The organism is Halorientalis litorea (assembly GCF_023028225.1).
In the GTDB taxonomy this organism is placed as follows: Archaea; Halobacteriota; Halobacteria; order Halobacteriales; family Haloarculaceae; genus Halorientalis; species Halorientalis litorea.
This window is the reverse complement of sequence record NZ_CP095484.1, coordinates 57,672-109,717: the sequence shown is the minus strand read 5'-3', so window position 1 is coordinate 109,717 and position 52,046 is coordinate 57,672. Positions and strand designations below refer to the sequence as shown.

Genomic DNA, 52,046 nt, shown 5'->3' with positions numbered 1-52,046 from the left:
CTCTGTACTTCTCGTGGTAGGTGATTCATTGAATCTCTATCTCTTTGATTCACTGATTCATTGATTTAGTGCCTCACATATTCTCAGCGCTCCTCTATTATTCACTGAATCCTAAAATCAATCACTCAATAACTCTTTGATTCACTGATTCACTGACTCTGTGATTCACTGAGCTATGTCCTCAACCGTTCACCGGATAACAGACACGGATGAGATCACTCTGGCGCAGTCACTCCTCCCCGAAGGCGGCAGCTAGCTGGTCCCGCATATACTCTCGACGAAGCTTCCGGGCCCGCGAATCTGAGAGATAATTCTGCAATACGACGTCGGCACTCGCACTTCCTTGTTCGGCCGCAATCTCATCGAGGCTTCCGAGGACGACGTCGAGTGACGAGGAATAGGCGTCATACCAGAAGCGTCGACCCATCTTTGGCGAGGGTGACACACCCCCGATCTCGTCAGGAAGGCCCGCTCGGTCAGCGAGTTGTGTGAAACGGTTCCAGACTGTCCATCGGGAAATCGAGCCGCCTGAGGCGTGTGGTGATGGAAACAGGTTCCCGCTCCAGTCATCGTGATCAGCAAACGTTGTGAGGCGGTTCTCGAGCACCTCTTTACCGTAGAGGAGTGACACCTCGCCGGGCCCGTTCTTCCGCTCCTCGAACGTAATATACGGAATCTCGTCGGTAGATACGTCAAGGACGAATTGACGCGCTCGTAGGCTAGCCACCTCATTCGGACGAAGACCCCATGCACACAGGGCGAGTACCAGAAGGCGGTCCTCCTGGTCGTCTGCCGCCTTGTAGAGTGCGCGAACGTGCTCGGTGGCGAGACATGGTGTATCCGTGTCATCGTCATTACCGTTCGACCAGTCGAACTCGTCGTCGAGGCCGTTAGCGGGGTTCACCGCAGCCCATTTCCGACGCACCAGATGCGCATACCAGTTCGAAACCGCGAGATGAATCCGGCGTTTGGTTTGCCCACCGTCGAGATCCGCGTGCAGGCGGTCGAACGCTGCCCAACACGCATCGACTGCTTTGTAGTCTGGGATATCACTATCCCGAGCGACGGGGGTCACGAGGTCATCGGTGTCATTTTCCTCGCAGTAGGCGGCAACATAGCGATTCAATCGGTAGCGGAGGGTATCGATTGACGAGTCTGTAAGGCCCTTGCGCTCTCGCCGTGACGTGAGGAAGGACTCGAGTGCCTCGATCGTCCGTTCGTGGTCGGTTGCCCAGTCGTAGCCCGATTCTACGGCGTCGAGCTCGAGGTCCTCGCGCCAAAACTCTGCGAAGGTCCTGTCATGATACTCCCGTAGGGCATAGAGGAGCGGCCGAAAGCCGTGGTCGCGAAGCCAGCCGTGTGTCGGTTTCTCTTGTTTTGGATCGAGCCCGTCTGTCTCCATCACCGGAGCGACGATAGCCCAGTACGCGTCGACGAGTTCGTCGAGATCGAGGAGGGTCCACGAGACGTTGTCGACGTCCTCCCAGTCTCGGTCACTCCCTGGTGTCGTTACGTCGTTCACAGTGCTATCCTCCACGGTGTCCGCTGTTCGAGGTTAGGAATCAGGGATAGACGCCTCGCTGAGTCGGTTTCCAATTCTAAGCCCGGCATATTTGGCTGGTAGCGAGTTTCTCACAAATAGGATATAGGTTTTGGGGACAAACAGACTGTTGGAGTCTGTGTGAACACCGAAAATAGATGCTGTATTGCCTCAGTATTGGATATATCATATGTCGCTATACAAAGACAGATGGGGATTAGCGGCCTACAGTTCCGGAGGATTCTGGTGTTATTAGCTCTCCGCAGATCAACGTGACACTCACCGGCTGTTAGGATCGGTGTATAGTCCATATCGCGGTCTACGCCCGCCTTCAACAGAAAGTCGGTTAGTCGCGGATATTATTCGATATCACAGCGAATACGAAGTAGAACAGCCGGACACTGTAATCATTTGAGGATTAAGGACGCCTTCGTCAGCAGGTCCCAACAGTAGCTTCATTACATATTCTCTTTATTGACAGTAATGAATGGGCTACTTCGCCGATCACGCTGACCAGATTGATTTTCAGCAGTTCGGCTCGGAAGGAATTGAGGGAATAAGATCCTGCCAAGCAGGTGGGTTCTGGGGCGTCAAGAGCCACTTCACGGCATACGAAGATGAGCCAGCACTGGTGTCAATGCCGACTGGTTCTGGGAAGACAGCGCTGATGATGTTATTGGCATTTGGACTGAGCGAGAAGCAAGTACTCGTCGTGACTGCATCTGACGTGCTTCGTACCCAAACCGCAGCGAAATTCAAACAGCTAGATGGCCTGAGACAAGCTGGCGTTGTTGATGACAAACTGGAGACCCCTTCTGTTGCAACAGTTACCTCAAGAGTCACCGACGAGGAGACCTGGGACGAATTGGATGAGGATGTTGTAGTTACTCTCCCTCACAATATCAGCAAGGTCTATGACTCGGACCAGTACTCAGATTCTATTGTCAGTCCTCCTGAAGAGAAATTTGATCTCGTCTTTTTCGATGAGGCACATCACATCAGAGCTCCCAGCTGGATGGAGCTACTCGAGACCGTAGACAGTGCTAAGCGGGTATTGTTGACTGCGACTCCATTCCGTCGTGACCGACAGACGCTACCGGGCCGGATGGTGTATCACTATCCTCTGAGCAACGCGATGGAAGAACGATTATATCAACCATTGTCTTTGACTGAAGTTTCGACGTATCGTGCTGACGATCCGGATAGCAAATTGGCAGTAGCAGCGGCTACCGAGCTGGCAGATATTAGAACGGACTACTCCAGTGCTAAGCTTCTAGTACGGTGTGATAAAATCTCTACTGCTCAAGGTTTGGAAGATGTCTACAGCAGCCATGGGCTTGATGTTGAGGCGATTCATTCGGACCGGACGTCCAAACAAAATGCAGAGACGATCAGCGCACTTCAAGATGGAGAACTTGACGGGGTCGTTGCTGTTGGGATGCTCGGTGAGGGGGTCGATATTGCGGATCTGAAGGTTGCAGTGCTTCATCAGCCCCCGAAGTCGTTTGCTTTCACACTCCAACTAATTGGCCGTGTCACTCGACCTGCGGAAGATTCGGATGTCGCTGCAACAGTTATCGCTGACCCAGACAAGTTGCGTGAGGCCGGGGTTGATGATGTCGTCAAGCGATTGTATCATGAGGATGCAGGCTGGCGTCAGCTCGTTCCAGAACTTGTCGACAAATATATTGAGACAAACGTAGCAGCGACTACTGCCGGACAAGATGCGCTTCGAGGCGTCAATGAGCAAGACCTCCAACCATACCGCAGCACTCGACTTTACGAGAGTACGGAGTCTGACGTCGACTTGGTAGCTGACGTTTCACTTGACGATGACACTATCGTCTACAAACTGCCCCGATCCGACGAGGTGTTTCTTGGGCTGATCACCGAGAAAATCGATAAACCGACCTGGGGGACTAGAACTCCGCTTGACTACCGTCAATATGACCTCCATCTCTACTACTATCACGACGAAACCGAGACTCTGTTTGAAGCTTCCTCATCCGATGAGCTATCTGACCGTATTCGTAGCCAGATAGTATCCGATGAAATTGAAATCTACGGCGGTGAATCACTCGTCCGAATGCTGCAGGCAGAGGTCGATATTGAGTACCAAGTTGCAGGACTAGCCAACGCACTGGGGCCGTCTGGGAGTCTCCCTTCCTATAAAATGTATCTTGGTGACCGGGTGGAGGGAGCTGTGAGGCAAACAGATACACAGGCCTTCGCTCAAGGCCATGCAGTTGCAGAGGTTGATGAAGAGATCATTGGCATTAGCAATGATCAGGGGCGTGTTTGGTCCACTGGTAGGGAGGGAATTGGTGATTTCATTTCGTGGTGTCAGGGTCTCGCGGGCAAACTTGAGAAATATGAATCCGAATCTGTCGCACCTAAACTTGGGTTAGGGGAGGTTCGCCGAATCGACGAGTTCCCTGCAGATCCAGTATACGGGACTCTCAATCCTACGCTTCAACAACTCGATGTTGAGATTAATACAAGCGAAGTACACGAGGAGGGTGGATGGCAGCCCGTGAAGGAATCTGCTCTAAGAGACCTCACTTACCAGACCGATGAGCCCACTGCTGTCGAATTCTCCTATACTCCATATGAGACAGCGCAGTCGCTATCTGGCACGTACAATATCGCAGATAATGAACTGACCGGTCAACTCGCTAACTGTCAGTTCAGGATAGTCAGTAGGGACCAGACCAGCGAATTGACCGGTGAGATGTTTTTCAACCGTTATCCGTTGTACTTCTGTACAGGTGACGGGACCTTAGTGTATAACGGGCGCGGACACAAGGTCAAACAAGAACTTTCAGAGGTTCCGTTGACTTGTTTTGTTGAAGAATCGAAGATCGATTGGTCGGGATGTGCTACGTGGGGAGAATACTCATTTGATGATGATGACACAGATGCCGAGGGACTCATTCATGTTCACGCCTGGGTAGAGAACTTTATCGAGGCAAACGGTGAGAGTGAACAAATTCTGTTCCGTGATCATACGACCGGTGAGATAGCAGACTATGTTCAGTTCGAGCCGTCTCAAAAGCGCATTAGCCTCTACCACTGCAAGGCATGCAAAAAAAGCAAGAAAAGTGGAGCGCGTCTCGAAGACGTTCGTGATGTTGTTGATCAGGTATTCCGGAGTATAGCGTGGATTAGGAACAGTGGGCTTCCAAAGCGGATTCGCTATCGTCAAGAGAATACTGGTGTAGAGGGGTTCAAACTGAATGAAGAGGGATTCGATGAAATCGAGACAAGATTTCAGCCGAACGAGTGGGACTTCAGAGTGTATATCGTTCAACCTGGACTGGACCACGACAAGGCCCGAACACGGGCTAACATCAATACGCTACTCCTGACCTGTAAGGAGTGGTTAGAGGCGGTTGATACTGAACTACGCATTATTGGCGATCCTAACGATCAAGTCGTGGAAGTGTCCTAAGGGTACTAATTTAGCGGGGCTCAGCTCTTCTCAATCTCGAAGGCTCGGTCAAGAAGATCTGCGAGGTCGCGTAGATTTTCCGCAGCATACGATTCAACTTTCATCGCCACACGTTCCGTTTCCTTCTGCTTCTTCCACAGCGTCACCACGACATCGGAGTCTCCATTTGGGTCCGGTAGTGCAGCTGTTATCCATGCCGTCACGGTTGGCGATCCCTCCAACCATCTCTTACTGAGTTCATGCCACTCTGGATCACACTCTTCCGGTGACGGTCGGTCCTCCCCGAACGCCTTTCGCTCCAAATCATCGGCAAAGGACCTGAGTTTCACAACGTCATTAGGAACAACCTGTACGGAAAGCGACTCGCTTTCGCCCCAGCTCTTTGCCTTCCCAAGTGAGAACGTTAGATGCCCGTCTGGCGTTCTGGAAATTCGAGCGCTTCCTCGTCGCTTGATGTTTTTCTCCGCGATAGTAACCCACTCTCCCGACTTGTCGAACGACATCCAGTAGTCTGCAGGAATCGGGACTTCAATCTCTACAGTTGGGTTCTTCTTCTGCCAGAGCCACCGCGTCACGTCGGGATACCCCTCCGTCCCGTATCGGTCCGGGAGGGCGTACGGCCACACCGAGAGAATGCCGGAGAGGTCAACATCGTGAGTCGTAAAGTCGTCTTCCTCGAGCCAGGCAACGCTGTACTCCCGATCAAGATAGTGCGCTACGACTGCTTCCTTGTCTTTTCCCTTATTCCGGTACTGGGCTTCAACTGCAATTCCCTTGCCGTATGGATCACACGGCTCGGGGAATTCCAATAGCACGTCAGGAATGCGTCCCTCGAGGTCGGACTCGAGTTCAATAGTCGCCTCCGGGTAGTCGTTTTCCAGGCGCGCGTATGCGATGGCCTTCATCTTGTGATGGATTTCGGACTCCCCTGGGCAGTCACCATCACCACTACCGGCTCCGCTGCCATCTCCTTTCCCGCCGCCCTTGTGACTGAAGTGCCGAGAGACGAACGTGCTCCCGCGGTTGTAGGACCGGACCACTGACATCTCCTCGCCGCAAACTGGACACGCAACTGTCGATCCGTCCGGGACCTGTGGAGGGAGTACTTCGTCACCGTCAGACAGTCCAAGATATGGCATATTTGTTGAGTTATTTACCTTCCTAACTCACCCCAGTCACGATTTCGCTTCTACCGGTGGCTCTGATCCACATTCGATCGCCGTAAGGTCTCTCGTGCTATCGAGTAGTCGGTGTACCTCGCCATCGCTCTCCCAGACTGTCCCTCTGGCCTCACGCAGGATATACCAGGTATCGACTTCCCACTTAATCTCGAGCCCGTGTTTTTGCCAGACTTTGAGCTCGAACTCTTTGCCGTTGAGATCGGCGACCAGATACCGGCCATCTACACGATCTGACCGGGTCCGTTTCTTCTCTTTCACCTGAACTGCGATCGAAGACGGAAGCCGACTGTTCCCGGGGATATCCTCCCAGGTGAGAACGGAATCTCTGTCACCATTCAATACGGGCGATGAATTTGATTCCTCTCTGGTATCGGGAGATAGATCGGACTCAGTCGTCTCGTTAGTCGACTCTTCGCTCGCATCAATCAGGGAGGTTGCTTCCGTCCACGATCCAAAGAAGTTGGAGTACATTCCCGCGGAGACTCGCCCGTGATGGTTCATCTCCGTCGTTTTCGGCATATGTCCGAGTTCGTCACGAACACGTCGGAGTTCCTCAAGGAGTCGCTCTCGCTTGTCGATCCCCGCAGCTTCCAGCGCTTCATCCCACGAGCCGAATTCTTGGAGACAGTCATACGATTTGTACGCGCCGTCAGAATCCATCTCCGACGCGTACGGCACGAGGTTCTCACCGTCATCAAGACGCTGAATCTCGTCGATGAGTGCCTGCCGGGATGGTCCAGAATCTGGGGTGGGCGACGTGGCGCTGTCGTCAGGCTGACCGTGGGGTTCATCGGTCGAATCGTGGGCTTGCGATGCCTGTTCGGAATCTTCACCGCTGGCGAAGTCAGCGGCTTCGCGTGCTGCAGTTATCGTCCCAAACTCGTCGGCATACATTCCGGAGCTGTATCGACTGTGTTCGTCGATCTGAGTGGTCGACGGAACCTCTCCGATTTCAGCAGCAACACGCTCCAGTTCAGTGAGAAGCGACTCCCTGCGATCGATACCGGCAGCGTCCAGTGCATCGTTCCACGATCCGAACTCCCGATAATACTCGTGAGTCGAGTACGATCCTTGATCGTCCATCTCGGGTGCCTTTGGGGCGCCACCGAGGTCCTCTGTCAAGGTCTGGAGCTCGTCGATGAGATCGTCCTGCGTGGGTTGGTGATTATCACTTCCCGTTGACTGCTCAGCGGCCGCTGTCTCGGTCTCAGGACTCGATTTATCCTCTGTCCCACTGCTGTCGCGTTCCGCCGCAAGAGCCTCCTCAAGTTTCGCATGGAGTTGTTTGGCTTCCACCACCGAGGAATTCGGTTTCTCATCTGAGGCGGACAGTACCGCCTCAAGCTTCGACTTCGCCTCACGGTACTGCTGCTGTGCCCGATCTTCCTCGCCGTTTATCGAGGCTGTGCGCGCATCACTCACGAGTCGCTGAGCCTCTGTGAGCGATTCCTCGAATTCTACCTGCCGATCAGCTCTCTCGAGACAGGTGTTGGTGAACTCCACACCGGCTTCCGCCCTCGCTGTATCGAGATCGTATCGCTCGCCCCATTCAACAGCGGATTGGAACTGTCTCTTGGCTGCGTCCAACACGCCCTCAACTGTAGTGAACCCGTTACTAGTCGCGACGACGTCGCAGCATTCGAGGAGCCGCTCGCCTGCGGCACACCGTTCCTCGTACGCAGCGATGCGAACGTATCTCGCAGCAGCTTCGAGATCGGTATCGGTACCGTCGGGGATTGTGAGCGTCTGGTCGTCCGTCTGGATTCGGATTGTGCGATGCTTCCAGAAGAGTTGGCCGGCCTGCTGAACATCGACACTCGTGACGTCCTCGTGGCGGATCTGGATCGCTTGATTTTCAGGATCATTCCCGACGACGCAGAGCACCCGCGTGGGGGTGATTACAGTAATCGCCCGATGCCCGTTTAGATCTGGCAGCTGCTGGCCGGTGTAGTCCGGAGCTTGGCGCTTCGATGCCAGCAGGAAGATTACCTCTTCGCCATTCAGCAGGTAGGTTTGAAGCGATCGCTGGTGTAGATAGCCTGTCGAGAAGAGGCCACCGTCGCCCGTGCTCGTCAGGAGGGTTTCGTCGAGGGATGCGTCTGTGCTAGGGTCGACTTGCAGCCGTCTCGAAATAGCGCTGGGCGGCTCACCCACTCCCAGCACGTCAAACACGCTGGCACTCCCAACCGCCTCATCGCTGCCGGCCTCCTCCTCGATCTCAGGAACCTGTGGATCCGACTCGGTTTCTGTCGATTCAGAACTGGGTGGCTCCGGCGAATCAGGGCCTTGAGACGAAGTTGTCTCTTCATGTGATTCGTCGTCTTCTGACGTCGACGATGGTGACTTCTGCTCCGGTGTATCGCTCTCCCCACTTGTACTCTCATCAGCTGACTCGCCGTCGGTCGGTGTTCCTTCTTGGTTGGCGGTTGCTCCTTCTTGTGACTGCTGGCCCGACGACGCCTCCTCAGAGAGCGCGCTTAACGACGCTGTCAATAGCTCGTCCAACTCCGTCGGTCGCTCTCGATAGATGGGGAAAAGCCACCAGACGCGCTGGAGGCCTTCGACGGAGAGGGCTTCCGAGTCACGGAGTGTTTCCATCGCGGCTTCCCAGTCATCCTGCGCCACTCGTTCCCCCTCCAGCCATAACTCATCCAGCAGAATTTCTGTCGCTTCGACGGTCAGTTCATCAAGCAACTGTTCCAGATTGACGTTCCCCTGAACGGTCTCTACCTCGAGATCCTCAAGCAGATCTCGGGCCCAGAGTTCGTGTCCCCGCTGCTCGGCGCGTTCCAGCAACTCGGCGTCGACGCCGGCCTCCTCGATGATCGGCTGCACCCCAATCGTCTCCCCCAGCTCCCGAACCCAGTTGAGCTCCTGCACATACTCCTTCGAGTCCAGCCCCGCAATGTAGTTCTCGTCGGGCATGGCGATGAAATGGTGGAAGTGGGGCCGCTGATCGCCGTGTTTGCGGAGGACCCGTCCCATCCGCTGTACGAGCTGAAGCTTCGTTTTGGTCCCCGCGACGTTGATGCCGACTTCCGCATCCGGGACGTCAATCCCCTCGTCCAGCATCTTAGGAGAGACGAGTACGCCATTCTCGCATTTCCCGAACTTGTTGATGTTACGTTGGACCGTCTCGTTGTTCTTCTTGGAGGAGGTCTCAAGCTGGCTGTGTGCCCGATAGACGTGATCGGACACCTCCCCGAGTTGGTCTGCGATTTCGTCAGCCGTGTCGATGTCCATCGCGAAGATAACGAGCTTGACAGGCTGGTCTGGGTCTTCGAGATAGTCCTTCGCCAGTTCGATTGCCTCTTCGATCTTCGGCTGTGATCGGTGGCGGATCCAGGTCCGCGAATGAATCGTCGCCTGGAGGTTCGACCATTCATCGGGTATGTCCTCATCGTCGAAGACCATCGACGCAGCCTCGTGTGCGCGAATGAAGTCCCCGAGGTCTTCGAGTTCGGTAAACGGGACAGGAATCTGTTTGAGAATCCGCTTGGTTGCTGTCGACCGCCGGATGTGCTTGAATTGGTCGGAGATCGACTCTGTTGCCTCATCCCACTCTTCCCGTTCGTAAGGGTCGAGCGGCGTTGGGTGTACAGTCCAGTCGAATTCGGGTATGATTCCGTCGCGACGAGCGTCCTCGACCCCATACGTGTGGACGACATCACCCAACAGCTCGGTAAGCTGCTCTCGTTTCAGCTCACCGTCGTCGCCGATCGTTGCTGAAAGGCCCATCGCAGCCCGATAGTTTGGTCTGTCGATGGCAGCTCCGTACCCATCTAAATTAGAGTAGTGGTGTACTTCGTCGTAGATGACGAGATCGTACTGGTCGGCGAGATCACGGTCGTATCGTGGCAGGAGGGACTGTGCAGTATAGAACTCCACTTCTCCACTACTAAACGATACGCGGTCTGCCTGTTCACCCGTCTGTCCGGCAGGCATCGGGAGGCCAAGCTTCTCCTGTATCTCCTGCTCCCACTGCTTGAGGATCGCATTCGAGTGGGCGACGATCATGATTTTCGCGTCGTCAGTTCGTGGTTCGTGGTCGGGGTCCTCCGGAAGGACGCCGCAGCATTCGGCGATGGCGGCGATTCCAGCCACCGTTTTCCCTGTGGCCGTCGCCATCTCGAGAATTCCGTGTCGGCCGTTGTCCAGCCACTTGTTGAGGCCTTCTTCTTGGTTATCCCAGAGGGAGACCATCAGGACAGGCCGATGCAGGCGGGACATGGCCGCATCTTTACTCATGCTGCCCAGCGAATCGGCTTCGTCAAGCAGGGCTGTCAGGAGTTCTGAATCTGACAGTGCTTCTTGCTGGGCGGCGGTCACGAACAGCTCCAACAGATAGAGACCGCCACCACTCCCAATATGAGAGACGTCTAGCGCACTCGGATCGAAGCCAAGCTGTCGCAGTCGTTTGAGAAGGACCGTTTCTGCAGGCTTCGAAATCACACCTGTTTGCGCTGACCGCTGTGCGGGGAGGTTCTGATTTAACGAAACAATGTCCTCTCGGAATCCGTGGAATCTGTCTCGATTCGTCTCGATGGGTTCCGTATCGACGATGCCCTGAATGCGGTCCGTAATGAAGTCTGCAAATAAGCTGCTGTAATATCTTTCTAAGAATTTCCATTCGATCGGATCAACAGGCCCCTCATATCGGGGCATCGTGACCTTATTTGCGACCTCATCATCTAATCGAATGAGTTGCTCTATGGACGGTAGATCAGCGAGGACGTCGGACTGGTATTCGTCGAAAAAGTCGTAGTCGTAATCAACCAGTCCACCCATTCGTCTCACCTATTCCCTATCAATCGTATGAATGTTTTCGTGAGGAACACGCTTTGTCGTCTCCCGGTACCTCGCCCCATCACGACTTCCATCAGCGGCAACCGACAGGTCCCTCGTTCCGTTCTCACAACCGATTAGGTAGCGACCTAGCATAGGAGCAAGTACAACCAGTACGGAAGTTGGATGATTCCCTCTCCGAGATCCTCAATAGGTTGTCTGCCTCGAACCGTATCACCAGCGAGGATGAATCCAAGTGGCACGTCGTACGCTTCTTTGAATTCTCGAACGGCTTCGAGTGACTCCTCACGCTCGCGTGACTGATACGCTAGCCCGATCGGGACAGGGGTTCCGTCTACCTCGAAGACGAAGTCGACCTCACCCTCTCGCCCACGCCAGTACTGGACGGTGGGCGTCTCGTCATTGCCCTGGATGGCGTTGATCCCATAGGCGAACCGCATCGTGTGGTCGAACGCCGCGACGCGGGCTAGGTCGGCCTCGCGGTCAAAATCGTTGCGGACGGTCGAGGCGTCGCCGTCGGCGATCGCGGTCACCAGCCCTGTGTCACGGAGGTAGAGTCGCACCGACCGGGGGCGGCTATTGTCGTACTCGGTAACGCCGGTCAACAGGTACAGCTCTGCCAGCGCGGGAAGATAGCTATCGGCGATCGTCCGCCGGTCGACGTCGAACAGTTCGACGAGATCCTGATACCGGAACGGCTCAGCCCCCCGGTTTCGGGCGGCGAGCGCGCAGAGGCGTTCAAGATCTGCGATCGTCTGAATCGATTCGAAGCCGGGAACCTCCTGGTAGAGGGCATCGCGAACGTCCTCGCGCAGCTGCGCGTAGTCATCCACCGTCAGGTCCGCTGCCGACTCGGCGGCGCCGTCAAGGTCGTAGCTGATGGTCCCGCCCATCGCGAGGTAGTCGACGACTTGTGACTGGATGCGTCGTTCGACGTCTGCAACCTTCTCGTACTTCTGTCGAAGCTCTGCGACGAGTGACTCGACCTCGCCACTCTGGAGAGCCGCTGGCAGGCTGTTCTCCCCGGTTCGCAGAGAGGTAGGGCTCACGCGAGTGTCTTCTTCCTCAAGATCTGGATACAGCGTGAAGAGGTAGTCCCGGAACTTCTCAGGGAGAATGGGCTGGATATCGTAGTCTTCGGCCGGCATCGCGACGCTTTCGAGTTCCCGTTCGACTTGAATGCCGGCGCTGGCGGTCAAGACGACGTGTCGTCCCGGGACGTCCTCGAGCAATTCTGCGACGGGGACGCCCCACCCGTCGATGGTCGGCTTGTTCGGATGCTCGATCTGGTGAACATCGTCGATTAGGATGAAGTGTGGGTGGTCTGCTTCGATGCGACCGAGAACCCTGCTCTCGTAGTACCGAACTGCGCGTCGTAGCTGTTCGTCCGATTGGAGTTGGTAGAGCGGATCGGCGTCGAATGGAAGATAGAGGAATCGTTCCGGATCGTCGCCAGTCTCGATGCGATGGTGAATGAACTGGTGGAGGAGCGTGGTTTTCCCGACGCCCCGTCGTCCAACGAGGCCGAGAAGCGGTTGGTCCTCGAACTGGCTGCCGGACTCGTCGGGACGGGCGAGATGATAGAAATCGCTCTTTTGCCGTGCCGGGAGTGAGAATGCTTCTGTCCCGTGTTCCCACCACGGATTATGGTCGTGAAGCGCCCGAACGAGAGCGTCACCAGCGTCGATAGGCATGGGTTTGTTGACTAACCCATGACCTCCTTCACAATGATTGTTTCGACTCAATACACGACAGTGTAGAGGTGGTTACATACTCATAATCCATCCTCTATAGTATGATACCCCACCAAACACGATATAAGGAACACTACGATGAGTCTTTGCTCTCTAATATCCGCTCTATCTTGCTAATTGGCGAAGCATTTATCACATCTTAGCGCACACTAATGGGTGTGAAGGTGGATAAAGACGCATCGTAATGATGGTTACTCTCCCTTCGTTTCCGGGGCGAGCGCACACACTATCGTCAACCACCCGTTGGCTGTCCGGGGAATGGCAGGCCACACAGATACCATGGATACGATGTACGCGGACATAGAGGACGGGAAGCGTCACAATATCGCAGTCGAATTCATCACTCGGCGAGCCATCGACTGCGACGGAGAACACGTCCACCGCTTGCTGGTCGCCGATCAATCGGGGAAGCAGTTCACGGTACTCGCCACGCCTGACAGCGAGGCGCTCCTGGGCCTGAAAACCGGGGCAACCCACCGCATCTCGGGGCTGCTGGGCGCTGCCCCTGTCACCTCCGCAGACGACATCAGGGTAGAGTGTCCTGATTGCGGGGGACGGCTTCGACCCGGACAGGTCGTCGATGCAGCTGGAGCGGCCGTCACGCAGGCTGCGTCACAGCTCTCCCTCGACAAATCGTTCGGAATCATCGATACCAGAGCCACCGTCCGTCGCGTTCGGGATGACCGCTCGCTCGTCGACGACTGGACGCCGATGGACGACGACAGGTCGGTTACCCCACCCGACTACGTCTGTGAGTCCTGTGGGCGCCGCGTCGACGTGTACGAACTTCGGGAGACCGCCGAGGCCGATCAGATGCTCGAAAACCAGGTGATGGAGAGCGCATCACCGGCGCCAGCAAGTGCCGATATGGCGAGCCCGGAGACGGTCGGACTTGCCGCGGGCGGCGCGAAAGACGTGGCCAACTTCCGGGAAAACGTCGCGAACGGGTATACGCCACAGCCGGAGGCGATCAGCGACGAGGGGCTGTTCTACGACTATCACTTCGAGACGGGAACGCGGACCGAATCGGACGCCCTGTTCGCGCCGCGCTACGCGGCTGCCACGAGCGACCACCCGATCAGTGGGGAGACCGAGCGCTACCTGTCGGTGGGGCTGGACTCGACGCTCTCGGTCGACGAGTTCGAACGGCCGCGGCTGGATCTCGTCGCCGTCCTCGACGTCTCCGGGTCGATGGACAGCTCCTTCGACGCGTACTACTACGACCAACACGGGCGCAAGCGCGAGGCCGAGGATGATGCGGCGACGAAAATCGACGCGGCGACCCAGTCGCTGTGCGCGCTTACCGAGCAGCTCCACGATGAGGACCGCCTGGGCGTCGTCCTCTACAACCACCGCGCCCACGTCGCGAAACCTCTCCGCGATGTCGGAACGACGGATATGCCTGCGATCCGTCGCCACATCCGCGAGATCGCTGCTGGCGGCAGTACGAACCTCGCGGACGGGTTCGAGGCGGCTGTCGACATGTTGGTCGGCGGGACGCCCAGTCCTGATGTCGAGCGCCGTGTCGTCTTTATGACCGACATGATGCCGAACACGGGGACGACGGGGGACAGCGAACTCACGCAGTTATTCGCGGACGCGGCCGCCGAGGGCGTCCACACGACGTTCGTCGGGATGGGGCTGGACGCGAATGCGGAGCTAGCGGACACTTTGTCGGGCATCCGTGGGGCGAACCACTACTTCATCCACTCGGCCGCAGAGTTCGAGCGTCGTCTGGGGGAGGAGTTCGACTACATGGTTACCCCGCTGGTGTACGACCTGAACCTCGACCTTGACGCAGACGGCTACGAGATCGAGGCGGTTCACGGATCGCCGTCCGCGGACGCCGAGACCGACCGCCTGATGCATGTCGGGACGCTGTTTCCCTCCGCCAAGCAGGATGGCGAAGCTCGGGGCGGCGTCGTCCTCGTCCGCCTCGAGCAGACGAGCTCGGACGCCGATCTCGATCTGGTCGCCTCGTGGACGGAACGGGACGGTGGTGAGTACACCGAGCGCGTCACCGTCGACGTTCCCGACGAGTCCAGCACATACGCCCATGAGGGCGTCCGGAAGGCCGTCGCGCTCGCCAGGTACGCTCGCGAACTCCGGACGTGGGCAGCTGACCTCCACGACCGCGCTGACGCCGCGACTGGCGTTGACGACTGGTTGCTCCCCGACCAGCGCGGCCAGCACGAGCGCGAGTCCGTGCCATTGGTCGTTCCTGATCGATATACCGAGCGGTTCGACCAGCTTCGCAGCTACCTCGCAGATGAGATGGCGGCTGTGGATGATGAGTCGATGCAGCAGGAGGTGGAACTCCTGGAAACACTGTGTCAGCAGGCGCCCGCGACGCCGCGCGAGGTGAGTGACTAATGCTCGTGTTCGCGTTCGACCGTGACTGGACTGTCGACGTGAATCCACATCCCCGCCACGACGCCGTCCCACTGGAGTGGGTGCGTCATCTCGCGCACGATACGCCGCACGCGGTCTACGCTATCGGGAATCAGACGTTGGCCGAGGAGGCCGCAATTCCGGGTGTCGTCGATATCGTCGGTCGCCACCCCGACGACTGGGACGAGTGGCTCGGCGAGAAACAGCCCGATGGTCGGTACGAGCAGTTCCCACTCCGGCGCGAGCGGCTATCACTCATCGCCGACCTGCACCCGGACGCGGACGGCTACGTCGTTGTCGACGACCTCGATTTGAGTGATGTCGACGGGTGGGAGCATTACCACGCCTGGGAGTTCGTTCCCGCGGTCGAACGGGGAGACATCCATCCTGATCTCCCGTGGGTTCGTGACCTAATGACCGACGGTGGACTTCCGTCGTCTGCCGGAATCATGCCGGCGAACGCGTCGATGCTATCGTCGTTTCTCGACGACCACACCGATGCGCCCGGATTCGAACTCACGTACATCGATGATGGGGCCGAACGAACGCAGCTGTGCCACGACGTCTCCCTTCACGCGGTGACACTCGAACGGCCTTCGGCAGCGCCAGCGCTCCAATGCACGCCGCTCGCCCCTGATAGTGACCAATTCACCGTTCCCGTCGACGCAATCGAGTTGCTCTCCGTGGTCGATCCCCCACCGAATCTCTACACGGCGAGCGCAGAGACGCCTGCCGAGGAGGCAACTGGGCTCCGCCGACTCGCGGATGTGAATCCAGAGGCGGTCCGTATCTCATCGATCCTCGCTCTTCTGGATCGCGAAGACGTTGATCTGTTCCGGGAAAAGGACGCAGTCCAGGTACTCCGTCGGGTGGCGGTGGTGCGCCCAGAGGACTGTACGCCGGCGATTCCAATCCTTCGGTCACTATTGGCACGTGACGAGCTACCCGCTCGGGCCGACGTGCTAGCCACTCTCCGCGCCATTGGTGATGCCGATCCGGGGGCGATCGCTCCACTCGCCGACGAACTCGTACCGCATCTGCAGTCGAACATTGTCTCCGTCAGGCGTGAAGCGACCAGATGTATCGCCGCGATTGCTGAGGAAGACCCCGAGGATGCTGTGGACGCCGTACCGTCGCTTGCAACGATCATTGAGGACGACGTCGACGGACTCCAGTACGCGGTGTACGCACTCTCGCGGATCACGCGCGAGTATCCGGAGGAAGTCAAACCGGTCGCCGAGACACTTGGAGAAGTCACCCTCCGTGACTCGTTGTCCGACAGCGTTCGGTTGAACGCGACCGCTGGGCTTGGACGGATCGTGGGCGAGTACCCGAGCATCGCCGTCGATATCGTCGACGACGTCGCGACCCTGTTCGACGCCGATAACCCCAAGCTCCGGAACAACGCAATCGGACTAATCGGCGACGTGGCGATCGTTCACACCGACGTGGTCGAGCCGTACACCGAGGAGATCACCGCATTGCTGACGGTCGAGGACACCTACACGCGAATCAATGCGAGCGGTGCCCTTAGCCGCGTAGCCGAGGACTCCCCGGAGTCGGTCGAACACGTCACGCCGACGTTCGTGGAGCTGCTATCGGACGAGAATCCGCTCGTCCGTGAGAACGCATGCTGGGCGCTGGGGTACCTCTGTGCTCGAGACGCGACCTCGGCCCTGAAAGACCGAGCACGCGATGATGACAACGCCGATGTCCGCACGAGAGCATCGTGGGCGGTCGCCCAGATCACCGAATGAGACTTGTCTCGGCGTTTCGCTTGTTGACTGTCCGGTCGTTCGCGAGTGCAGAATTATACGAGAGGGAGGATATCGTGATTCCATGACAATTGAACGTAACGCAGAGGGGTGTCTCCTCGGGCTGGCCTGTGGTGACGCACTAGGTCGACCGGTCGAATTCAAGAGCGCTGAGGAGATCGCATCCCAGCACGGCGAAGTAACGGAGATGCTCGGCGACGGCACGCACGGCCAGCCACCGGGGACAATCACTGACGACACTGAGATGGCACTCTGTATCGCGGAGAGTCTCGTCGACCGCCGCGGGTTCGATCCGGCCGATGTGGCGGATCGGTTCGTCGACTGGCTCGATTCTGACCCGTTCGATATCGGACTGATGACGCGCGATTCCCTGTCCCAGATCAGACAGGGAACGTCGTGGGACGACGCTGGCGCGGACGTCTGGGAATCGCGTCCCGAGGGATCCAACGCCGGCAACGGGAGCGTGATGCGGTGTGCGCCGCACGCGATCGCGTTTCGGCACTTCGATGCAGAACTCACCCAGGTCAGTCAGCTTTCGTCGGCGATCACACATGCCGACCCGCGCTGCCAGTGGGGCTGTGTGATTCTCAACCGGACCCTTGCAAACCTGATTCGCGACGAACGCGACCCACTCGGGACCGCGCTCAAGGATACCTATAGAGCTCCCGACGAACTTCGAACGGCACTCACGCAGGTGCAGGAAGTCGTCACTGGCGACCGCGACTCGGCAGCGTTCGAAGCCCAGCTTGCGACTACTGGATACGTCGTCGACTCGCTCCAGGCTGGGCTCTACTATGGTTTGACCCCTGAGTCCGCCGAAACGGCCATTGTTCAGGCTGTGAACAGCGGTGGCGACACGGACACTGTCGGTGCGATCGCCGGCGCTGTCGCTGGCGCTCGATTCGGATCGACCGATATACCGAATCGATGGACGGAAGAGATCGAGGAATCTGACCGCCTCAAGCGATTAGCGCAGCGATTGCTGACGATTCGGATGCAGATCCCCGGTAGAGGATCCACGACTATGGATGACGGGACCCTCATCTTCAAGGAACGGACCATCGAGGGACCTGCGTACATTTCCGCTCGTGAATTTCAGGAGGCGACTATCGGACACCGTCCTCATCCCGCGCCACATCGCACTATCAGAACTGCGTACCACGAGTTGACGCCGGCGAGGGCTGCGATGCTCGACTGGGAACGGCGAGCGTACGCGGTCGACAGTGGTAGATGTTCCACCTACGCTGGCCCACAGATCGATCTCGATGAGGAACCGGGCTTCTCGCAGCCGACGCTCGTCCCTATGCCACAGTATCCGTTCGTCGACGCCTTCGATGAACTTCCCGAACAAGACCAGCAACGAATCATGCGTGACGGGCAGGCAGCAGCGGATGCGTTCGTTCGGGCATACGCGGCGTTCGCAGGGATTCGGCACCCGATAACCGAAACCGAGACCGATACGGTTGGCATCGAACGCATGGATCCGATTGCGGGGGCGACGCGAGTGCTAGTCGGCACGTTCGCCGACGCCGGCGAAGCACTGTTGCGAAGCAACGAGAGCGGTGGCTACGACTCGCCAGCGGAGATCGAAGCAGCCTTCGATATCTCGGTCGCTGAGGAGGTCATTGCTGACCACCCACGTGTCGTCTACGAAGTTGCCGAGATCTTCCCGCAATTAGCAAGCGGTACGAGCGCTATTCTGGATTACATCACGCAGCTTCGTCTCCCGCAGCAGCAACAGACGTTGACGGACACCAGTCCAGAGGCTCAGCTCGCGGACCTCCGTGATACGGCCCACACGATGGTCGGAGAACTCCACGTTATGTACGAATCGCTTCGACGAGTAGCAGTCCGGCATCCGGAGATCGAGCACGAGCAATGGCAAGCTAGCACCGCTCAGTCGTGGGGTCGATGAGCAATGGTCGATGCGTGGCTCACAACTATGAGCACGAACCTGGAGGCGGTCATCAATCCTCTCATCGCGGCCTGTGAAGAGGGATTCCTCCCCGACGAACTGTACGTGCTGGATAATCCTGGCGTCGGTGAGCAGTTCGATGATATCACGTCCATGATGGAGCGTGTGGTCGTCGAATACGGCGGTGAGGATCCTGACCTCTCCGTGACGCACCTCGAGACGGAGACTGATTTTCAGGGTATCGTCGAGCACTTCCGGGAACCGATTGCCCAGATACAGGATGAGGGGGGTACGGCGGCGGTCGACGTCACTCCTGGTCGAAAGTTCATGTCGGCGATCGCGTTCCAAGCGGGGATTCAGTTCGAGGCCGACCACGTCTTCTATCTCTACGTCTCGAACAACCGCTTCTACGGCCGATTGTACCCCGATGTCCCCAGACCAGTTGTCGAACTCGTCGACTTCCAGGAGGTCTTCTAATGCAGCTTGCTCGCCACCACATCACGCATCTCCTCAACGCGCTGTACACGGAGGGCATTACGTCGGTTAGTGTTCGGCACCCGTGTGAGGAGATCGGAGAACTCCTCGAAATCGACCTTTCCGATCCCGTCGCAACCACGGTCCGATTCACGCAGGGCGCGCTCACGTACCAGGATTCCCGCGAGGAACTCCACACGACGTACGGCGAACAGGCATACGACGATCTGCCTGACAAGGATACCTACATCCGAGCGCTCGTTGCTGGTGGCCTTGTCGACATCGAAAACCGCGAGGACGTGGAGACGTTCTTCCGCCGACAGGGGTATCCCGACCTTGACGCTGGCCATCAGCCTGTGGCCTTGGGCATCGATACGAACCTCCTCGCCTGGCGGATGCCGGATGTACTCCGACTGGATCCGGAGCGCTACAGTGACGACAAGGGACGAAGCCCAGTCAACGGCTTTACCCTCGCGACGGGTATCTACGAGGAACTCAACTGGCATTACAACCACTACGAGACGCGAGCCCTCGAGGATGCGTTCGGCTCCGAGTTCGCGCGGCTGGACAATCAGCCGGCTGGGGCGAACCGTGAAGGATTCCTCGGGCTCTACGAGTACCGCCGTCTCCGCGATCATCGGTATGCGGATACGATTGAGAGTGAAACGGGCGACGAAGCCATCGTGGATGCCTACGCGGAGTACGACCAAGATAGTCGAAAGCGAGTAATTCTCCTTAGCAATGACCACGGGTTCGTCGAGCTGGCTCGTGAGGAAGGGGTACTCGCGCAACATGTGAGCTTCCCAGTTGATATTCCACGGAAGGTGACCGTTACATGGGACGAACTGCAGGATGCGCTCTACACGCTCTCGGTGCTGTTCGGCGTTCTGCGACTCCCAAAGGTAACGCTATTCGGAGTGTGGAACGGCAAATCTGGGGAGGATTGGCAACGCCGGCGTCTGGAGGTCGATTGCCGAAGCGAAAACGTTCGTGAGAAACTTCGCCGAGACCGAGCGATCACGGCCGAGTACGAGACGACGAGATGAACTGTACCCAGCATCGACGATGTACTTGCCAGCCCCTATTCGAGCTACTCTCTCGCAATTAACCCCACGTCGCGATCAGAATTCTTCTTGATATCTTTCCCACCAGATTTCATTAATATCGTCATAGGACCAGTTCGTCACGAGCAGGTCAATGTAGCTCGATAAGGTATGTCTGAACCCCTCGGGGAGCTGCACTGCGCAATCATACCACGAGGCGATGCTTGAGCTCCACTCTTCCGTATGAAATTTCTCGCCCTTGAAGTAGAACTCAAATTTTTCTTCCAGCTCACCTTCAACTGCTTTGCTGTCGGAAAAGTCGACGTCGACCAATCTAAGACTTCGATCAATCCTCCTGTCTTCACCCCAAATTCTGACTAACCCAATATAGATACCATCCTCTGTTTCCTTCCCGGGTATCTGGGATATGTTGTCCCCCCATCCTGGAATAAACTCTTCGACACCTCCGCCTGGTATGAACTCCGCCCGGATCTCGTCCTCGTCTAAGTATTCCAAGTCATCAAAAGAGGTACTCATATGGTGGACTTATCTGGGAAGTTTATAAAACTACACAAAGAACGAGGAACTCTCATTCGCACTCGGCGGGACCACGGAGCCCCAGCGAGCCCGCCAAGCTTCGATCAAGCCCGTAGTCGGCCTCTTCAATCAAGACGGGAATTCGCTTCGCCGTCAACGGATTCAACTCACGCTTTAGCGCTCAAGCGATTCAAACTGCTCCCAGATCTCTTCGTTGATCTGCTTCCTCATCGATTCAATCTCATCAGGAGACCACTCAACATCCCATGCGGCGTCGAGCGTCGTGAACACGAGTGAAACTCGGACGCTACGGCCAGTCTCCTGCTGGTTTAATGCAATCGCATAGGCCTTCATTTGATTCTCGTAATACTCCGCGTCAGCTTCCAGTTCCTCAGGCGTGACATCACCTGTCTTGTAGTCGATGATATGGTACGCGTCGGGCGTGATGATCAGGTGGTCGATGAACCCCGAGATCTCTCCGCGCTCGAATTCCGCAGTAACATACAGTTCGTCGTACTGGTGCTCTACATCGACGTCCGTGGTTTGCTCGTCAACGTAGTCTATCCCGCGCTGGGCATGTGTACTCACGCGGTTCTGGAGTTCGGGTGAGAGTGAGACCGTAGCCCCCTCGTCAACAAGCGTCTGTTCCATAAGATGCGGCCAGTGAGTTTCCGGCGGCCGCAGTTCGCAGAGTCGATGCACCATCTCGCCGAATACGCTCGCGTCGACGCCGTCCGTTTCGATACTTGTTTCCTCTGTTGAGCGGCTGTCCGATTCGGCTTCTCCGGTTGTTGGGTCCTCTTCACCGTGTCGACTCTCCGGACTCCTCTCTCTATGGTCGGTCTCTTCGACATAGATGGTACCCGTGTCTTCGTCGAATTGGAGTTCGCCATACTCCCCGTAGAGTGACGCAAGGTCAGTCGCCGAAAACCGAAAGCTGACATCTGGCTTGGGCGGCCGCGGCGACAGTTCAACGTCGGGGTCGATATCGGGCTCAGGTTGCACCTGTTCGGCTGGCGGTGTCGGGAGTGACACGGTGTACGTGCCGTCACCGTACGTACGCCGGACGTGGGTATCGGAATCGAGGGCAGTGCACACGTCCTCGGTGAGGAGTTCTGGCTGCACCCAGTCGCGCCAACTTGAAGCTGACTCAGGGTCTGGTTCCTCGAGATCCGTCATCGTTGGTTCCTCGGTCTCTCCAGCTGCCTCGTGGAGGCCGCTCAGGAGCAGATGGTCTCGTGCTCGTGTACAGGCCACGTAGAGCACGCGTTTCTCTTCGGCGCGTTCTTCGGCGCGACGGCGCTCACGAATCGTGTCACGGGCGATCGTATCCACCATCTCGAACGGATCGTCCGGACTTGGTGCCTTCATCCCGACTGCGTGCTGGCCACCAACCTGTTCGAACTCGACCTTCCCTCCGCCCAGGGCCGCTTCATCCTTGAACTCGCGACCGATCCCAGGGACGACGACGAACGGGAATTCCATTCCCTTGGCGTCGTGGATCGTTAGAATCTGGACGCCCTCGCCGGTCGTGTCAGCTTCACTCTCCCGGCCGCCGAGCTCAATACGGCGTTCGATCCGACTCACAAGTGTCGTAAGACTCCGAACACCATCGTCGCTCCATCCGCGAAGCTGTTCGCGGAACTTCTCCACGTTCGCCATCGCCTGCTGTGGACGCTCGTCGGCGCTGACACTCACCAAGTAGCCTGTATCCTCGAGGATCCGCGTCAGATACGCGGCCCACGACCCGTCGAATCCAGCGGGTTCCTCGTCGCCAAGCCCCGCCATGTGACGCCACTCTTGGAGATACTCGTAGGCATCTTGGAGTTCCTGATGCTCACTCGTCGCGAGCGCATTCCAGATAGAGTCGTCGTGGAGTTTCAACTGTGCGAGCGTGTCGTCGGTGAGCCCGAATAGCGGCGACCGAAGCGCTGCGTAGAGTGCGCGTTCGTCGCTTGGATCGGCGAGCGCACGGAAGAGGTTCAACAGCGCGGTGATTTCCGTCGATTCGTAGAAGCCGATCCCGGACGCGACCGAATAGGGGACGTCCGCCTCTTCTAACGCTCGTTCGTACTTTTTGAGGTGGGTGCGGCTGCGGATGAGGATAGCAATATCGCTCGGTTCGATATTCCGTGGCTCCGGTGGTTCATCACTGCCCTCTGTCTCTTCTCGACTACTCAGTCCGCTTTCGGTAGTCGGTTCACTCTCACTACTATCGTCGTCCGTTTCGTCTTCCTCGGGGTAGACCTGAAGCGGTTCAGCCAGTATCTGGGAGAGACGGGCGGCGAGCGCCATCGCCTCCAACTCTGTGTCGTGTTCCGGCTCGGCTGTCGCGAAGTCCGCGTAATGATCGCAGTGGTGCTCCCGGAGGTCGGCATCAGTTGGCACCGTGAGGTACTCCACAGTACCGAGATCCGCTGGATCGTCGCGATCGGCTGTCAGGGATTGGGGGGCCGCTTCGTACGGCTCACCGTCTTCATCGAAGATGGCCTCGAAGAGTTCGTTGATCGACTCCAGCACCGTCGGCAGCGTTCGGAAGTTCGTCGAAAGTTGGTCATCGTCCTCGCTTTCCGTATCCGTGTTTCGAGCGTCTTGGGACACCTGCTCAAGAGTGGTGGCCGTTTCGCGGAACTGTGTGACGTCAGCGTTCCGGAAGCGATAGATGCTTTGTTTGACGTCGCCGACGACGAACACGTTCTGGGCATCGAACGTTTCCCCGTCACTGGCCGTCAGGAGCTTGATGAGGTCCCACTGCCGTGGGTCAGTATCCTGGAACTCGTCGACCATCACGTACTCGAACTGCTCCCGTAACTCCTCGCGAATGTCGGCGTTCCCCGGTGCTTGGAGGAAGTCAACGGTGTAGGAAATCTGGTCGGTGAAGTCGACAGCGTTCTGCCGATCTTTCCGTTCCTCGTACTCGGCAGCCGCGATTTGGGTCAGCTCTGCGAGCGCCTGGACGAACGGGAAGCTGTTCGATTCGATCTCCAGATCCACGTTGACGGCGTACTCTTCGGGCTGGAGCGTCTCGACTAGTGTCTCGAACGCGCCGTCGAACTCCGTCTTTCGAGGATGGTCTCCCCACCGCGTGTTGGCTCCCGTATAGCCTGCGTAGCGTTCCCCACTACCCTTGGTGAGGTGCATACTGAGTTCCGCAATCATCGACTGCTTGGATCGGGATGGGACCCCATCATCGAATCCGGGTTCGAGTCGATCCACGACCCCTTCCGCACGCTGCCAGGTCTGTCCACCGGTCTCGATATCTGGTGGGTTTTCAACGAACTCTCGCAGGGTAGCCGCAGCCGCGACGAAGTCGGGGTGGGCCAGCCGCTCGGCGGCTTCATCCGGATCGATTGGATGCAGGGCCGACTCAACGAACGAGATGTATTCCTCCTCTGTGGCGTCCGCCCACCGGTTTGCCCACTCAAGACTCTCCGGTCGCTCGCCCAGCAGATCGGTCAGGACGTCCTGGAGCTGGCTCCGTGAGAACCGTCGGGCCAGCGTTTGCGTTGCCTCGTGGTTCTCGTATTCTTCGAGGACGGCACCAACCGTATCGTGGATCAGTGCGGTTGTCTCGTTTTCGTCTAGCGTATCGAAGCCAGGATCCACGGCGTCAATCGTCAGCGCGTGTTCGCGCAGGAGGCGAGCACAGAACCCGTGGAGCGTGTGGATGTACCCTTGCTCGAGTTCATCCGCAACCGTACGCCAGGCATCGAACTCCTCGACATCGAGCGACTCAATGCGGTCCGTGATTTCCGTTCGGACGCTTTCCTCAAGATCGTTTGCTGCCCGTTCGGTGAACGTCGTCGTCAGGATATGCTCAGGTAGTAGCTGGGCCTCACCAGTCCCGCCGTCGGTTTGCTCGCCGAGCGACTGTTCGATCATCTTCAGATATCGGGCGGTCAGCGTGGTGGTCTTGCCCGTTCCTGCCCCGGCTGTGAGGGTTACATTCCGGTCAAGGGCGTCGACAGCCCGTTGCTGCTCGTCGGTCAAGTCCTCGTAGGAGACCATCGTTACTCCACCTCCACGACGTCTTCGAGATCGTGATCCCTGGCTTTCAGTGGCACGTACGCTGACGCCCCCGTGTCGTCGATATCTTCGATAACTTCCTTCCGCTGGTGCGAGCGGACGTCACAGACGTGTGCGTAGTCACAGTATCGACATCCGGCGTCCGATGGATCGAGGACTGTCGGATGGAAGCGACCCTCTGTGATTCCCGAGGCGAGTTCTCCGAGGCGTTGTGGGGTTGTCTCCTCGATGAATCGTCGGAACGCCTCGTGTGTCTCGAAGTATGGGTAGGAGTGACGGAGCAGCGGTGTGTCGACGTCGTCACTCCCGTGATAGACTGCCATCTCCTGTGAGGTGAGGAGCCCGCTGCGAGAATTGACTGAACTCGGAGGTGAGACCTGGTAGTACGCGCCACCGACTACTTCGACATCGTCGAGTGCCTCTTCGGCCATCAACGCGTACAGTTGCAGTTGGAATTTCAGCCCGCTCAGCGCCTCACTTTCGCTGGGGATTGAGCTTCCAGTTTTGTAATCCCGAACGACAACCTGTGTTGGGTCTGTTCCAGGGACCGTCTCGACGCGGTCGATAAGGCCATGAATGGGAACTGGGCCGTGTGGTGTCTCAATCTCTGCAGGGTCGTCGCTGAGTGGCGTGCCTGCGTCGTAGGGATTACCGATCCGGCCTTCGAACCACGTTGGTCGGGCGGTCGTCTTTGCGGGCTCGTCCGCCTCGTGGTCGAGGAACCGATAGAACAACCCCCGCGCAATTGGATGACCGTCTCGCGTCTCATGTGGCCCATAGTATGGATTCGTGTCCGGAGTTCCGAGTCCGGCGAGCACGGAGGTCAGCCATTCTTTTTGGAACGCTGTCTGGGCGCCATCATCGAACGCATTGTCAAGCCGCTCCAGTGCAGTGTCGAGGAGCTGTTGTTGCCGTGTTTCGAAGTCGCCACCTGGGTGAACTGGATCGCTGCCCCCTGACTGTAACGACAGGTAGTAGTGTTCGAGCACGTCGTGGATGAATGAGCCACGGTCGCTCGCGTCGGGTTCCCGCGTTAAGCGATCCGGTGCTTCGATACCGAGGACGCGGCGCATGTAGTACTTGAACCCACACGCAGCATATGTCTCCAATCGACTCGGACTGTACGGCTCGCGGTCGAGCGTATCGTGAATCTGGGAGACGGTCTCTTCTGTGAGCTGGCCATCGTAGGGCGTCAGTTCGGGACCTGCTCGTGCCGCGGCACAAGCAATACCAGCCTGAACACGGGCCTGTTGGGTGGTGCTAAACGAACCGGTTTCGACTGCTTCAGTGAGCAGGTCGTGGACTCGTGCTTCGGATGTCTCGGGAAGTACGTCGCCGACTGCCCGCTGCACGTCTTCTTGACATCCTGGTTCGCTGTCAGCTGGCTCGATAGTCACCTCTGAGAGATCGACAAGCCGCCGAAGTTCGGTCAGTATATCTGCTTCGACGTGTGGTTCACCACTAGCACTCTGCTGGGGGATGGAGAGATGAATTGATGCTGTACTCCCGAGGAGGACGCTCAAGTGATACCGTGCCTCTGCAGAGACATCTGTCTGCTCGAAGTCGGGATGTGACTCGTAGATGGGTCGTGTGAAAGCGGTTCGCTCCGGATCTGAGGGGAACTGTGTCGTCGTCAGCCCGAGAACGTATACCTGTTCGAACTCTCGAAGGGTGGCTTCGGCGAGACTACAGACAACGACGCTCTCCTCGGGTGGCCGTGTGCTCTGCTGGATCGAGACGCCATGGAGCGCGCGCTCAAGCCGATCAACGCTGTCACCGATTTCGGGGTCCGCCAACGGTGTTGTGAGGGCGAGGGTCTCAAGGATCCGGTCGAGACGGTCACGAGCACGCAGTTCACGTTCCCGAAGTGGAGGTGAGAGTTCTTGTTCACCTTCTAGTGCGGCTGAGACGCCGAGACGCTCAAGGAGGGCATCGAGTTGGCCGGGGAGTTCCTCCAGTGACACCTCTGACAGAGCGGCTGCATCCCGAGTCAGGGAGGTAACCGTTGCCGCGAGACTGTCGTCAACGTGTTCGAGAGTCGATTCAAGCCGATTTGTCTCTGCCCTAGCTGCCACCCGGGCGAGTTCGTGGTAATCGAGGTTCTCTCCCGTTTGCGTAATGGTGACTAGAGGGTTCGTGAGGAGATCGAGGAGCGTGTCGATGCTCCGAGGTTCCTGTGCGAGTTGGCAGACTATCTGGACGACATCGCCTAGGGCTGTTTCGGAAAGGGGAATCTCGGTTTGTAGATTGAACGGGAGTTCGTACATCTCGAAAGCTTCCCGCACCTGATCAGCATATTGAACCGGATTCGTGAGGACGACGCCGATATCGTCGGCCGACGTTCCTGTCGCGATTTGGCTCCGGATATCTCGGGCAACAGTTCGGATCTCATCGGGGACCGTTTCCGGTTCGGTGAGCGTCAGATCCAGCGCTCCCCCGTTGATGTCGCTGGTTGACGGCGACTGGCGGGGATGCCGATAGAGACTACGAGTGATGCGCCGTCGCGCTTCGAGAGTCGACGAGGCAGGCTCATCGTGGTGCTGTCGAACGAAGTCCAGGTCGGAATACGTCTCTAGCGCTTGTTTGGCGCCTGTATCAACACCAGGGGCCGAGTCTTCGTCTATCTGCTTAGGGAGGAGAGCGATCGCCGGCCAGGTGTCGACGATTCGTCCGAGGAAGTCTACTTCTAGAGCGTCGAATCGCGTGAACCCACTGAGAACAACAGCCTCGACTGAGGGGAAGACGTCTGTGAGCGATGTTTCTGCCGTCGTGGCGTGGTGCATTCGCTCGGTACGGTACGTTTCCGGGAGTTCATCAGCAAGGAGTGTCTGTCGGGCAGATTCGATCTCTTCCGCCAGTTCGGCGACGTAGTCCGCGCGGTCGCCCACGCCCTCCTGTTCGAGACGCTGCCGCATTGCGTCCGGTGAGAGCAGTCCAGCGAACTCCAGTTCGGTGAAAAGCGTCTCGGCTTCCTGGACGAGCCCTGCTCGGGGGAACTGGTTGTCGGTGTTGAGTGGATTCGTAGACGACGAGATCTCTTCGACACCAAGCTCGACGAGTCGGAAGAGAAGCGGTCGGTCAACGTGAGTTACTCGGCCCTTGTACTGATCCTGTTCATAGCACTGTGAAGCAAGATTGTCCAACGTATCGACACGGAGTCCTGCTGAGGGGCCAAACTCCATCCAGCGATCGTTCGTTGCGTCCTCTGGGTGTTCCGGCTGACCGACGTAGAGAATACTTTCAGGCTGTGTTCCTACGCTCTCACTAAGAATATCGAACGCCTTTGATTCAAGCTCAGGTAAATCAGGTCCGGTAAGTAACAGCCGGCGAGACATACTCCATCCGTTACCCGAGCGAGGCATTAATGTTCGGGAGTAACTGGAAACGACTACAATAATGAAAATCTGCGATAGACAGGAATCAGATATCCACTCGCAACGACTATTACGGCAAGATCATCTCCAGACGTAATCCACGCCGGAAGTTCGATCTATCTCCGAGCCTGTTAACCAACATTGTCTCGAATCCCCTTCACTGTTGGTTAATCGACTCAATCTCTCGCGATCATCCCTACCGGTCTTTGATCTCTACGCCTGTGCTCCGGTGATACTGGAATCCCGTCTGCAGATCGGAGAGACTGTAGCGGTTACCGGGCGAACACACGTCTCACCAACGTCATTGACAGCTTTGACACCCAAGCCTTCCAGCAACCAAACTAATCGGATTCCCCGCTGAGAGTTGCGTGTTGCAGTTCTCACAGTGGACTTCGTCGGTTACACCCGCACCGATAGCATACGGAGCGCGCATCACGGCGGTTCGACCGTTGTCGGCCACAGTGAATTCGATTTCTCCGCGCTCATACGTCACAAGCGTGAACGCAGTGGGCTTGGTGTTCACCTCTAATGAGTGACGGCGATAGATCTCCTGTCGCTTCTGAGCGTACCCCTGTTCCTTCTCCTGAAGAAGCTCCTCCAACTCGTCTTCCAGCTCTTCTTTTTCGGCTTTGAGCTCTTGGCGTTTCTCAAGTGCCTCTACACGTTGTTGCTGTGAGTCTGCACCGTCGACATCCGACGATAACTTTTGGAGACGGTTCGAGAGAGAATCTATCTCGGTTCGGTGGTCGTTAATTCGCTGCTCCTGAAGCTGCCGGTACTCTTCAAACTCTGAATCAGCAGCACGAGATGCTGATTGACGAATCTGGTCGATCTCCTCCTGGACCCCTCTAACAGCAGCTTCCTGTCCGGCAACGATTGCGTCTGCTATCTTCTCGGGAGCATCGGTCACGTCGCTCTGGTCACTCCCTACAGTTGCGTCGTCACGCCAGCCGGATTTTGGGCTGAAAAACTCCTCGACAAGTATCTCTGTTACACCGGGGAGCTGGTCCTTCGACTCAACGTCGATCGTCACCGCTTCCAAGAACTGGGTCTGGTACTCGCTGACGGTCTCGACGTCAATGCGTACGAACACGCAGATGGCTGTCCGGTCATAGTACGGACTGAATGCTGCATCTTCGACTTCTACATCACTTTCTACAATCCATGGCGGATCCCGATAGTCACCGTCAGTCATCGAGTCCGTCAGGGCGAGTTGCCCGACAGTCGCCATCGCTGCCGCCTCATCGAGCAGTTGTTGTGTGAATTCGCTCTCCGGCGTGAGTACGTAAACAGAGTCCTCTATCTCGTCTCGACTTTCACCATCCAGGGCAATCTCGAACTCGTGACGGTCGCTAAAATCGACATCCACGTGGCTGGGTAATCGTACCTCCCACCGGCTTCCGTTCTCACGGATTGCTGCACCGAGATCGTTTAGATACTCCCGAGTGAATGCTTCCAGCGCGGACTGCGTCACCGCGTGAGTCACATCAGTCATCGCCCGCCCCCAGATCGAAACTCTCGAAGACGCCGCTGTTGAATTCTTCTACCTTCTGTGAGAGGTTCTGTTGCTCCTCAAGATCGATCGCCATCGAGTCGAAGTCGTTCTCGAGTTCAACCTCAGAGTCGGCATTAGTGAGCCGTTCGAAAATCTCGTCTTCGAAGCTCTTCCCGGAGTCCTCGAGCCGGGTAAGAATCGTGCTCAGTTCTCCAACCGTCTGCTGGAAGAGATCGATCTTGTGGTAGAGACGTTCCAGCACGTATTCCTCGATAGTGCCTTTCAGGCCCATGTTGAAGACGTAGACCTTGCGCTTCTGGCCGATCCGGTGAATCCGCCCGATTCGCTGCTCGACCTTCATCGGATTCCACGGCAGATCGTAGTTCACCATGATATTGCAGAATTGAAGGTTGCGCCCCTCGTTCATCGCGTCCGTAGACACGAGGACACCACCTTCCTCTCGGAACCGATCCACGATGTCCTCCTTTTCTTGGCTTGAGTGGCCGCCATGGAACGCGTGAGTGGTATATCCCCGATCGTCCAACGCTTGCAGGACCTGGCGCTGGGTTGCCCGGAACTGAGTGAATACGATAACGCGACCCATATCGACGGTCTCACGGACTTCCTCGACGATATCGAACAGTCGCTCCTGTTTTGTGACCGTGTCAATCGCGTCGATCTTGTCGAGGATCGTTTCGAGTTCGTCTCGGTGCGTTAGCTCGTTCTGCTCCTCGAGCTGTTTGAGGATCGTTTGTTCCAGCGCTGCTGGGCTGCTGACTACCTCCTTCTGGAGCAGCATCAGCACCAGCTTCTGGCCGCTGTCCTGGCTGTACGCGCTTCGCACGTACTCCGTTACCGCTTCGTAGAGTTCTTTCTCCGCTGCGCTCGGTTCGAAGGTCCGCGTGTCGATGATACGGTCCGTGAAGTCGATGTCCGTTTCCTCACGGCGATTCCGGATCATTACCTGTCCCAACCGTCGCTGTAGCTCGTCCCGATTCACGAGCGTCTCCTGGCCATTGTCGACGAAGTAGTGGTGGAACGTGTCTCGACTACCGAACAGGCCGGGCCGCAGCAAGGAGACGATATTGTAGAGGTCGGTCAGTTCGTTCTGAATGGGCGTCGCCGTGAGGAAGAACGCGTAGTCGTAGGTGAGCTTGTCGATGAGGTCGTAGCGATCGGTCTCCTCGTTTTTCACGTAGTGGGCTTCGTCCATGACGAGGACGTCCCAGTCGCGAGCGAGCACGGTCGCGCGGTGTCGGTCGCTCTTGGCGGTGTCGATGCTCGCGATGATGTAGTTGTGGGCATCGAATCCCTGGAACTCATCGTCATAGTTGCAGACAAACTCAAGTCCGAACTTCTCGAGGAGTTCTCCTTGCCACTGTTTGGCCAGCTGGGCCGGGGTGAGGATCAGCACCGAGTCGTCGGTCTCGCGATAGTGCATCTCCTTCAGGATCATACCGACCTCGATCGTCTTTCCGAGGCCGACCTCGTCAGCGAGGAGTGCCTTCCCATCCATCTCGAACAGGGCCCTGTGAGCAGCGTCGACCTGATGTTCGAGGAGTTTGACTTCCTCCTCGTCGACGCGAGAAAGCGAACGGAGTTCTGTGTCGGGCTGTCCCGCAAGAAGACGATTTGCGACGACGGTCTGCCGGTGGAAGGAAAAATCTGCAATTCCTGAGGAATAGGAGGCTACAAGATTATCCGGGTCATCGTGCGTGACCTCGATGTCGACGAGGTCCTGCTCTTCCATGATTCTACGAAACAGGTATGTCGTCAAATAGGTTGTGTGGATTGATGTCAGTTTGATTCTGGGTTAGACAGAGAGTTTGACTAAGCGATCACTCTTCGAAGTCTGTAAGGGAGGTATCGACGCCTACCATCTTCAGATACGTCTCATCACCCGTGACTTCGGCAAGTCCCTTACAGAGCTTCTGGAGCTCATCGGTGTCCCAACGTTCGAGGTACTGGCTGGTGGATTTACCCTGCTCGAAGCGGTACCGGAGGAAGTGTGCCTTATCAAGATTCGTAACATCACCATTACCTTCCTCAATTTTATTCTGGACGTATGCTTGGCGTTTCTCGTTATTCCAAGTACCTAGAACCAGTTCGTTCCCATCAAGAGAGAATAAGTGCATATCTTTGAGACCATCCGGAGTCGAATTGGTTCCACGACAGAGTTTGTTCAGATCGTTGTACGTCGGCTTTCGTTCACTAAGTAGATCAAGGAAGACATCGATTTCACCGAGATCGTTTTCACCCTGAATTATACCGTAGATCTCATCGACTACTTCTTTTGCATCCATAATCTTTCTGTCCTTCCGAACTTGGCCGTGGTGTTTCGAATATTCTGAAAAGCATTCGCCCATTTCAACGACACCGATATCGCCTTCAGAGAGATCTCGCTCCGTTTCGAGTTGTTCCCGTGTGATTTTGGCAGTACGCGCAATATTCCGCCTGAGCGAGTTCCAACTAATTGGTTCTCGTTCTGTTGCAGGTCGTGCTACAACGACAATATCGAAAGAAACCGCTGCCCCTTTCGTGAGTTTTTGGAGATCAGCTGTGACGGGATACGTTGCAGTGACCACGAATCCGGAATCACAGAGCGCTTCGAGGAGTTCCCCCCACGACTCAGAGTCGCTGTGGTGATACGTGAACGTTAGAACTCCGTCTTCCTTTAGCGCCGAATGAACGATATCGAACGCTTCCCGCAGCTCTGTTTCGAACTCCTCAGCGCCTTTGTCCTGAGCAGGATTGGCAACGATCTCGGATCTTGGGGTCATATCCGGATCGAAGCAGTCGTATTCGTCTTCCAGCAGTATCTTCTGCCACACGTAGAAGAAGTCTGATAGTTCCGAGTATAGGACGTTGTCGTAGTACGGTGGATCAGTAATTACCGCATCATACTCGTCCTTTTCATCGATGTTTCGCAAGTCGTCACAAATCACGGTCGTATCCTCTCCAATCGGTTTATCGAACTCTGGTGTCTCAATAGTCTCGCTATCTTCGACATACCGATCTGTTGGTGCGTGTGCATATTTGACACCTTTCTTTATCAATTCAAATTTCCTATAAAATGGGCCGGCCCCGTGTTTCAGACCCCAAACATTATTCTCTGCTGGCCTCTGCGGTGGATCGAACGAATTTGTTTTGAATATAGCTTGAGCACCATTATGGGCATAATTATAACCAATCATCATATTATTTCGATTAAGACAGCCAGTTACAGCTAATATAAGGTATTCTTTGATATTCTGATCGTCAATACCATCTATTTCTTTCAATAGTTTGCTGAGAGATAATAGTTGACGTTCATTATACATATCAGTCCAATCATTGATAGCGTGCTGAGATAGATCGTGACCGTCGTAATTCACATCACTAGTTACAACGGTCGTTGCTCCTTCTGGGATCCTCTGACTCGGCACGTATTCATGAAGGTCGGTGCGTGTGTTCCATTCTTTCCTAGCTTCTTCGAAAAGTTGGATATCACTTGGATCTACTTTTTTATACGCTTTGAATTCGCCTCTCGATAATCCATTCTCATCACAGGTTGAACAATAATATTCCAAGGCATACAGCCTCTGATCGTAACCATCCTGCTCTTGGATGGCATCAGTAATACCGTACTTTTGGCCACAATGCGGACAGGTGTAGTTCCCACCCCGAGTCACGTTTCCTTCCTTAGGAACGAATTCGTGACTACAGTTGTCACATGCACATTCACTTTGCCAGTCATCAACAAGAGTGATCGATTCACACTCCGGACAGTAGACGTTGTACTTTCCTTTGTTCTCGTAGCGACCCTTGCCTACTCGATAATCCTCGAAAAGTGAAACTGTCTCGCTACACGAGACGCAATCAATCTCTTTCACCCAAAGATAATACATAACGTCCGTCTCGTGGTCTCCGTTCGGACATGACGTTTTGTAGTACTGTTTTATTTCGTCCTCCACAGACTTTTTGATTTCCTGAAAGGCACTCTCCAGTTCTTCAGGATCAGTCTCATGGGCTTCCATCTCCTTTTTAGTGATGAACCACGCGACAGGATTGATGTCGTAGCCAGTGGATTCGGCTCCAAATCGAGAGGCCTCCCCGAGTGATGTCCCTCCACCCATGAACGGGTCCAGAACCTTCTTATCACTCACTCGAACGTCCTTCGAGTAGAGGTCCCAGATGGCCTCAGGATTCGAAAGATCGATTTCTCGGATGGACTCCCGTATGTCGTCGCTTTCGGTGAACATATCGAGGTTTCCGTTCGCACCGGGATCCAGAACATCGAACTCCGTCTCTTCATCTAACAACGTATACAGACAGATAGCGCGGAAAACTGACCCTGCCCGGCGGGCCCACCACTTATGCATACAATAGATGGGGCGATAGTACTCTCGTGCACCTCCTGTCGTTTCCTTAGATGCGATCTCGTTCACCCGCTCGATAGGAAATCCGCGCTCAATAGGAAGTTCCGTCCGCTCACTCGAGTCTGGCCCTTGCTGTTCCTGAGACATCGTAGATATGTACCCGAAAACAAGAGAGCCACATAAAGCTACTCGAACGCACGCATTCCGAAGTGTTGGAACCTCATCAGCGACGTATTCTACTTCGCGTTTTGCTAATCCTCGCTACGATAGCCGAAGGTACGTCCAAAGTGGAACCTGGATGATCGGCTTCGAGCCGTCAGTATTGACGGTGATCCCTTCATCCAGCGCTGACCGCGCATTTGTAAGCACAATCCCGAATGCTGGTTCGGCGTCGAAGGCAGCCTTCCCGTCATCACTGAGCTCACCCTCGTACTCGTCTTGCTGCACATATGCTCGCCTCTGCTTGGTGAAGGTGTCCGTCACAGGACTGTACATCTGCTCATCGACTCGGTCGCGTTCACTCTCGTAGGCATCGTTTTCGAGGAACTCCTGTAATGCATCGAAATCAGGCGTATCTCGACTCATCTGGAGTTCGTCCAGAGCACGGTTGTGAGACCACAGTATCGGTACGGGACTACCGCGAATTTTGGGCACGAAGTCGACTGCACCCTTTGATCCCACCCAGAACTTGACTACTCCACGCTTCGGATCGTGGGGATGGTTGAGGGTGCTGGACAACCGAATCGTGTGATCGAACGCGACCGCCTTCGCCAGGGCCTCGTCTAGGCCGGGCTCACGTCGAAGAACATCATTGAGATCATTCCGACGAAATGCGTTCGTGATCCCCGGATCCCGCAGGTAAAATCGGAGCCTCCGTGGACGTTGATTGTCATATTCCTGTGCTGCCGAAAGCAGATGGAGTCGTGAGAGGGCGCTGAGATACTTATCGCGGAGGGTTCGACGGTCGACATCGAGTACCTCGGTCAGATCGTCGAAGCGCACGTCACCGGTCGGGTGCTCGTGAGCAGCGAGGCCACAAAACCGCTCCAAGCCGAGCGCGTCCTTTACCCCGCCGAGGTTCGTCGCCGCATGGAGTAGATCATCTCTGAAGTCATCGAGTAGCTCCCGTTGGTGGGCTTCGAGGTCGACATCGTCCCGTCCACGGAGCACGTCGACAAATCGCTCCTCGTCAATCGAGATGCCGTCACCGGCGATTCTGAGTGTCAGCATCCCCCCGCTCGTACAGTAATTCGCGATCTCCCGGCGGACCGTCGACGGGTCAGCAATTGCGTCGCCGTTCTGGGCTTCGATCTCGGCTACGAATCGGTCAGCGTCTCCCGCATCGACAGCCTCCAGTAACGCCTTTCGAACCGCGTTCTCATCGAACCGCTCGGCCGCTGGTGCGAGTTCGATATCCCGGTATCGCATCTTGAGGAAATCGGCGAAGCCCATGGGATACAGCTCACGTGTCTCTCCGCGGGTTCCTTCATTCACTTCTGCAACATCGGCCTCCTCGAATCGTTCCCGTACGGACCCTCTCGAAAGTGCCGTGAACACGATCCGGCGGTCATCGTGATCGCTGATTAAGTCCGTAAGGAGTCGCTCCCAGCGACCGACATCTTGATTCCCGCGTTTGTTTGGCCGCTCAACAGTATGGAGATCATCTAACAGGATGTAATGCGAGGACGACCGGGGGTGCCGCAGGACGTGCGTCTCGAAGTGATCCACGGCTGCCCGGAGCTGGGCTTCCGGCTGAAGTTGGAAGACTGGATCGTCTCGAAGGGGGATGTACAGCACGTCTGATGGAGATACGAGGTGCTCTTGAGCCTGCTCACGCCTGTCTACATCTCGAACGAACTTCTCTACGAAATCCGGGTCAATATGCGCAGAGGCCAGTTGCTCGAGGAGGGCGGTTTTTCCAGCCCCGTCAGGGCCGGTTATGGGAATCAACCGCCGTTGGTGCTGATGCAGCTCGTCGTATATTTGGTAGAAGATGTCCTGAAGCGATGAATAGTCGCCAGTCAGACTCGCCTCTTGACCGCGCTCCCACCACGGATTGTATTCCTCAAGCCGCTGAATGAGGGTGTGCCCAGAAGAGAATGACTCCGAGTCGAATGCCATGGGATCTGTCTCAATTCCACAATTAATCTACATAGGTATGTTTCTTTGTATCCCCCTAGCTCACGTTCTTCCATCTATACACGTTGTTTTATGGTAGCCCCCCGATATTTCCCAATTAATGAGTAGCGGGACGCCGAAATTCGAGGACTACGACCGCGAGGAGGCAGAGGAATTCAGAGGGTTCATCGTAAATTCGAGCGCGTCTGCGACTGACTTTATAAACCGCACCTCTAGCCCAGACGCATTACGATATCTCGTCGAAGACGCGGAAATCGACAGACGCGTCTCTGGAAACCGCGATGAAGTCCGACAGGCGCTTCTGACCTCAAATGTCACCCCGTTCGAGGTCAAACAGACCGTCGCCCAACGGAATTACAATCTGGGCGAGACACTCGTCCCGGACACAGTCAAGAAAAACGCCCTCACCGCTATCGAAGTCGGGAAGCCAATCGTTCTCTACGGTCCGACCGGCACCGGAAAGACCTATTTCGCAAAGCAGCTCGCACTGGAGGCGTGCATCGACTACTCGATCCACACCGCGACACCGACATGGACACCTGCGGACATCACCGGTAGTATTCAGCCGGAGACGAAAGACGGCGAGATTGAGTATCATCGCCGAGCAGGCTGCGTCTCACAGGGCATCCAGAAAGCAAACGAGTATCAGGACAATTGGGGCGTCATTATCGACGAAATCACCCGGGCAGACATCTCCCAGGTATTCGGGCCACTGTACACCGCTATCGAGGACGAAGATCAGGTTATCTTCCGCAATGACGACGGGGATCCGCTCACGCTCAACGACAACGTCAAGATCATCTGTACGATGAATATGTCGGACCGGACAGTGAACGAACTCGACAATGCGATCACTCGTCGCTTCGCGATGATAGAACTCAGTCGCTACGGTGACGAGGAGCGGGCCTCGCTGTTCGACCGCTGGATCGGAGAACTCGGCTCCGATGTGGATATCGACCGCGACAAGCTTCAGGAACTCTTCGAGAGCCACCACCAGGGGATCAACGAGGGCACAACTACCAGCGGTGAGGACGGAATTATGGAGTTCGGGCCGATGCACTACGAGGACGTCACCCAGTTCCTCAAGCACGCCTGTGGAGACGGCGGTCAGTACAGAGGTGAGGAAGATGTCGCAGTCGGGCAGGCCTTCGCCACGTACATTGCGCCTCGCATCCTGAACACGGCGGCACTGCCCCAGATCAATCGCCTCGCGAGTCACTACGAGACGCTCGACAATCAGTTCGAAGCGTTCGACCTTAGCCCCGCTATGGACCTCGCGAACCAGCAGGCGGAGGCTGAGGAACGCGAAATGGGCGTCAGCGCCTATGAGTAACGCTGTCCGCTACGACTACGGTACATCCCTCTGCTCCGTCCAGGAGAATCGAAAGCTCATCATCGAGGACTGCGATCCGGATACGATCAATAACGAACTTCGGGCGGCGAACTTCGTTCGCGAGGGGAGCAAATTTGTCAAGAAGCGCCCCCGACTACGAACTCGATCCGGGCGAAATTCCGAGTCGGATGCGTTACAAGTCCTTTCAGTACGCCTCGTGGATGACACACTCCACGTTGAGCCCTCAGACGTCGTCGGCATTGTGAGGCTCGTCCCGGGGATGAGCGTCCAGGTCGAACCCAAGGTCGACTGGGAGCACGTCATTCAGATGCTCCTTACGGTCTACGACATCGACAGGACGCAGTCTCATTACGGAGTACCGCTCGACGAGCTGGTGTCAAGCGGCGTTGAATCCGCTCGCATTATCGCCATCCTGGCGATCAACTACGTTCATGGTGTCCGAACGATCCGCCGCAAGGGATTCATTCGGGATCTCAATATTCGTCGCCGGGACGGGTTCGAAGGACTAGGTTCAATCGACGTCGAGCAGACGCTGATGAATCACGCAACGGGGAACCTGGCTCCGACCTGGATTGAAACACAGGTCGAGTACGCTAACCCTGTGAATTCGGCAATCCATATGGCTGGAAAGCTGCTCCTCAGGCTGCTCCAGCAGGATCAGAACGGCCATCAGCACCCCCGTCAGGATGTGCTCCTCTCCATGGTTCATCAGGAGGTTGAACGAATGGAGGAGCTGGGCATCCAGAGTAGCCAGAAGGAAATCGGGGGATATCGTCGCCTCTCCCTCCAGGATCTCCCCCGACAACGTCATTACTACCGTCGAGCGTTCCACACTAGTCAATCGATTCTTTCGTCGACGCTGCTCGGACAGGCTGGGGGTGGCCCGGAGGAACTCCTCGTCGACTATGCGCTGAGCATGAATAAACTGTTCCAGGATTACTCCAATCGGGTCCTTAACCGGAAAGTGGACTCCCTACGCCAGATTGACTACCTGGATCAGCTATCGGAGGTCAAATGCAAGCCTGAGCCGCCGATTTATCCCTTCGCTGGGAACTCTGAAGCTCGCCACCAACCCGACCATCTCCTCACAGACGGAGACCAAACGCTCGCGGTGCTTGACTCCAAGTACTATCAAGCGGGCAAGAATCCAGCTAACGAGTCTGCATCCCGGTCGAGGATGTTCGCGTACGCCTATCTCACGGAGACTGACCGGATGGCTTTCCTCTGCCCGCAGTATCGCAATGTTCGACTTCCCGTACAACACACTGGGGCAGAAATAGAGGTCGTCTCACCGGACGGCGACTTCACTTGCGAGGACTACGAGGAGGTCATCCGAAAGTACATCCTGGAAACGCTCGCGATTACGTATCCTGAACTCCATGTTTTCGAGGCGACTTCCGATGCACACCTCAGCCTCAGTGGCGTCTCAGAGGAGGCCCTCTCGGAGGTTCACGATACGAACGGTCCATTCAGCATCAGCAATCCCGCTACGTTCGCTGACCGGGTCATCGCGGCGATTGCATTCGCGTCCTACGGACCAAACAAACCGGAACTAGAAAATCAGGGCCAGTGGACGAAGTCCCGAATCAAAGAGGCGTGCACAAAGAGCGATGAGGAAGACCATCCAAAATACCCGCAACACGAGACGACGTGTATCCCGATATACGATCCTGACGGGAACGAAGACCACGGGACTGTGACCCTGCACTTCCTCAGATCGGACCAGGAGGGTACCTCAGTAAGCACGGAAGGGCCATTCCCCCTGATGTGAACCGGTGACGGGTGCTACACGCGAAACGGCGCAACGAGCCATCCGGAATCCCGTTTCTTGATTTGCCGACCAAAAATTGGCTCCAAGGAGTGGAATTCATCATCGATTTCGACGTCGAACGAGTCACCAGCACCTTGGATATCACCGTCGACGACGAACTGAATCGCTGGTAACGGGCGCTGGCTGTTGAGATAATCCATCTCTTGCCGCATCGCAGAAACCAGCTGATCGCGGAGGTCCTCATCTTCGGTAAGGACTTCTTCAAGACCTGCTACGCAGATTTCGTCGGGGAGATCTCGATTCTCGAGCTTCGTCACGAACTCTTCGATGGGAACTCGATACTCGGCGGACTCTCGTTCACTGCTCACGATGATGTTGTACATGCCCGCCACTGCGTCGATATCACTCATGTCATCACGAACGTCTCACAGGAGTGTGAAATACGTTAGTCTCTGAGGATCTGACGGAACGTCTCGTCCCCAGTGATGTCCGCAAGTTCGGATGCTACGTCCATCATTTCTCCTGTGACCTCCAATTCGCGGCTCTCTTCCCTAGGTTTGGTCTCCTCATCAGCAGCGTATCGGAGGAGCTGTACCCGCTCGAGAGCAGAGAGTTCGTCAGGGGCTTTCGCTTGGAGGTAAGCCATCCGCTGCTCATCGTGCCACCGCAATAACGTGAAGCCATCTGTGGTGTCGAAAAACGCCCGTTCCTGGAGGTCCTTTGGGCTGACTCCAGTTCCCCGACACAAACGGTTCACATCATTAAACGTGGGCTCTCCCATCGACAGGAGGCTCAGGTAGATTTCGTCGGGGGAGACACCATCATCACCAGCGATGATGTCGTACATCCCGGCGACAACGTCAGTCGCGGACATAACGGACCCCTCACGATGGACCTTGCCGTGGTGTTTGGAATATTCTCGGAAACACCGTCCGAGTTTGACGACGCTGATATCGCCTTCGGAGATGGTTTGTCCCTCCTGAATCTCCTCCTCCGTTCGCTGGGCGGTCCTGTACATCTGTCGTCGAAGCGCAGCCCAGCTGATCGGGTCGCGATCCGTCATCGGTCGTGCGACCACGATCACGCTGAAGGAGAGTTCGTCGCCCATTACGAACTCGCTGAGATTGGCCGAGATCGGATACGTCGCAGTCACGTCAAATCCTTCGTCGCACAGAGACTCGAGGAGCGCCCCCCAGGACTCGATTCCACTGTGCCGATACGTGAACGTGAGTACGCCGTCGTCCTTCAGTACGTCCCGCATCCGAGAGAACGATTGCTTGAGCTCCCTCTCGAAGGTAGCTCCGTCCTTGTCGATAGCCGGGTTCGAGACGATGCTCTCTTCGCGAGGCGTCGTTTCGGGGGTAAAGCAGGCGTATTCATCCGAGAGAAGCAGCCGTTGCCAGACGTAGAAGAAGTCTGAGACCTCCGAATAGACGACGTTGTCGTAGTACGGGGGATCAGTGATGATGGCGTCATACTCCGATTCAAGCTCAACGTCCCGGACATCGCCTTGGTGGAGTGTATATTCGCCCCCAACCGGGTTCTCAAACGAATCCGTCTGTTTGAGTTCTCCATCTTCGAGGTACCGCTCCGTGGGCTGATGGGCGAACTCAACGGCGTTGACGATTTTCTCCCACGTATTCTTGAACGTGCCTCGCCCAGCTCTCGTTCCCCAGACGTTGTTTTCCGCATATTCGACTTGAGGTTGGTAGGAGTTCTGTCTGAAGATTCCCTCTATTTTGGTCCCGGAGATATTGTAGAGGGCGAAGTTATTCTGGAACATCAGAGAGTCGCTGAAAGCGAGGAGGAGATACTCCTTGACGGTCTGGTCTTCGACGTCATCGATGGCCGAGAGCAGCGTCGAAAGACAGTAGAGCTGGCGATCGTTGAACATGTCCGACCACGTCTCGTAGCCGTGGCGGAAGACATCGTTTCCATTGATGCCGGACGCTGCCGTGATCGCACCTTCAGGAATTTCACTCTGAGGGATATACGCATCTAACTCCTCTGCAGAGTGCCACGCCTCGCTAGCGCGGTCGAACTGAGTACGATCTTTCTCAGTTGCCGCGGTGAAGCCCTTGAACGTCGCTCGATCCTTGCCTTCGTCCTCACACTCCGTACAGTAGTATTCGATCGCGTAGAGGTCCTCTGCGTATGACTGTCCGTCGGCGATCGCATCGACGATTGGATACTGCAGACCGCACGACGGGCATCCATAGTTACCGCCTCGAGAGACTGGACCGTTCGCCGGGATGTACTCGTAGCCACATTCCGTACAAACGGACTCTGTTTGGTAGTCGTCAGTTAGAAAGACGGACTCACAGTTCGGGCAGTAGACGTTGTATTTGTCGTCGTCCTCGTAGCGACCGTTCGCGACGCGGTAATCTTTGAACAGTGGAATCGTCTCGCCACAGGAAGTGCAGTCTAGCTTCCGTACCCAGAGCGCATACACGACGTCAGCAACGTGGTCCTCGTCGTGAGGACAGGTAGTCTCATAGTGAGACTGGAGTTCGTCTGCGACGGTCGCTCGGACATCGTCGAAGGCCTGTTGCAGCTCGTCGGCATCGACCTCGTGAGCCTCCAGACTCTTTTTTGAAATAAACCACGCGACAGGATTCAGATCGACACCGGTTACGGCTGCCCCGAATCGGATGGCCTCCATGAGGCTCGTTCCACCACCCATGAACGGGTCAAGGACGGTCTTCCCGTCGACGCGAACGTCTTTCGGGTACAGCTCCCAGAGCGCGTCTGGTTCAGTGAGACTGACCGACTCGATGAGTTGAGCGAGATCCTCGGTGGTGGTGTCTTTTGTATCGCCGTCGCCGAAATCGGAAAGGTTCAGATTTTCCTGGTCTGCACTATGGATTTCGACAGCGCTAGGATCGTCGACTAACGAGTACAACGAGATCGCCCTGAACACGCTCCCGAGCCGTCTAGCCCACCACTTGTGCATCGTGGACAGCGGTCGGTAGTACATCTTAGCGCGGCCCTCGCGGTCAGCGAGGTCGTTCACCTGCTCGATGGGGAACCCCCGCTCGATAGGGAGCGTATCCCGCGAGTTTGCGTCCGGGTCAGACATGATAGCTGGTGGTTCCGTCTTCGTATTTGAAGCTGCGCGTCATTCGAACTGGATGGTGATGTCAATGCTCGTGGCAGACTCAGGGATATTCTCCAGAATGTCGGCGACGATCTCGTGAGATTGCCCGAGTTCGAGTTGCAGATCCGTATGTGCCTGCTGGAACTCAGCAACCCCTTGGAGACCGCCCGGCACTGCGCCCTCGCCATCGGTGTTGAACGACAGCGATCCGTAGGAGACGGAGCCAGATTCGTGTGATTCGTTCCACTCCTGGCGCATCTCCGCCGGGCTGTCACCCTGGTATTCGAAGGTCCAGCCCTCTTCCGGCGGGATGCGGAACCCAGCGCCGGGGAACCAGTCTGCCGGATCCTCTGAGCCAGTCGCGCCGACAACGTAGTGCGGGTCCTCCTTTCCGAGGTTTGCGAGCAGGAAGTGCTTGACCGCCGCCTCGGGCTGTCCCGCAGCGCATTCACTCTGAATCGACTGCACCTGGAAGGTGGCTTCCTCATCGAGGTCGCCGATATAGTTCAGAATCCGTTCGCCGATGTCCTCGGGAACCATCGGCGCGAGGACGACGGACGTGGGGTCACGATCACCGAGGGTACTGACGTAGTCACCCCCGGTTTTGAGTTTGTATCCATCCGCCAGAAGCGCACTTACTGCGCTTCGGAATGCGGACTCGGTATCGTCTTGCGGGAGGTAGACCTCAGCGTCATTTCGGATGGTCGTAAGAACCTGACTGGTGTCGGCTTCGCCGGCGGCATCAACCGTCTCCTCGATACGGTCACGAATCTCGTTTGCACCGAGCGTCTCAGCATCCGAGACGTCTCGGAGCGTCGCGTCAGAGCGAACTTTGTCGAGGATTTCACTGCCGCTGACAAGGACGTAGTGGTCTTCGTTTGCCAGCCGCCCAGCAGCCATCTTGACGGCGTCTTCCGGGTCTTGGTCGTGAATCCACACGTCGGTTCGCTGGCGAAGATCGAGTTCGAACGATCCCAGGTCGACTTCCTTCGTTCCGGCGCCGAAGCGCCCCCGAAGTTCGGATTCGACCTCCTCAGTCGACCACTTCTCGACGTCGCTCTCCAGAACGAGCACCGTGTCCTGATTCAGCCCGCGGAGTTCGTCCTTGAACCCACTACCATCGTGGGCGAGGATCGGCTTGTCCCCGAGCCCGTCCTCGACGGCGTTGACGACCGCCTGCGCGCTCCCCGGAATGGGATACGTCGGGTCCATCAGGAACTGCTCGTAGATGTCGTCGATGGTCGTCTCGGAGCGGTTATCGAGGCGATCGCGGACGATGTCCCAGACGTGACGCTGGAGGTCGAAGGGATCCGCCTCCGCTGCTGCGGCGATGTTGCTGGCGTTCAGGACGGGTTCGGTGGCGACGAAGTTCTCCAGCGACATCTCGGCCGCGTAGTCGAACTCGTTGAGAAGGTCGTCGCCGTCGATGATCTCCCCGTAGGCGCTCTCCAAGCGTTCGAGGAGATCGTCTTCGTACTCATCGTGGAGCTTTGCGATCTCCTCGCGAATCTCCTCTGCAAGGTTCTCGTCCGCCTTGCGGATCTCTGCCCCGATGACTTCTTTTGCCTTTCCGAGGAACTTCTCCTGCTGCGAGGTGGGCGAGATGGTCTTGCCGTTCTTGGGCTGAACGAACACGAGCGTGTTCCGCCACTGCCGACCGGCAGGCTGATTCTTGATGATCTCACCAACGCTGTCAGCATCCCAGGGACCGTTTTTCACGACGGTTTTGATGTTCTGGCTATCGGGGACGTTCTCGAGTTCGCTGTCGACGTTGAAGCCGACCGCGTGTGCACCTGAACCGAATAGTGTTTCGACGGTGTCACCAACGAGCTCGATCGCGTCTTCATCGTCGACGTCTCGAGCGGCGTTCTTTACGAGCGAGCGCGGGTTCTCATCCTCACGGATGACGTAGCGGTCGTCGGAGCGCCAGAGGTGGTAGACTTCGCCTTGGAGACGTTCGAGGTCGACGATGATGTCGTTGATGCGGTCGCCGGCGTGGTAGGTTCCGATAACGATGTCGGAAGTGGTCGCGCCCTCAGCGAGCCCCGGCGTGAGCGAGTAGATGAGAACAGTGCTGAGGATGGGTCGGCCGTAGGTGATATCGGCGTCAGCGAGGCGTTCCCGGATGTCGTCGTAACACCGGTCGGGGCGGGAGTGTTCAACGTTGATGCGGGTGAGTTCGTCGTTGTACTCGACAGCGTCGACCTCGCCGTGCGTGAGAAGGTCAGTATCTTGGTGCTGATCAACGAGTACCTTCGCGAAGAGATACAGCATCCCCCGAGTCGCCCCCGACTCAGTCTCCGCGAAGTAGCGGGTTTTCAGCGAATCGATGAGGATCGGGTGGAACGGGTAGGTGTCGTACATCTCCTCGCGGAGGCCATCCGGAAGGTTGACGTAATCAGTGTCCGCGTAGGCTTCGATGTACTGGTCGACGAGCGTGCGCATCGCCGAGCGGTCGTGGATAGAGTCGACGAGACGGTGACGGAGAACGTCCCGAATGTCGACCTGGTTGGACATGTTAACCTGCACACGCTCGGGCTCGCGAGACAGGATATCGTGGACGTCAGACCCCTCACGAAGCACGGAGACGAATGCGAACAGTTCCGTGTTGGGACGGGACGTCGTCTCGAAGAGCGCTTGCAGGAACCCGCGGTTCGCGTCTTTCCGGCGACCGCTGAGCGAGCCGAACCAGTCCTCGAGTTCGTCCATGAAGAATGCGACGGTACGATCGCCGACCGCGTCCTGGATGACGTCGATGCTCGGGTAGCCACCCTCCTCGTCGTACTCTTCCTCATCCGGTTCGTAATCCAGCTGTTCGAACAGTGGCTCCCAGAGGTACTCGTACTGCTCCTTCTGGAGAGAGACTACGACCGGGAGCGCGTCGTCAGGGAGCGCTTCTCCAAGCCCTTCGATACGGCCATCAGCCCAGTCGCCCACCACGTCGGGCGAGTTGAAGCAGTGGTACAGCGCGACCATCTGGTGGGACTTCCCGGTCCCGTACGGACCGTACATCTCGTGGAGGCGGTTGTTGTCCTCGCCCCGACGAGTGTCTCGGAGTCGCTTCAGGGAGTCCTCTAGCCCACCGGTCAGCAGCGTCCGGTTGAAGAATCGCTCTGCGTCGGATTCCAGCGTATCGGCCTCGCTGTCGACATCGTAGAGGCGGATCTGGCCCTTGATGAGGCTATCCCCCTCGGTGAGCTCTGGACTGAGCGTCAGCACGTCGTCGATTGTGGTATCGAGAGTTCCTTCCGCGCTCATGTATACCCGACACGATGGCCGATCATCTTATTAAAGTATGTATTCGATTAGAGTAGAATCTACTATTAAACCGTATTAGTCGATATAGAATCCTCAAAGAGCAAGATAAGTAACATAGTTATGTTTTTCTTTGGTATATCGTACCGAAAGCCATCTCGAGAGGTCGGTTAGTCGCCCACGAAAGGAACTCTTGTCTTCAGAGATTCTAATGGTACGAGATTACAAGAGGGATTGGTCGACGCTTCCGGGGAGGACATTCCAGAGAATAGAGATATACTCGTCTGAATCTGTTTCAAGAGAAGCATGGAACAGAGCTAGTGTAATCCCTGTACTAATTGCGTAGCTCAGCATAAGCTGTTTTCCTAGATACAACAACACTCCATCAGCGTTCAGGGAAAATTCCTGATCACCCAATTCAAAGACTACATTTCTCTCATCTGACTCAAATGCTTCTTCGAAGTCAAGGTAGTAATTAGCATGTGCGATAGCATTTCGAACATCACCAGTATTTGGATGATCGTCGGTCTCGTGTTCCTGCAGGACGCTACTGAAATCGATATCCTGCTCGTGTTGCTCAGCGAATGATTCGTGCTGGGCAAGTAAAATTAGGGACGAAGTCAGATTCTCGAACCCTTGGTTCAGTTCATCGTTATCAGAAGAGCCGTGCAATTGTCGAGAGATCTGGATACAATCGCTTAGAGCACTAGGAACATACCGACGTTCATCGCCGTCGTACATTCTCTCCGACCAATCACCGTAATTTCCTCGGTAGGTGTTTAGGAGATCAGTCAGAGCAGAGATCTGATAACGCAGGGGCCCTTCCAACTCTTGCGCATATATCGGTGCAAAGAGATGGATACCCGAACGAGCTGTAGTATACGGTTTCTGAACGTCGTCCCTATACCAAGAAATCCAGTCCGACCAAAACGAATGATAGATTCGAGATCGTTCATAGAACGAAGCAGCATAGTTCACCAGTTCGTCCGACATCAGAGAGTTATATTCTGATTCTGAGAGGTTTTTCGCGAGATAGACAGGTACAAGAACTGTATCGACGAAAAGCTGTTCTTCCCACTCATTATCGTACTCTGCCCTCAGAAACGGCTCGACAGCAGGCTTGTCGATGATCTCGTTGACGAAGTCGATTTGATCCGGATCTATCATTATTCGTCGCCGAACGCATCAAGCGACATATCCACGCCAATCATCGTTAGGTAGGTCTCGTCACCAGTCGCTTCTGCGAGGCCCTCGCAAAGCTCACGGAGTTCGTCATCGTTCCAGCGTTCGAGGTATTCCTTCGGGTCTTTTCCCTGCTCGAAGTGGTAACGGAGGAAGTGTGCTTTGTCGAGGTCGGTAAGATCGCCATTGCCCTCCTCTACCTTACTTTGGACGTATGCCTGTCGCTTTTCATCGTCCCATTGGCAGAGTATGAAATCACCACCCTCTATACGGAACAACTCCATCTCTTTCATCTGCTCTTCCGAAGCGTCTGAGCGCTTGAGATGCTTGTTTAAATCATTATATGTTGGATTGTGTTCTTCGAGGAGATCTCGATAGATATCTTGTTCACCTCGATCGTTATCCTGAATAATACCATAGATTTCGTCAACAACTTCTTTTGCCGACATTACTTCGCCGGCGCGGTGAACCTCGCCATGATGTTTTGAATACACTTGGAAACATTCACCCATCTCAATGACACCAATATCTCCTCCCGCAAGTTCACGGTGTTCCTCAAGAGTTTCACGAGTTTCTCTGGCAGTCCGGACAATATGGCGGCGGAGCGAGTCCCAGGAAGTCGGGCGTCTATCTTCAGTCGGACGTGCAACAATAACAATATCAAATGCGACTGATTCGCCACCAATGAATTTCCGCATATCCGAATTAATTGGATAAGTTGCGGTGACCTCAAAGTTATTATTACACAGAGATTCTAGGAGTTCACCCCAGGATTCCTGATCGCTGTGGTGATAGGTGAATGCGAGCGTTCCCTCTTGTTTTAAAGCACGGTTAATTACTGAGAGTGCTTCACCCATTTCGTGTTCAAAGTCTTCTGCCGTCTTGTCCAGATACGGATTAGTGACGATTGACTCCGCACGCGGGGTCTGTTCTTGGTCGAATCCTGGGTAATCGTCTTCAAGAATTATCTTTTGCCAGACATAGTAGTAGTCGGCAACTTCAGAATAGATTATATTGTCATAATATGGTGGGTCAGTAATTACTGCATCATACTCGTTCTCAGCGGTAATATTCCGCATATCGTCTTGATAGACTTTTGAATTTTCGCCTATTGGTTGCCCAAATCCTTTTGTTTCCACCGTCTCGCCATTCTCAACATACCTATCAGTCGGGGATTTTGCATATTCGATGGCGGTAGAAATCATATCAAATGTGCTTTGGAATCGACCGATGCCAAATTTCGTCCCCCAAAGATTCCCCTCAGAAGATTTCTGTGGTGGATCGAAAGAATTCGTCTTAAATAAGTGATTCGTATGGTTCCGTCCTGCCTGATAGGGAACCATCATTGTGTTAAAATTCAGTGCCTCAGAGAACGCAAGTAATAGATATTCTTTCGTATTTTGGTTTTCAACTTTCTCTATAGAGCGAAGAAGCGTAGAGAGACATAGGAGTTGCCTTTCATTGAACATGTCTGTCCACTTTGAGAACCCATGTTGGAAAACATCGTTCCCACTCACTGACGACGCTGCAGTAATCGCACCTTCTGGGATTTCTTCTTTTGGAACATACTCATGAAGATCTGTTCTAGTTTTCCAATCACGCTTTGCCTCCTCGAAGAGTTGCTTATCAGCGGGTTCTGCCTTCTTGTAGCCTTTGTAAGCACTTTTTTGTCGGCCCTGATCATCACAGTGCTCACAATAGTATTCAATTGCATAGAGTCGTTGATCCGCCTTTCCTTGATCAGCTATTGCGTCAGTGATTGACTCTTTTTGCCCACATTCGGGACAGTTGTAGTAACCTCCCCTCGAAACATTACCATTTTTCGGAGTGAATTGATGGTTGCAGCTGTTGCAGTTGCTTTCATCTTGCCAGTCATTTACGAGAGTTACATCATTGCAATTTGGACAAAGAACATTATATTTATCATCGTTTTCGTAGCGTCCAGCGGCCACCCGATAGTCCTTGAAAAGTGGAATAGTATGCCCACATGAAACGCAGTCTAATTCTTTTACCCATAAGTTATACATTACATCAGCATGGTGATCACCGTTCGGACAGGGGGTACGATAGTATTCTAGAATTTCAGCCGCAACGTCTGCCTTGACTTTTTCAAAGGCTGCCTCCAGTTCGTCGACATCAGTTCGGCCAGCGTCTAGCTCCTTTTTTGTAACGAACCAGGCGACAGGGTTAAGATCCATACCAACTGAATCAACTCCAAAACGGGAGGCTTCTACAAGTGAAGTTCCGCCCCCCATGAATGGGTCTAGAATTTTCTTATCTTTTATCCGAACATCCTTAGGATAAAACTCCCACAAAGACTCCGGATCATCCATATCGACATTGCCGAGAGCCTCAACTAGGTCAGTCTCGCTTAATCCATTACTCCCGAGCTGTTGATTTTCGCCAGGTTCGTAGACAGCGACATCATCAGGTGTCGTTTCCTCATCCAAAAGTGAATACATCGTGATTGCACGGAAGAGACACCCCGGACGGCGTGCCCACCATTTGTGCATCGTATAAATAGGCCGATAGTATTGTTTCGCCCGACTCTCTTTCTCTGCGATCTCGTTCACACGTTCGATCGGAAAACCACGTTCGATCGGAAGCTCAGGGCGGTTTTCTTGGCGAGGTTGCTGTCCGGACATCAGATGTCCTTCCATTTTCACGAGGGATATATAAAACTGGTACTACAGCGCATCGGTTACTGTGTGGCGCATATGTAGGATCCATTGACCAAATTCTAATCAGAGAGGATGCTCAGTGGCTCTATTCCAGAAATCCAGATTAGATAGGACAATCTCTATGTCTCTGCTGAAAATAGAGTAGCCAAGCATCTTGCACATGGGAAGCACCAATATTGTGAATGTGGTTGGATCCGGGGACCTACAAGTAGAGATTGATTTGGTTGAGGTAGCTAATGATATTCAACAAGCAAAATATGACGATGAACATCGACCAGCACCGCCGACGCTTCAATTAGAGTCTAATAATTCCTTGATTTTGGTTTACCGGACAGGCACTTATGCGATCCGTGGTGCTAGATCCATTGAGGAGATTGAAACTGCGAAAAATAAGTTATTAAATGAGTTTACCAACCTAGGTATTATTGAAGAACCCGTAGATCCGAATTTTGTAATTCGAAATGTCGTTTGTACCGATGATCTCAGCAAGAATATAGATCTTGGCAAACTTGCCATTAAACTTGGGCTAGAAAATACAGAATACGAACCTGAGCAGTTTCCAGGGCTGATTTACAGACCACCCAGTCATTCGTGCGTTCTACTGATATTCTCTAGTGGCAAGGTGATAGCCACGGGTAGCGAAACTGAGCAAATTGCAAAAGCTGCTATCGAGTCATTAAAATCAATAATGTGACTTGGAACACGATACATGAAAGACCCTATTGATCTTAGCGGAAACGAATCTACGCCACAAAAATTAATACAGAGTCTACCAACCCAAGCCGCTCGCCGGCGTGTCCTCCAAGCAGCTGAGATCTCCATCGACGTCGACGACAAGAATTTCGAGAGTTTCCTCGACGAGCTATCCGAGGTGGAACTCCGGCGAGCCGCTTCCGAACTCAGATTCGCCGGCGAACACACCGTCTATTACTATCGGGTCAACGGCTTGCACCGACTCTCCTCCGATGACGCCCTCGGACGAAACAATAACGAGAGTTCCTCTGGAGCATACGGCCCAGATGTCGAGACTGCAATCAGGGACCACGACCGTATCTACGTCATCTGCCAGGTGCCGGAAACGGGTTCACAAACACAACTCACACTCGCACCTGACGACCGGGAAACGACCGTCGCGACGTTCAAACCGAGGACCCAGCTCCTCGCTGTTCGGGCTTCCGACGACAGTACCGCAGATGCGACCTTGCAAGCTGTGCTAAGTTATCTTGGCCTGGATGATGCGACCCGAATTTCCTTTCTCGACTCCGGATTCCGCGGCCGGTTCGAAGATGCCTGTGTCGATGGATATTCGACACTTCGATTGAGAAATACGAACCCACGGGACAGCACGCGAGAGATCGAAGTTCGGTCAAAGGATCCAGAAGCTGGAAACGTAGCCGACGTTCGTACCGACGCGATCGTCGAGGACCTTCTCCAGCGAGGTGACACGGAACTCAACGCGGCATCGGGACTCGTCACCGTCCCGACTGACGTCCGCTCGATGGAACACGGCGAACCGCTACATCCGCGAGTAACAATTGGATTTCCGGACGGGTGGGTAGCCTTCGAACAGTTTGTTCCTGAGCAGATACTGATTGAGTTCGACGATTTAGTCCGAGATTCACTCTGAGATCGATCCAAGATCAGATCCCTGCTACACACGATAGGATTCCTAATTTGGTTTGACTCTCCTCAACGAAGCTCCAGTCAGAAGCTCATGAAGCCCGCGGCCACAACTCCGAGTAAAAGGGAATTCGGTTCGACAGTTCACGACTCCTCCCTCCGAGTTGTCAACCTACAGTCCGGGAGAGAAAATCGAAAAATCGCTCAACGTTTTCTCGACCAAATTCACCAACGTCTGCAGTATTCACCCCTGTCGGTAGCTCCAACATCGATAAACTATGCCCGTTCTTCACGGAGTAGTCATTCTCAACAGCACCATCGTTGTCTGGATAGACCAGCACACCTGGCGCATCATAGGCTGTCTGGTACGCTACGACCTGATAGACGTCGTTATTCTTGACGCCGGTCTTCCACTTGGCGTCCCCGACCAATACCGGCTCACCGTGGCGTTTGACTACGAAATCAGGTCGCATACGAATCGACGGATTTCCCCTGAGTAGATTGTCGGTTCGAGCCTGCCCTTCTACGCTCCAGCCATCTCGTTCGTCCACGGTTTCGCGTGCCGTTCTCTCCACTACCTTTTCGAACACCTCATTCATTCCGATCAACAGGGAGTACGATGCACCCTCACCGGCGACGATGTCTTCGATGTAGATGTGTTTCAGCACGAGCCGAGACAAGGCCAGAACCTTCCCATAGTAATCAGTAAGGCGAGTCAGTTCGATCCGTTCGGCTTCCTCGATCGAAACTTCGCGGAGCGTCACTCGTCGTCTAAGCCGCGATTCGTATTCGCGTAGTTCGCCAGCGATCTCGGTGCTATCCACCAG

General features: G+C 55.6%; 27 protein-coding genes (1 of these 27 only partly in view). 10 read left to right on the top strand and 17 right to left on the bottom strand.

Annotated features, from left to right (window positions below):
- Positions 1 to 229: 229 nt before the first annotated feature.
- Positions 230 to 1,522 (bottom strand): tyrosine-type recombinase/integrase, encoded by a 1,293-nt coding sequence (locus MUG95_RS16155; protein ID WP_247010690.1) that lies wholly within the window; start codon positions 1,520 to 1,522, stop codon positions 230 to 232.
- A gap of 505 nt (positions 1,523 to 2,027) precedes the next feature.
- Here MUG95_RS16155 and MUG95_RS16145 point away from each other — a divergent pair.
- Positions 2,028 to 4,991, top strand: a complete 2,964-nt coding sequence (locus tag MUG95_RS16145) for a DEAD/DEAH box helicase (RefSeq protein WP_247010689.1) — start codon at positions 2,028 to 2,030, stop codon at positions 4,989 to 4,991.
- Between the two features lie 20 nt (positions 4,992 to 5,011).
- On the opposite strand, the gene MUG95_RS16140 is transcribed toward MUG95_RS16145, so the two are convergent.
- The 3 genes from MUG95_RS16140 to MUG95_RS16130 all read right to left on the bottom strand — a co-directional run bounded on the left by MUG95_RS16140 (position 5,012) and on the right by MUG95_RS16130 (position 12,672).
- Positions 5,012 to 6,037: a competence protein CoiA family protein gene (locus MUG95_RS16140; RefSeq protein ID WP_247010688.1), complete on the bottom strand. Its 1,026-nt coding sequence runs from the start codon at positions 6,035 to 6,037 to the stop codon at positions 5,012 to 5,014.
- Positions 6,038 to 6,166: 129 nt separating this feature from the next.
- Entirely contained in the window at positions 6,167 to 10,960 is a 4,794-nt protein-coding gene (locus MUG95_RS16135) for a homing endonuclease associated repeat-containing protein (RefSeq protein WP_247010687.1), read from the bottom strand.
- Between the two features lie 146 nt (positions 10,961 to 11,106).
- Complete coding sequence (locus tag MUG95_RS16130) at positions 11,107 to 12,672, bottom strand: ATP-binding protein (protein WP_247010686.1); 1,566 nt, start codon at positions 12,670 to 12,672, stop codon at positions 11,107 to 11,109.
- 318 nt (positions 12,673 to 12,990) lie between these two features.
- On the opposite strand from MUG95_RS16130, the gene MUG95_RS16125 reads away from it, so the two are divergent.
- From MUG95_RS16125 to MUG95_RS16105, 5 genes are all read left to right on the top strand, one after another.
- Complete coding sequence (locus tag MUG95_RS16125) at positions 12,991 to 15,105, top strand: vWA domain-containing protein (RefSeq protein WP_247010685.1); 2,115 nt, start codon at positions 12,991 to 12,993, stop codon at positions 15,103 to 15,105.
- Positions 15,105 to 16,880 (top strand): HEAT repeat domain-containing protein, encoded by a 1,776-nt coding sequence (locus MUG95_RS16120; RefSeq protein WP_247010684.1) that lies wholly within the window; start codon positions 15,105 to 15,107, stop codon positions 16,878 to 16,880. Before MUG95_RS16125 ends, MUG95_RS16120 begins: the two co-directional genes overlap by 1 nt.
- 82 nt (positions 16,881 to 16,962) lie before the next feature.
- The gene (locus tag MUG95_RS16975; RefSeq protein ID WP_308219610.1) at positions 16,963 to 18,813 is read left to right on the top strand and encodes an ADP-ribosylglycohydrolase family protein; all 1,851 of its coding nucleotides are present in this window, start codon (positions 16,963 to 16,965) and stop codon (positions 18,811 to 18,813) included.
- A 3-nt stretch (positions 18,814 to 18,816) separates the two neighbouring features.
- Positions 18,817 to 19,290 carry a CRISPR-associated ring nuclease gene (locus MUG95_RS16110; protein ID WP_247010683.1) on the top strand — a complete coding sequence of 158 codons (474 nt, stop codon included), beginning with the start codon at positions 18,817 to 18,819 and terminating at the stop codon, positions 19,288 to 19,290.
- Positions 19,290 to 20,333 (top strand): PIN domain-containing protein, encoded by a 1,044-nt coding sequence (locus MUG95_RS16105; RefSeq protein WP_247010682.1) that lies wholly within the window; start codon positions 19,290 to 19,292, stop codon positions 20,331 to 20,333. The genes MUG95_RS16110 and MUG95_RS16105 overlap by 1 nt, the downstream gene beginning before the upstream one ends.
- Positions 20,334 to 20,408: 75 nt before the next feature.
- On the opposite strand, the gene MUG95_RS16100 is transcribed toward MUG95_RS16105, so the two are convergent.
- The 7 genes from MUG95_RS16100 to MUG95_RS16070 form a co-directional block, all read right to left on the bottom strand.
- Positions 20,409 to 20,867: a hypothetical protein gene (locus MUG95_RS16100; RefSeq protein ID WP_247010681.1), complete on the bottom strand. Its 459-nt coding sequence runs from the start codon at positions 20,865 to 20,867 to the stop codon at positions 20,409 to 20,411.
- A 174-nt stretch (positions 20,868 to 21,041) separates the two neighbouring features.
- Positions 21,042 to 24,875, bottom strand: a complete 3,834-nt coding sequence (locus MUG95_RS16095) for a UvrD-helicase domain-containing protein (RefSeq protein WP_247010680.1) — start codon at positions 24,873 to 24,875, stop codon at positions 21,042 to 21,044.
- A 2-nt stretch (positions 24,876 to 24,877) separates the two neighbouring features.
- The gene (locus MUG95_RS16090) at positions 24,878 to 28,228 is read right to left on the bottom strand and encodes a PD-(D/E)XK nuclease family protein (RefSeq protein WP_247010679.1); all 3,351 of its coding nucleotides are present in this window, start codon (positions 28,226 to 28,228) and stop codon (positions 24,878 to 24,880) included.
- Positions 28,229 to 28,568: 340 nt separating this feature from the next.
- Positions 28,569 to 29,762 carry a hypothetical protein gene (locus MUG95_RS16085; RefSeq protein WP_247010678.1) on the bottom strand — a complete coding sequence of 398 codons (1,194 nt, stop codon included), beginning with the start codon at positions 29,760 to 29,762 and terminating at the stop codon, positions 28,569 to 28,571.
- Positions 29,755 to 31,512 (bottom strand): DEAD/DEAH box helicase, encoded by a 1,758-nt coding sequence (locus tag MUG95_RS16080; RefSeq protein ID WP_247010677.1) that lies wholly within the window; start codon positions 31,510 to 31,512, stop codon positions 29,755 to 29,757. Before MUG95_RS16080 ends, MUG95_RS16085 begins: the two co-directional genes overlap by 8 nt.
- Positions 31,513 to 31,600: 88 nt before the next feature.
- Positions 31,601 to 34,267: a DUF1156 domain-containing protein gene (locus tag MUG95_RS16075; protein WP_247010676.1), complete on the bottom strand. Its 2,667-nt coding sequence runs from the start codon at positions 34,265 to 34,267 to the stop codon at positions 31,601 to 31,603.
- Between the two features lie 114 nt (positions 34,268 to 34,381).
- Entirely contained in the window at positions 34,382 to 36,241 is a 1,860-nt protein-coding gene (locus MUG95_RS16070; RefSeq protein WP_247010675.1) for an ATP-binding protein, read from the bottom strand.
- 118 nt (positions 36,242 to 36,359) lie between these two features.
- Here MUG95_RS16070 and MUG95_RS16065 point away from each other — a divergent pair, with 118 nt between their 5' ends.
- Positions 36,360 to 37,592 carry an AAA family ATPase gene (locus MUG95_RS16065; protein WP_247010674.1) on the top strand — a complete coding sequence of 411 codons (1,233 nt, stop codon included), beginning with the start codon at positions 36,360 to 36,362 and terminating at the stop codon, positions 37,590 to 37,592.
- A complete protein-coding gene (locus MUG95_RS16060; RefSeq protein WP_247010673.1) occupies positions 37,585 to 39,384 on the top strand; it encodes a hypothetical protein in 1,800 nt (599 codons plus the stop codon). The genes MUG95_RS16065 and MUG95_RS16060 overlap by 8 nt, the downstream gene beginning before the upstream one ends.
- A gap of 14 nt (positions 39,385 to 39,398) precedes the next feature.
- Here MUG95_RS16060 and MUG95_RS16055 read toward each other — a convergent pair whose 3' ends face one another.
- From MUG95_RS16055 to MUG95_RS16035, 5 genes are all read right to left on the bottom strand, one after another.
- Complete coding sequence (locus MUG95_RS16055; protein WP_247010672.1) at positions 39,399 to 39,794, bottom strand: DUF8076 family protein; 396 nt, start codon at positions 39,792 to 39,794, stop codon at positions 39,399 to 39,401.
- 35 nt (positions 39,795 to 39,829) lie between these two features.
- Positions 39,830 to 42,463, bottom strand: a complete 2,634-nt coding sequence (locus MUG95_RS16050; protein ID WP_247010671.1) for a DUF1156 domain-containing protein — start codon at positions 42,461 to 42,463, stop codon at positions 39,830 to 39,832.
- Between the two features lie 39 nt (positions 42,464 to 42,502).
- Entirely contained in the window at positions 42,503 to 45,739 is a 3,237-nt protein-coding gene (locus tag MUG95_RS16045; RefSeq protein ID WP_247010670.1) for a DUF499 family protein, read from the bottom strand.
- A 219-nt stretch (positions 45,740 to 45,958) separates the two neighbouring features.
- Positions 45,959 to 46,903 (bottom strand): hypothetical protein, encoded by a 945-nt coding sequence (locus tag MUG95_RS16040; protein WP_247010669.1) that lies wholly within the window; start codon positions 46,901 to 46,903, stop codon positions 45,959 to 45,961.
- Entirely contained in the window at positions 46,903 to 49,563 is a 2,661-nt protein-coding gene (locus MUG95_RS16035; RefSeq protein ID WP_247010668.1) for a DUF1156 domain-containing protein, read from the bottom strand. The genes MUG95_RS16040 and MUG95_RS16035 overlap by 1 nt, the downstream gene beginning before the upstream one ends.
- Positions 49,564 to 49,759: 196 nt before the next feature.
- Between MUG95_RS16035 and MUG95_RS16030 the strand changes: the two genes are divergently transcribed.
- Entirely contained in the window at positions 49,760 to 50,293 is a 534-nt protein-coding gene (locus tag MUG95_RS16030; protein ID WP_247010667.1) for a TATA-box-binding protein, read from the top strand.
- A gap of 15 nt (positions 50,294 to 50,308) precedes the next feature.
- Positions 50,309 to 51,226: a hypothetical protein gene (locus MUG95_RS16025; protein WP_247010666.1), complete on the top strand. Its 918-nt coding sequence runs from the start codon at positions 50,309 to 50,311 to the stop codon at positions 51,224 to 51,226.
- A 160-nt stretch (positions 51,227 to 51,386) separates the two neighbouring features.
- On the opposite strand, the gene MUG95_RS16020 is transcribed toward MUG95_RS16025, so the two are convergent.
- On the bottom strand, positions 51,387 to 52,046 hold the 3' portion of the coding sequence (locus MUG95_RS16020) for an McrC family protein (protein WP_247010665.1). Its footprint extends 543 nt past the window's final position; 660 of the gene's 1,203 nt are visible here — the last part of the coding sequence; its start codon lies beyond the right edge, outside the window — the gene reads right to left on this strand; the stop codon is at positions 51,387 to 51,389.

What these genes read in the sequence shown, in the direction of transcription:
- MUG95_RS16145 (WP_247010689.1), top strand. Translation starts at nt 2,028, where the DNA reads ATGGGCTACTTCGCCGATCACGCTGACCAGATTGATTTTCAGCAGTTC.
- MUG95_RS16140 (WP_247010688.1), bottom strand. Translation starts at nt 6,037, where the DNA reads ATGTCAGTGGTCCGGTCCTACAACCGCGGGAGCACGTTCGTCTCTCGG.
- MUG95_RS16135 (WP_247010687.1), bottom strand. Translation starts at nt 10,960, where the DNA reads ATGGGTGGACTGGTTGATTACGACTACGACTTTTTCGACGAATACCAG.
- MUG95_RS16130 (WP_247010686.1), bottom strand. Translation starts at nt 12,672, where the DNA reads ATGCCTATCGACGCTGGTGACGCTCTCGTTCGGGCGCTTCACGACCAT.
- MUG95_RS16125 (WP_247010685.1), top strand. Translation starts at nt 12,991, where the DNA reads ATGGCAGGCCACACAGATACCATGGATACGATGTACGCGGACATAGAG.
- MUG95_RS16120 (WP_247010684.1), top strand. Translation starts at nt 15,105, where the DNA reads ATGCTCGTGTTCGCGTTCGACCGTGACTGGACTGTCGACGTGAATCCA.
- MUG95_RS16975 (WP_308219610.1), top strand. Translation starts at nt 16,963, where the DNA reads ATGACAATTGAACGTAACGCAGAGGGGTGTCTCCTCGGGCTGGCCTGT.
- MUG95_RS16110 (WP_247010683.1), top strand. Translation starts at nt 18,817, where the DNA reads ATGGTCGATGCGTGGCTCACAACTATGAGCACGAACCTGGAGGCGGTC.
- MUG95_RS16105 (WP_247010682.1), top strand. Translation starts at nt 19,290, where the DNA reads ATGCAGCTTGCTCGCCACCACATCACGCATCTCCTCAACGCGCTGTAC.
- MUG95_RS16100 (WP_247010681.1), bottom strand. Translation starts at nt 20,867, where the DNA reads ATGAGTACCTCTTTTGATGACTTGGAATACTTAGACGAGGACGAGATC.
- MUG95_RS16095 (WP_247010680.1), bottom strand. Translation starts at nt 24,875, where the DNA reads ATGGTCTCCTACGAGGACTTGACCGACGAGCAGCAACGGGCTGTCGAC.
- MUG95_RS16090 (WP_247010679.1), bottom strand. Translation starts at nt 28,228, where the DNA reads ATGTCTCGCCGGCTGTTACTTACCGGACCTGATTTACCTGAGCTTGAA.
- MUG95_RS16085 (WP_247010678.1), bottom strand. Translation starts at nt 29,762, where the DNA reads ATGACTGATGTGACTCACGCGGTGACGCAGTCCGCGCTGGAAGCATTC.
- MUG95_RS16080 (WP_247010677.1), bottom strand. Translation starts at nt 31,512, where the DNA reads ATGGAAGAGCAGGACCTCGTCGACATCGAGGTCACGCACGATGACCCG.
- MUG95_RS16075 (WP_247010676.1), bottom strand. Translation starts at nt 34,267, where the DNA reads ATGTCTCAGGAACAGCAAGGGCCAGACTCGAGTGAGCGGACGGAACTT.
- MUG95_RS16070 (WP_247010675.1), bottom strand. Translation starts at nt 36,241, where the DNA reads ATGGCATTCGACTCGGAGTCATTCTCTTCTGGGCACACCCTCATTCAG.
- MUG95_RS16065 (WP_247010674.1), top strand. Translation starts at nt 36,360, where the DNA reads ATGAGTAGCGGGACGCCGAAATTCGAGGACTACGACCGCGAGGAGGCA.
- MUG95_RS16060 (WP_247010673.1), top strand. Translation starts at nt 37,585, where the DNA reads ATGAGTAACGCTGTCCGCTACGACTACGGTACATCCCTCTGCTCCGTC.
- MUG95_RS16055 (WP_247010672.1), bottom strand. Translation starts at nt 39,794, where the DNA reads ATGAGTGATATCGACGCAGTGGCGGGCATGTACAACATCATCGTGAGC.
- MUG95_RS16050 (WP_247010671.1), bottom strand. Translation starts at nt 42,463, where the DNA reads ATGTCTGACCCGGACGCAAACTCGCGGGATACGCTCCCTATCGAGCGG.
- MUG95_RS16045 (WP_247010670.1), bottom strand. Translation starts at nt 45,739, where the DNA reads ATGAGCGCGGAAGGAACTCTCGATACCACAATCGACGACGTGCTGACG.
- MUG95_RS16040 (WP_247010669.1), bottom strand. Translation starts at nt 46,903, where the DNA reads ATGATAGATCCGGATCAAATCGACTTCGTCAACGAGATCATCGACAAG.
- MUG95_RS16035 (WP_247010668.1), bottom strand. Translation starts at nt 49,563, where the DNA reads ATGTCCGGACAGCAACCTCGCCAAGAAAACCGCCCTGAGCTTCCGATC.
- MUG95_RS16030 (WP_247010667.1), top strand. Translation starts at nt 49,760, where the DNA reads ATGGGAAGCACCAATATTGTGAATGTGGTTGGATCCGGGGACCTACAA.
- MUG95_RS16025 (WP_247010666.1), top strand. Translation starts at nt 50,309, where the DNA reads ATGAAAGACCCTATTGATCTTAGCGGAAACGAATCTACGCCACAAAAA.